The sequence below is a fragment of the Eubacterium sp. AM05-23 genome (assembly GCF_003477535.1).
Lineage (GTDB): Bacteria > Bacillota > Clostridia > Eubacteriales > Eubacteriaceae > Eubacterium > Eubacterium maltosivorans.
Map to the genome: position 1 here is coordinate 115,343 of NZ_QUDF01000008.1, position 57,671 is coordinate 173,013.

The 57,671-nt window shown below is 47.2% G+C and carries 56 protein-coding genes and 1 tRNA gene (2 of these 57 running past the window's edge); 15 read left to right on the forward strand and 42 right to left on the reverse strand.

Features of this window, described 5'->3' with window-relative positions:
- A protein-coding gene (locus tag DW091_RS12775; RefSeq protein ID WP_118518323.1) for a M20 family metallopeptidase crosses the window boundary here: on the forward strand, nt 1-925 show its 3' portion. 230 nt of this gene lie to the left of the window's left edge; the window shows 925 of its 1,155 coding nt (coding positions 231-1,155); the start codon falls outside the window, past its left edge; its stop codon occupies nt 923-925.
- 55 nt (nt 926-980) lie between these two features.
- Entirely contained in the window at nt 981-2,597 is a 1,617-nt protein-coding gene (locus DW091_RS12780; RefSeq protein ID WP_118518324.1) for a polysaccharide biosynthesis protein, read from the forward strand.
- Between the two features lie 44 nt (nt 2,598-2,641).
- On the opposite strand, the gene DW091_RS12785 is transcribed toward DW091_RS12780, so the two are convergent.
- Nucleotides 2,642-3,223, reverse strand: a complete 582-nt coding sequence (locus DW091_RS12785; RefSeq protein ID WP_275477602.1) for a sugar O-acetyltransferase — start codon at nt 3,221-3,223, stop codon at nt 2,642-2,644.
- Between the two features lie 133 nt (nt 3,224-3,356).
- Between DW091_RS12785 and DW091_RS12790 the strand changes: the two genes are divergently transcribed.
- Both DW091_RS12790 and DW091_RS12795 read left to right on the forward strand, forming a co-directional pair.
- A complete protein-coding gene (locus DW091_RS12790) occupies nt 3,357-3,845 on the forward strand; it encodes a GNAT family N-acetyltransferase (protein WP_058694182.1) in 489 nt (162 codons plus the stop codon).
- A 119-nt stretch (nt 3,846-3,964) separates the two neighbouring features.
- A complete protein-coding gene (locus tag DW091_RS12795; RefSeq protein WP_118518325.1) occupies nt 3,965-5,422 on the forward strand; it encodes a helicase HerA-like domain-containing protein in 1,458 nt (485 codons plus the stop codon).
- 49 nt (nt 5,423-5,471) lie between these two features.
- Here DW091_RS12795 and DW091_RS12800 read toward each other — a convergent pair whose 3' ends face one another.
- Nucleotides 5,472-5,699 (reverse strand): hypothetical protein, encoded by a 228-nt coding sequence (locus DW091_RS12800; protein ID WP_058694180.1) that lies wholly within the window; start codon nt 5,697-5,699, stop codon nt 5,472-5,474.
- Nucleotides 5,700-5,894: 195 nt separating this feature from the next.
- Nucleotides 5,895-7,730, reverse strand: coding sequence for an ATP-dependent zinc metalloprotease FtsH (ftsH, locus tag DW091_RS12805; protein WP_118518326.1), 1,836 nt, complete (start codon nt 7,728-7,730; stop codon nt 5,895-5,897).
- Between the two features lie 189 nt (nt 7,731-7,919).
- Here ftsH and DW091_RS12810 point away from each other — a divergent pair, with 189 nt between their 5' ends.
- Nucleotides 7,920-8,513, forward strand: coding sequence for a TetR/AcrR family transcriptional regulator (locus DW091_RS12810; RefSeq protein WP_058694178.1), 594 nt, complete (start codon nt 7,920-7,922; stop codon nt 8,511-8,513).
- Between the two features lie 22 nt (nt 8,514-8,535).
- Here the strand turns inward: DW091_RS12810 and DW091_RS12815 are convergent, their stop codons facing one another.
- From DW091_RS12815 to DW091_RS12845, 7 genes are all read right to left on the reverse strand, one after another.
- On the reverse strand, nt 8,536-8,955 hold the full coding sequence (locus DW091_RS12815) for a NifB/NifX family molybdenum-iron cluster-binding protein (protein ID WP_118518372.1): 420 nt from the start codon (nt 8,953-8,955) through the stop codon (nt 8,536-8,538).
- A gap of 10 nt (nt 8,956-8,965) precedes the next feature.
- Nucleotides 8,966-9,361 (reverse strand): DUF134 domain-containing protein, encoded by a 396-nt coding sequence (locus tag DW091_RS12820; protein ID WP_058694176.1) that lies wholly within the window; start codon nt 9,359-9,361, stop codon nt 8,966-8,968.
- An 82-nt stretch (nt 9,362-9,443) separates the two neighbouring features.
- The gene (locus DW091_RS12825) at nt 9,444-10,970 is read right to left on the reverse strand and encodes a DUF4173 domain-containing protein (protein ID WP_118518327.1); all 1,527 of its coding nucleotides are present in this window, start codon (nt 10,968-10,970) and stop codon (nt 9,444-9,446) included.
- 186 nt (nt 10,971-11,156) lie between these two features.
- A complete protein-coding gene (locus tag DW091_RS12830; protein ID WP_058694174.1) occupies nt 11,157-11,384 on the reverse strand; it encodes a helix-turn-helix transcriptional regulator in 228 nt (75 codons plus the stop codon).
- A gap of 11 nt (nt 11,385-11,395) precedes the next feature.
- Nucleotides 11,396-11,848, reverse strand: a complete 453-nt coding sequence (locus DW091_RS12835) for a DUF2975 domain-containing protein (RefSeq protein ID WP_096919624.1) — start codon at nt 11,846-11,848, stop codon at nt 11,396-11,398.
- Nucleotides 11,849-11,886: 38 nt separating this feature from the next.
- Nucleotides 11,887-12,891, reverse strand: coding sequence for a DUF3089 domain-containing protein (locus DW091_RS12840; RefSeq protein ID WP_118518328.1), 1,005 nt, complete (start codon nt 12,889-12,891; stop codon nt 11,887-11,889).
- 76 nt (nt 12,892-12,967) lie between these two features.
- Nucleotides 12,968-15,043, reverse strand: a complete 2,076-nt coding sequence (locus tag DW091_RS12845) for an EAL domain-containing protein (protein WP_074616997.1) — start codon at nt 15,041-15,043, stop codon at nt 12,968-12,970.
- 176 nt (nt 15,044-15,219) lie between these two features.
- On the opposite strand from DW091_RS12845, the gene DW091_RS12850 reads away from it, so the two are divergent.
- Nucleotides 15,220-15,462: a helix-turn-helix domain-containing protein gene (locus tag DW091_RS12850; protein ID WP_058694170.1), complete on the forward strand. Its 243-nt coding sequence runs from the start codon at nt 15,220-15,222 to the stop codon at nt 15,460-15,462.
- Between the two features lie 32 nt (nt 15,463-15,494).
- On the opposite strand, the gene DW091_RS12855 is transcribed toward DW091_RS12850, so the two are convergent.
- The 4 genes from DW091_RS12855 to DW091_RS12870 form a co-directional block, all read right to left on the reverse strand.
- Nucleotides 15,495-18,524: an EAL domain-containing protein gene (locus tag DW091_RS12855; protein ID WP_224168800.1), complete on the reverse strand. Its 3,030-nt coding sequence runs from the start codon at nt 18,522-18,524 to the stop codon at nt 15,495-15,497.
- A gap of 18 nt (nt 18,525-18,542) precedes the next feature.
- Nucleotides 18,543-19,982 carry an extracellular solute-binding protein gene (locus DW091_RS12860; RefSeq protein ID WP_118518329.1) on the reverse strand — a complete coding sequence of 480 codons (1,440 nt, stop codon included), beginning with the start codon at nt 19,980-19,982 and terminating at the stop codon, nt 18,543-18,545.
- Nucleotides 19,983-20,140: 158 nt separating this feature from the next.
- Nucleotides 20,141-20,217: transfer RNA gene (locus DW091_RS12865), tRNA-Arg, on the reverse strand.
- 181 nt (nt 20,218-20,398) lie between these two features.
- Nucleotides 20,399-20,848 (reverse strand): OsmC family protein, encoded by a 450-nt coding sequence (locus DW091_RS12870; protein ID WP_118518330.1) that lies wholly within the window; start codon nt 20,846-20,848, stop codon nt 20,399-20,401.
- Nucleotides 20,849-20,987: 139 nt separating this feature from the next.
- Between DW091_RS12870 and DW091_RS12875 the strand changes: the two genes are divergently transcribed.
- Nucleotides 20,988-21,644 carry a Crp/Fnr family transcriptional regulator gene (locus DW091_RS12875; protein WP_074616999.1) on the forward strand — a complete coding sequence of 219 codons (657 nt, stop codon included), beginning with the start codon at nt 20,988-20,990 and terminating at the stop codon, nt 21,642-21,644.
- An 83-nt stretch (nt 21,645-21,727) separates the two neighbouring features.
- Here DW091_RS12875 and DW091_RS12880 read toward each other — a convergent pair whose 3' ends face one another.
- The 5 genes from DW091_RS12880 to DW091_RS12900 form a co-directional block, all read right to left on the reverse strand.
- Complete coding sequence (locus DW091_RS12880; RefSeq protein ID WP_038351343.1) at nt 21,728-22,681, reverse strand: SPFH domain-containing protein; 954 nt, start codon at nt 22,679-22,681, stop codon at nt 21,728-21,730.
- Between the two features lie 11 nt (nt 22,682-22,692).
- Entirely contained in the window at nt 22,693-23,142 is a 450-nt protein-coding gene (locus DW091_RS12885; RefSeq protein ID WP_058694165.1) for an NfeD family protein, read from the reverse strand.
- A gap of 113 nt (nt 23,143-23,255) precedes the next feature.
- Complete coding sequence (locus tag DW091_RS12890) at nt 23,256-24,419, reverse strand: sugar diacid recognition domain-containing protein (RefSeq protein WP_118518331.1); 1,164 nt, start codon at nt 24,417-24,419, stop codon at nt 23,256-23,258.
- A gap of 18 nt (nt 24,420-24,437) precedes the next feature.
- Nucleotides 24,438-25,568, reverse strand: a complete 1,131-nt coding sequence (locus tag DW091_RS12895; RefSeq protein WP_118518332.1) for a glycerate kinase — start codon at nt 25,566-25,568, stop codon at nt 24,438-24,440.
- Nucleotides 25,569-25,644: 76 nt separating this feature from the next.
- On the reverse strand, nt 25,645-26,454 hold the full coding sequence (locus tag DW091_RS12900; RefSeq protein ID WP_013380924.1) for an alpha/beta hydrolase: 810 nt from the start codon (nt 26,452-26,454) through the stop codon (nt 25,645-25,647).
- Nucleotides 26,455-26,667: 213 nt separating this feature from the next.
- Here DW091_RS12900 and DW091_RS12905 point away from each other — a divergent pair, with 213 nt between their 5' ends.
- A complete protein-coding gene (locus DW091_RS12905; RefSeq protein WP_118518333.1) occupies nt 26,668-27,129 on the forward strand; it encodes a hypothetical protein in 462 nt (153 codons plus the stop codon).
- A gap of 802 nt (nt 27,130-27,931) precedes the next feature.
- Here the strand turns inward: DW091_RS12905 and thiI are convergent.
- From thiI to DW091_RS12925, 4 genes are all read right to left on the reverse strand, one after another.
- Nucleotides 27,932-29,089, reverse strand: a complete 1,158-nt coding sequence (gene thiI, locus DW091_RS12910) for a tRNA uracil 4-sulfurtransferase ThiI (RefSeq protein ID WP_058694161.1) — start codon at nt 29,087-29,089, stop codon at nt 27,932-27,934.
- A 17-nt stretch (nt 29,090-29,106) separates the two neighbouring features.
- Nucleotides 29,107-30,273, reverse strand: coding sequence for a cysteine desulfurase family protein (locus DW091_RS12915; protein ID WP_058694160.1), 1,167 nt, complete (start codon nt 30,271-30,273; stop codon nt 29,107-29,109).
- A 130-nt stretch (nt 30,274-30,403) separates the two neighbouring features.
- Nucleotides 30,404-30,946, reverse strand: a complete 543-nt coding sequence (dcd, locus tag DW091_RS12920) for a dCTP deaminase (RefSeq protein WP_058694159.1) — start codon at nt 30,944-30,946, stop codon at nt 30,404-30,406.
- A 29-nt stretch (nt 30,947-30,975) separates the two neighbouring features.
- Nucleotides 30,976-31,365 (reverse strand): ASCH domain-containing protein, encoded by a 390-nt coding sequence (locus DW091_RS12925; protein WP_058694158.1) that lies wholly within the window; start codon nt 31,363-31,365, stop codon nt 30,976-30,978.
- 296 nt (nt 31,366-31,661) lie between these two features.
- Here DW091_RS12925 and DW091_RS12930 point away from each other — a divergent pair, with 296 nt between their 5' ends.
- Together DW091_RS12930 and DW091_RS12935 are read left to right on the forward strand one after the other, a co-directional pair.
- Complete coding sequence (locus tag DW091_RS12930) at nt 31,662-32,255, forward strand: XRE family transcriptional regulator (protein WP_013380933.1); 594 nt, start codon at nt 31,662-31,664, stop codon at nt 32,253-32,255.
- A 125-nt stretch (nt 32,256-32,380) separates the two neighbouring features.
- Nucleotides 32,381-33,169: an EFR1 family ferrodoxin gene (locus DW091_RS12935; RefSeq protein WP_158577892.1), complete on the forward strand. Its 789-nt coding sequence runs from the start codon at nt 32,381-32,383 to the stop codon at nt 33,167-33,169.
- Nucleotides 33,170-33,196: 27 nt separating this feature from the next.
- Here DW091_RS12935 and DW091_RS12940 read toward each other — a convergent pair whose 3' ends face one another.
- Nucleotides 33,197-33,736, reverse strand: coding sequence for a hypothetical protein (locus tag DW091_RS12940; protein ID WP_074617005.1), 540 nt, complete (start codon nt 33,734-33,736; stop codon nt 33,197-33,199).
- Between the two features lie 255 nt (nt 33,737-33,991).
- On the opposite strand from DW091_RS12940, the gene DW091_RS12945 reads away from it, so the two are divergent.
- Together DW091_RS12945 and DW091_RS12950 are read left to right on the forward strand one after the other, a co-directional pair.
- Nucleotides 33,992-34,669, forward strand: coding sequence for a LiaF domain-containing protein (locus DW091_RS12945; protein ID WP_058694155.1), 678 nt, complete (start codon nt 33,992-33,994; stop codon nt 34,667-34,669).
- Complete coding sequence (locus DW091_RS12950) at nt 34,666-35,511, forward strand: DUF4097 family beta strand repeat-containing protein (protein ID WP_118518335.1); 846 nt, start codon at nt 34,666-34,668, stop codon at nt 35,509-35,511. Before DW091_RS12945 ends, DW091_RS12950 begins: the two co-directional genes overlap by 4 nt.
- 47 nt (nt 35,512-35,558) lie before the next feature.
- On the opposite strand, the gene DW091_RS12955 is transcribed toward DW091_RS12950, so the two are convergent.
- The 8 genes from DW091_RS12955 to DW091_RS12990 all read right to left on the reverse strand — a co-directional run bounded on the left by DW091_RS12955 (nt 35,559) and on the right by DW091_RS12990 (nt 44,154).
- Nucleotides 35,559-37,157, reverse strand: a complete 1,599-nt coding sequence (locus DW091_RS12955; RefSeq protein ID WP_058694153.1) for an ABC-F family ATP-binding cassette domain-containing protein — start codon at nt 37,155-37,157, stop codon at nt 35,559-35,561.
- 157 nt (nt 37,158-37,314) lie between these two features.
- Nucleotides 37,315-38,358 carry an RnfABCDGE type electron transport complex subunit B gene (locus DW091_RS12960; protein WP_058694152.1) on the reverse strand — a complete coding sequence of 348 codons (1,044 nt, stop codon included), beginning with the start codon at nt 38,356-38,358 and terminating at the stop codon, nt 37,315-37,317.
- A 13-nt stretch (nt 38,359-38,371) separates the two neighbouring features.
- Entirely contained in the window at nt 38,372-38,947 is a 576-nt protein-coding gene (gene rsxA, locus DW091_RS12965) for an electron transport complex subunit RsxA (RefSeq protein WP_013380941.1), read from the reverse strand.
- Complete coding sequence (locus DW091_RS12970) at nt 38,944-39,570, reverse strand: electron transport complex subunit E (RefSeq protein WP_058694151.1); 627 nt, start codon at nt 39,568-39,570, stop codon at nt 38,944-38,946. The genes rsxA and DW091_RS12970 overlap by 4 nt, the downstream gene beginning before the upstream one ends.
- Nucleotides 39,570-40,199, reverse strand: coding sequence for an RnfABCDGE type electron transport complex subunit G (locus DW091_RS12975; protein ID WP_074617008.1), 630 nt, complete (start codon nt 40,197-40,199; stop codon nt 39,570-39,572). The genes DW091_RS12970 and DW091_RS12975 overlap by 1 nt, the downstream gene beginning before the upstream one ends.
- Nucleotides 40,192-41,172 (reverse strand): RnfABCDGE type electron transport complex subunit D, encoded by a 981-nt coding sequence (locus DW091_RS12980; RefSeq protein WP_058694149.1) that lies wholly within the window; start codon nt 41,170-41,172, stop codon nt 40,192-40,194. Before DW091_RS12980 ends, DW091_RS12975 begins: the two co-directional genes overlap by 8 nt.
- A gap of 12 nt (nt 41,173-41,184) precedes the next feature.
- The gene (rsxC, locus tag DW091_RS12985) at nt 41,185-42,525 is read right to left on the reverse strand and encodes an electron transport complex subunit RsxC (protein ID WP_058694148.1); all 1,341 of its coding nucleotides are present in this window, start codon (nt 42,523-42,525) and stop codon (nt 41,185-41,187) included.
- A 186-nt stretch (nt 42,526-42,711) separates the two neighbouring features.
- Nucleotides 42,712-44,154, reverse strand: a complete 1,443-nt coding sequence (locus DW091_RS12990) for an aminopeptidase (protein ID WP_058694147.1) — start codon at nt 44,152-44,154, stop codon at nt 42,712-42,714.
- 131 nt (nt 44,155-44,285) lie between these two features.
- Between DW091_RS12990 and DW091_RS12995 the strand changes: the two genes are divergently transcribed.
- Nucleotides 44,286-45,098: an MBL fold metallo-hydrolase gene (locus DW091_RS12995; RefSeq protein ID WP_058696363.1), complete on the forward strand. Its 813-nt coding sequence runs from the start codon at nt 44,286-44,288 to the stop codon at nt 45,096-45,098.
- A 23-nt stretch (nt 45,099-45,121) separates the two neighbouring features.
- On the opposite strand, the gene DW091_RS13000 is transcribed toward DW091_RS12995, so the two are convergent.
- The 3 genes from DW091_RS13000 to DW091_RS13010 form a co-directional block, all read right to left on the reverse strand.
- Nucleotides 45,122-46,015: a methyltransferase domain-containing protein gene (locus DW091_RS13000; RefSeq protein ID WP_118518336.1), complete on the reverse strand. Its 894-nt coding sequence runs from the start codon at nt 46,013-46,015 to the stop codon at nt 45,122-45,124.
- A 1-nt stretch (nt 46,016) separates the two neighbouring features.
- Entirely contained in the window at nt 46,017-47,327 is a 1,311-nt protein-coding gene (locus DW091_RS13005) for a methionine gamma-lyase family protein (RefSeq protein WP_074617162.1), read from the reverse strand.
- 77 nt (nt 47,328-47,404) lie between these two features.
- Nucleotides 47,405-49,186 carry an ABC transporter ATP-binding protein gene (locus DW091_RS13010; RefSeq protein WP_118518337.1) on the reverse strand — a complete coding sequence of 594 codons (1,782 nt, stop codon included), beginning with the start codon at nt 49,184-49,186 and terminating at the stop codon, nt 47,405-47,407.
- A 172-nt stretch (nt 49,187-49,358) separates the two neighbouring features.
- Here DW091_RS13010 and DW091_RS13015 point away from each other — a divergent pair, with 172 nt between their 5' ends.
- Entirely contained in the window at nt 49,359-49,721 is a 363-nt protein-coding gene (locus DW091_RS13015; RefSeq protein ID WP_074617011.1) for a demethoxyubiquinone hydroxylase family protein, read from the forward strand.
- Between the two features lie 12 nt (nt 49,722-49,733).
- Complete coding sequence (locus DW091_RS13020; protein ID WP_224168801.1) at nt 49,734-50,453, forward strand: family 1 encapsulin nanocompartment shell protein; 720 nt, start codon at nt 49,734-49,736, stop codon at nt 50,451-50,453.
- Between the two features lie 152 nt (nt 50,454-50,605).
- Here DW091_RS13020 and DW091_RS13025 read toward each other — a convergent pair whose 3' ends face one another.
- The 7 genes from DW091_RS13025 to mutL all read right to left on the reverse strand — a co-directional run.
- Nucleotides 50,606-52,051, reverse strand: a complete 1,446-nt coding sequence (locus tag DW091_RS13025; protein WP_118518338.1) for a TrkH family potassium uptake protein — start codon at nt 52,049-52,051, stop codon at nt 50,606-50,608.
- Between the two features lie 9 nt (nt 52,052-52,060).
- The gene (trkA, locus tag DW091_RS13030) at nt 52,061-53,425 is read right to left on the reverse strand and encodes a Trk system potassium transporter TrkA (RefSeq protein WP_058694142.1); all 1,365 of its coding nucleotides are present in this window, start codon (nt 53,423-53,425) and stop codon (nt 52,061-52,063) included.
- A 143-nt stretch (nt 53,426-53,568) separates the two neighbouring features.
- A complete protein-coding gene (locus DW091_RS13035; RefSeq protein ID WP_224168802.1) occupies nt 53,569-55,275 on the reverse strand; it encodes an ATP-binding cassette domain-containing protein in 1,707 nt (568 codons plus the stop codon).
- Between the two features lie 7 nt (nt 55,276-55,282).
- Complete coding sequence (locus DW091_RS20590; RefSeq protein ID WP_224168803.1) at nt 55,283-55,570, reverse strand: hypothetical protein; 288 nt, start codon at nt 55,568-55,570, stop codon at nt 55,283-55,285.
- 131 nt (nt 55,571-55,701) lie between these two features.
- The gene (msrA, locus tag DW091_RS13040; RefSeq protein ID WP_347561021.1) at nt 55,702-56,220 is read right to left on the reverse strand and encodes a peptide-methionine (S)-S-oxide reductase MsrA; all 519 of its coding nucleotides are present in this window, start codon (nt 56,218-56,220) and stop codon (nt 55,702-55,704) included.
- 74 nt (nt 56,221-56,294) lie between these two features.
- Nucleotides 56,295-57,251: a tRNA (adenosine(37)-N6)-dimethylallyltransferase MiaA gene (miaA, locus tag DW091_RS13045; RefSeq protein WP_118518340.1), complete on the reverse strand. Its 957-nt coding sequence runs from the start codon at nt 57,249-57,251 to the stop codon at nt 56,295-56,297.
- Nucleotides 57,252-57,671: the 3' portion of a DNA mismatch repair endonuclease MutL gene (mutL, locus tag DW091_RS13050; protein WP_118518341.1), read on the reverse strand. Its footprint extends 1,530 nt past the window's final position; 420 of the gene's 1,950 nt are visible here — the last part of the coding sequence; the start codon falls outside the window, past its right edge — the gene reads right to left on this strand; it ends in the stop codon at nt 57,252-57,254.

Below are 57,671 nucleotides of genomic sequence, written 5' to 3' on the forward strand. Positions count from 1 at the left end.
TGACGCGCTGCCCATTGCCGATGAAAAAGCTGTTCCCTACGCCTCCCGGACGCCAGGCGTATCCCACGCCTGCGGCCATGACGGGATCACTGCCCTCACTCTGGGGCTGACCAGGCTTTTAAGCGCGCATAAAGATGAGCTGTCCACCAATATCCGTTTTCTGTTTGAGCCAGCCGAGGAAACCGGCCGCGGCGCCAGGCTGCTGATGGATGGCGGGGCGCTGGAATCACCGAAGCCTGATCAGCTCATCATCTTTCATTTCGCCAATTCTGAGCCCTTTGGCATGGAAATACAGGAGGAGGCCTCTACGGCCACAGTCGCGGGCCTCAAAATCGAGGTTACAGGTTCCTCAGGCCACTGGGCAGAAGCCTCCCTTGGCAACAGCGCGGTCAGCGCAGCGGCTTCATTATTATGTGATATCGAGGGCCTCAACGCCACGGCCGTCACCCAGAGGCCTTTTATTATTGGATTTGGCACCATCAATGGCGGCGTTAAATCCAATGTCATTCCTGACGCCTGTGTCATGGAGGGGACTCTGCGCGCCTTTACAGAATCGGACTTTGATCTCCTGCTCTCCGCCATCCGGCGCATGGCAGAGAACACCGAAAAACGAACTGGTACTCAGATCCGTATCGGCCTGTCTCACAGAACCCCTGCGGTCATCAACGATCCCCGCCTTATCCAAAAGGGCTTTGCCGCGGGCCAGACAGTCTTTGGCAGCCGATGTGTCCTCTCCGGCTCGCCTTTTCTGGTCGGCGATAACGCTGGATGGTATTTTAAGGAGCTCCCGGGCCTGCGCATCGTCTTCTTTGCCGCCCAGGGCACTGCCCCCAATTACCCTATCCACCATCCCAAATTTGATTTTAACGAGGGCATCTTTGGTCCGGCACTGGAAACGCTCTATAAAATGCTGCTCTCGTTTTAGACGACCGTCCGTTTCGTACGGTCACGACATACATTAATCAAGGAGAATATAATATATGAGTAAAACAGAAAAAAGCTGGGTTAAGGGCGCGGCCATTCTCGCCGCCGCCGGTATCTTTGTAAGACTGATCGGCATCCTTTTCCGTATTCCCATCAGCAATCTGGTGGGCAGCTACGGCAACGGCATTTTCTCAAATGTCTTTAGCATTTACAGCCTTCTGCTGATGGTATCCACGGTTGGCTTTCCGGTGGCTGTCTCTAAAATGATTTCAGAAAATGTAGCCATCGGAGATTTCAGGGCTGTCACCAATGTTTTCAAGGTCTCCCTGCTCACCCTCTTTGTGCTGGGCGGGCTTTCCAGCCTTTTCCTGTTTTTTGGGGCCGGCTGGCTCATCGAGGTGACCAACTGGCCGCCTGAGAGCATCTATGCCATCCAGGGTATTGCCTTCTCCCCGCTGATCGTGGCGGTCTGCTCGGTCTACCGCGGTTACTTTCAGGGTTTTCAGAATATGCTGCCCACGGCCATCTCCCAGGTAATCGAGCAGGTTGTCCGCATTGTGCTGGGCGTCTTTTTGTGCTGGTACTGTGTGGTCATGCTGCAAAACGTCAGCCTTGGCGTCGGCGGCGCTTACCTGGGAACCACCATCAGCAGTCTGGCGGCCTGCCTGCTCTTGATTGTCTGGCATTTTTATTTTACCCGGAAGCACAGAGCCCTGCTGCTCAAAACCAGCCGCAGAGTTCCTCTGACGCGCAAAAAAATTTTGAAACGCCTGGTACTCATCGCGGTTCCGGTTACGCTCACCTCTGCCATGATCACCTTTTTCTCCTTTGCCGACGCCATGATGTATGTGGACCGGCTGGCGCTGGCAGGGTTCGATTCCTATACGGCCACAGCCCTTATGGGGGATTTCTCCTATGCCGATACCTTTGTCAACATCCCTTTAAGCATCAGCGCCACCTTCGCTGCTGCCATGATCCCCGCCATCTCGGAATCCTTTGCCCTTAAGGATCAGGCCGGCATCAACGAGCGCATCAACACCGCCATCCGGCTGGTCGTGCTGGTGGCTCTGCCCTGCTGCATCGGCCTGTCTGTGCTCTCAGACGGTATCTTCACGCTGATCTTCCCCGGCTCTGAGCACGGCGCTGCCATCATGGAAGTCTATGCCTTCGCGACCATTTTTATCATGCTCTCCAATACCTTCCAGAGCATTTTACAGTCCATCGACCGTTTTATCATCCCGCTCATTGCGCTGCTGGGCGCCTCTGTGGTACGCATTGGCTGCAGCTATGTGTTCATGGCCGTCCCTGCGCTCAACATCTACGGGGTTGTCCTGAGCACGATGCTGACTTTTATCTTTTTGATGGTCGTCAATTTCCTGTTTATCCGCCGCTATACCCACGTCCGGCTAAGCTATACCGGCACGCTGGTCAAGCCCTTTATCGCCTCGGCCATCATGGGCATGTCGGCTCTTGGCTGCTACAATTTTCTGCTGCCCCGTACCGGCAACACTGTCTCGGTTCTTGCCGCCATTATTGTGGCTGCGGTTATTTATTTCTTTTTGATTATTTTCTTTGGTATTCTCACCGAGGATGAGCTGGACCTTCTGCCAGGCAAACGGCTTTTACTGCCCCTGGTCAAAAAAATACAGAAACTGGCGCCAAAAGCGTCGTAATGCAGGCATTAAAAAAGCGCGTTCCATACAGGCGCGCGCTTTTTTTAGCGTTCTGCCATCATTCTGTCCGCATCTGTTATCTCACGGAGCACCCTCGCCGGGTTGCCGGCTGCCACCACATTATCCGGTATATCCTTTGTCACCACAGAGCCGGAGCCGATCACCGCATTGCTGCCGATCGTTACTCCCGGGTTGATGGTGGCATTGCCCCCAATCCACACATTGTCCCCGATGGTCACAGGGCTGCCGCCCTCCTGAAGGGTGTTGCGCTCATGGCTGACCAATGGGTGCCATGCCGTAAAAATACAGACACGGGGCGCCATAAAGCAGTTGTCCCCAATGGTAATCGGGCAGACATCCAGAAGAATAGCGTCAAAATTAATATACAGATTATCGCCTGCGGTTATGTTATAGCCGTAATCACACTTAAAGCTCGGCTCAACCGTGAAGTTCTTTCCAAGGCGTCCGAAAAGCTGCCCGATAATCATGTGGCGGTGCGGCAGCTCATATTCTGTTGTCAGATTAAATTGGCGGCAGAGCTCATGCGCTCTCATCCGCTCAAAAGACAGCTCTTCGTCCTCGGCACAGTAGAGCTGTCCAGCCAGCATTTTTTCTTTTTCTGTCATTATTTCCTCACTCTGTTTTTTATTTGCTTATCATAAATTATAACAAATAAATTTGCTTTGGCCTACCCCCTTGCTCTCTTATTAACAAAGGTGTATACTTATCTCAGCATTGATTAAGTGAGGTAAATTTTGTATGAATATACGTATCCGGCAAGCCAGGCCTGAGGATCTTCCATCAATCGCTGCCCTGGAGGCCGCTTGTTTTCCGCCTGCCGAAGCGGCAGGCCCCGCCGCCTTTGAAAAACGCATCGAGACCTTCCCGGAAAGCTTTTTTGTCGCAGAGGTCGAAGGACAGATCGTCGGCATGATTAACGGCTGCGTCACCGATGACGAAACCATTTCGGACATTCTCTTTGAGGACAGCTCCCGCCACAATCCTGACGGCCGCTACCAGAGTATTTTTGGGCTGGACGTTCTGCCAGACTGGCAGCATAAGGGCATCGCGACCATTTTAATGACCTATTTTATTCATAAAGCCATGGATTTCGGCAGAGAGGGCTTAATTCTCACCTGCAAGGAAAAGCTGATCACCTTTTACGAAGGCTTTGGGTATCAGAACCTGGGTGTTTCGGGCTCGACCCACGGCGGCGCCGTTTGGTATGATATGCTTTTAGCCTTTTAACAGTCCCGCGGGGCTGTTTTTTTATTTTTTCCAAATTCGTCCTGTTTTTACCATTTTCAACGCCGCTGTACTTTCTGCCTCGAGTATAATTAAGATAGATTACTTATGGAGGAAAGCACATGTATACTGACGATAAAATCTGGATTGCAAAAGGCGAACAGCCTGTTTATCTCCTGCCCAAGATGGCCAATCGGCATGGTCTGGTGGCAGGCGCCACCGGTACTGGTAAAACCATCACCCTGAAGGTGCTGGCCGAATCGTTCAGCGAGCTCGGTGTCCCGGTCTTTCTGGCAGACGTAAAAGGGGACCTCTCCGGCACCTGTGAGCCTGGAATCGACAGTGAGGATATGCAAAAACGCATTGAAAAATTCGGTCTGGGCGACCAGTTCGGCTATAAGCCCTACCCGGTACGTTTCTGGGACCTTCTCGGCAAACAGGGGCACCCCATCCGCACTACCATATCCCAGATGGGGCCTCTGCTGCTGTCACGGCTCCTCAATCTTAATGATACCCAGTCCGGTATTCTGAACATTGTGTTCAGAGTAGCCGACGCGAAAAACCTGCTGCTCATTGACATTAAGGACCTCAAAGCCATGCTCCAGTATGTTGGCAACAACGCCAAGGATCTGAAAATGGAATACGGCAACATCTCCTCCCAGAGCGTCGGCGCTATTCTGCGCGCCATCCTGGCCCTGGAGGACCAGGGCGCCGACCAGTTCTTCGGTGAACCCGCTTTAGACATCATGGACTGGATTCAAACCGATGAAAACGGCCTGGGCATCATCAATATTCTGGACTGCGTCGAGCTTATCCAGACCCCGGCGCTCTACTCCACCTTTCTGCTCTGGCTCATGTCCGACCTTTTTGAGGTTCTTCCTGAAGCCGGCGACCTGGATGCGCCCAAGATGGTCTTTTTCTTTGACGAAGCGCATCTGCTTTTTAAAGGCGCGCCCAAAGTTCTCCTCGAAAAGATCGAGCAGGTCGTGCGCCTGATCCGCTCAAAGGGGGTGGGCATCTACTTCATCTCACAAAGCCCAACCGACATGCCGGACACCATCCTCTCACAGCTTGGCAACCGCATTCAGCACGCGCTCCGGGCCTACTCGCCATCCGAGCAAAAGGCCATCAAGACCGCAGCCGAAACCTTTCGGCCCAACCCGGAATTTAAAACTGAGGAAGCCATCACCGATTTAGGCACTGGCGAAGCCCTGATATCCTGCCTGGATGAAGAGGGACGCCCCACCGTGGTCGAGCGCTGCTTTATCCTCCCGCCGCAGAGCCACATGGGTCCCGCCGCCCCCGATACCCGGAGCGGCCTGATCGAGCAGAGCCCCTTTAACGCCAAATATAAGGACACCATTGACCGCGAATCTGCCTATGAGGACCTCCAGCAGCAGGCTGAGGCCCCAGCCCAGGAAGCCGCCCCGGCAGAGAAAGAAAAAAAGCCAGCCAAAGAGGCCACGCCCAGACACCAGAAATCCTCTTTTGAAAAAGCTGCTGACAGCGCGCTGTCCACCATTGGCCGCGAGGTTGGAAAAAGCCTGGTACGCGGGCTCTTCGATGTTCTTAAACGCTGATAAAGAAAAAAATAAAACCAACGGTGCTGTACGCCGTTGGTTTTTTAGTTTAGAATAAATGCTTAATGGAGTTAAAAAGGTCTGACGGGCTTTTAATTTCACTCAAATCCACATTGTCCTTGATATGATTGATAAAGCCTTCGACCTGTTCGTCCGGCAAGTCCACCCCCAAAACAGATTCGGCTGTTTTAACAGGATCTTCCTTAAACTCGTTGGCCAGATTCGGATCTGACTTAATACGTTCCATCGCATCGCTGAATTTTTCCTGAATACTCATCTGATTCCTCCTGAAAATTTAATTATTCATCTTTATCCTACTATATCACAATCACGCCGAATCTTCGATTACAATAACCGTATTAAGGAGGTCTTTTCGGTAAAATCCCATAAGCACCTGCCAAAAGCCGTTTGATCACTTCAAAAAATAAAAAAACGATGACCGCCCGTTTCGTACGGTCACCGTTTTGTTGTCTTAACGGTTCAGAATCTCCATGAATTCCTCTCCTGTGATGGTTTCCTTTTCCAGCAGATAACGGGCCAGCTCGTGGAGTTTTTCCTGGTTATCCTTTAAGATACCAATGGCCTTCTCATGGGCGCTGCCGATGATATCCATGACTTCCCGGTCCACACGGGCAGCGGTCTCAGCGGAGCAGGCCAGCGAGGTGTCGCCGCCCAGATACGGATTGTCCACTGTCTCCAGAGCCACCATGCCAAAATCCTTGCTCATGCCAAAACGGGTCACCATGGCCCGCGCCAGACGCGTGGCCTGCTCAATGTCATTGGACGCGCCGGAGGTTACTGAGTTGAATATAATTTCCTCAGCCGCTCTGCCGCCTGTAAAGGTGGTGATCTTATTATATATCTCATCCCGGCTCATGAGGTTGTGTTCACCCTCATCCACCTGCATGGTGTAGCCGAGGGCTCCAGAAGTACGCGGGATAATGGTAATCTTGTGTACGGGCGCCGAGTCCGTCTGCTTTGCTGCCACCAGGGCATGCCCCACCTCATGGTAAGCCACGATTTCCTTTTCCTTTGAGGATATAGCCGCATTTTTGCGCTGGTAGCCCGCAATGACAACCTCAACACTTTCCTCAAGGTCATTCTGCTTCACCATGTTGCGTCCGCACCGCACTGCCCGGAGAGCCGCCTCATTGATGATATTGGCCAGATCCGCGCCGGAGGCCCCGGCAGTGGCCCGGGCTATGGCGTTATAGTCAATATTATGATCCATCTTGACATCCTGAGAATGAACCTTCAAAATCGCTTCACGGCCATTGAGATCAGGCAGCTCAACCGGAATTCTCCGGTCAAAACGGCCCGGGCGCAGCAGCGCCTGGTCAAGGGTTTCCGGGCGGTTGGTAGCGGCCAGGATAACCACGCCTTTTTTGCCGTCAAAGCCATCCATCTCAGACAGCAGCTGGTTAAGGGTCTGCTCACGCTCGTCGTTTCCGGTAAAGCCCTTGCTGTCACGCTTCTTGCCAATGGTGTCAATCTCGTCAATAAAGACAATACACGGCGCCTTATCGGTTGCCTGCTTAAACAGGTCTCGAACCTTGGCCGCGCCCATACCAACAAACATTTCCACAAATTCAGAGCCCGAGATCGAGAAGAACGGGACCTTAGCCTCACCCGCGACAGCTCTTGCCAGAAGGGTTTTACCGGTTCCCGGAGGGCCCACAAGCAGAGCGCCCTTTGGCAGGTTCGCGCCGATGTCGGCATATTTTTTAGGATTGTGCAGAAAATCGACAATCTCTGTCAGGGCCTCCTTGGCCTCATCCTGGCCGGCCACATCCTTAAAGGTTTTGCCCGTTTTCGCCTCGACGTATATTTTCGCGTTACTCTTGCCAAAGGTCATGGCATTGCCGCCCATTTTTTTCTGAAGCCTGTTGCCCATGAGCTGTCCGATTCCAAAGATCAGCAGGAAGGGCAGAATCCATGTGAGCAGGAAGCTGATAATGGGGGATGTCCTCTGCTGTGCAATCTGGGTAAAGGAAATTTTGCCCTGGTCGTTGGTGCCCTTGGCGGCAGACAAACGGTTGACCAGGTCCGGATCGTCCATTTTACCAGTGCTGTAAATCGTCTCCTTACCGCTGCCGTCCTTTGTCTTATACACAATTTCATCGTTATTTATTTCAACCGCATCGATGGTTCCACTGTCGATGGCAGATAAAAAGGTTCCGTAATCAACCTCGGTTACCTGCTCCTTCATCAGCGATGGGAATACCAGCGCATTGAGAAGCATGATGATAACCAGTCCGATCAGATAATAAAATATAAGGGGTTTTCTGGGGGGTTTTTTCTGTTCCATTTTTTCTCCTTTGATTATTTTTAAACACTCCAATAAAATTAAACAAATGTTGATTTTTGTACGTTGGTTGTATTATAATAAAGGAAACCACTTCTTTCAATAAACAATACATCGACTTTTGTCCAAAATTGAACATTTAAAGAAAATTTGTTTGATTTTATAAAATTCAACTTAAAAGGAGCTTAATCCATGGGAAGTAAAGCAGAATACCGAAGCGCCATTCGTTCGCGCAAGCTTATAAAAACAGCTTTTATGGAGCTGGCTGCTGAAAAAGAGATTTCAAAAATTACGGTAAAGGACATTGCCGACAGGGCCGACATCAACCGGGGCACCTTTTACGCCCATTACCGTGACGTTTATGACGTCCTCGAGCAGATTGAGGATGAGGCCATCGAAAACCTCAGCCATTTTCTTGACAATCTGAACAATTCGGTTGAAAACATCGGAGATATGATGTACCCCATCGACTGTTATCTGAACAAGGATATTAAGCTCAGCCAGAGACTTCTCAACTCCAGAGAATCCGAAATGTTTTTTAAAAAGCTTCACAAGGTCTTTAAGGAAAAGCTTCTATCCAATGAAAGCTATACAAAAATATTTGAAGGCGATTCCCTGTCCCAGGAGATCTGCACCACCTTTATCACCTACGGCTGCGCTGGTGTTCTCCAAAACTGTATGCAGCACCGGGACATCTACTCGCCGGAATCGGTCAATCATGCCCTTAACCAGTTTATCGAGGGCGGCATTCTGGCCTTTGGCCAAAACAAAAAGACGATGGCATAAAACCATCGCCTTTTTTATTCGATTAATGATGATGCCCGCAGCTATGGTCGTGCTGGCCGCAGCCCCCGTTTTCGTGATGGTGTCCACAGCCCTCGCTGTGGGCGTGGTCGTGATGGTCGCAGTGAACATTGGGGTTATAGTCCAGTGTGCCGTTCATATAAGCCTGAACCGCCTGATCCGCATTGCCGGCTACGCCGCCTTTAAACAGAATACCCGCGTTCATCAGGGCATTCTGGGCTCCGCCGCCAATGCCGCCGCAGATTAACAAATCGACGGACTCGTCCTTTAAAAAGCCCGCCAGGCTCCCGTGTCCAACACCGTTGGTGTCCACGACCTGCGAGGCCAGAATCTGGTCTGCGTCGACATCATAAATCTTAAACTGGCTGGTATGCCCAAAATGCTGAAATACATGTCCATCTTCGTAAGTAACTGCAATTCTCAATGTTAATACCTCATTCCTCTTTTTCGTTTTTTTTAGGACAGTGTCCCTTTTCCTGATGACAGCCACATTGTCTTTTGCCACATTGCCGCATTCTGCAGCCGCATTCCCGGTCGGTACAGATATCATAGCTTCCGCCCTCTATTTTGAGCGTCGCGCCTGTAATCAGATGCTCCGCCAGCTTAGACCGGGCGCTGTTATAAATGCGCTGGGCCGTTGTCCGGGCCACTGCCATCTGTTCTGCACACTCTTCCTGGTTAAGGCCGACATGGTCAATGAGCCGGACGGTCTCGTATTCCTCCAGCGTCATCACCACTGGCTCGGCCTGCTTTTCACACACGTCTGCACAGACAAATATTTTTCCCTCAGGCAGTCCGCATATCCGCCTGCGTTTCGTTGGCCTTGGCATTTTTATTCCTCCCTCAGTGGTTCATCTGTCTTTATTATACCGTCATTATGGGCATATGTCAATAATCTTTTAAATCAGCCTTTTATTCCGCGGCCTTCCAATCCATTTTCCAAAGCGCAGACGCCCTCTCATATTCCAGGCTGTAGCCGTAAAAACGTGCTTCTGCCAGATAAGAGGCGTACTCAGCGTGATGGTAAGCCTCGATGCGTTCTCTGGCCTCGGCATCCTCAGTCTGCTCATAAAAGGCCTTTACCGGCTCAATCGCCGCTGGGCCGCAGGCCGCCAGGGTAGCCATATCCAGCTCCTGGAGCTGGCCCTTTTCGTAAGCTGAAAGGTTGTAGGAAACGATCATCCTGTCCATATTCGTATAACTGAGCAGCACAACCATGACCCCTGCCACCATCGCACAGGTCCTCATAACTGCAAAGTCCCTGAACTGGCGAATGATCAGCACAATAAAGAACAGGGCCAGCAGAAGCATAAACCAGCTGGTAAAAACCCGGAGCTGTGTCATACCAAACCGCTCGATGTATAAAAACATTTTGCTGAGCGCTGTGGCGATGAGCAGCAATGTAAGAATACACAGCGTTACATTCAGGCCCTTGAGCAGTATGCGGGCAGTCTTTTGAGCCTCTCTTAAAAAAAGCTGCCCTGCCCCCATTACCAAAAGATTGATGACTGAAACCTGGCACAGCTCAAAAAAACCGCGTCTGGCATACTCGGCTGTGGTTATGCCTCCACCCGGCAGGCTTCCCCAAAAAGCTGAGAAATAATAGCCACCCTGGGCGGCAAAGAACATAAAATAGGCCAGGCACAAAAGGCCAAGAACTGTGCAGCCTGTGACCGCCGGCAGCTTTTTCACCTTTTGCTTCCCTGTTTCCAGAGCTGCAGCATCAAATGCTGTTTTTTCTTTTTTGCACGCGCCGTAAAACAGCCCAAAGAAATAAGCTGACAAAACCAGTGCCAACGCGAGCCTCAAAACCTCCAGCAGCATTTGAGGTACGTTAAAAAACAAGCGCCCGATCATTGCCTGAAAAGCCGCGTCAGCCTCAACCAGCAGATAAAGCACCACCAAAAGAACCGGTACGCCAATGACAAGCCCTAACAAAACAGCCTTCAGGACATGACCTGTGCTGCTTCCGCTGCCCATTTTTTTAAAAACATGCCATTCCCTCGTATAATTAAAGAGCGGCAGCACCAGAAACGCATTAAACAGATCGGACAGGAAGAAGCGCCCACTGCCGGTTCTCGCGCCAGCGGCGCTCATTACCCAATAGGCCAGCATGGCAAAAAGGACTGGAAGCATCAGCACGCTTAAGCGTTGGTTGACAAAAAGCGTATAGCTACCTCCCAAAGCCAATGCCATCACAAGCCAATAAAGCCCTTCCCCTGTAAAAACGAGCCCCTTTTTATGAAAATAAAAGCCGCCTGCCAAAGCAAACACCCCTGTAAACAGCGTTACAGTCATTCCCAGAAATCCATAGTGGCCGGGAATAAAGCAGCGTACAAAAACATAGGCCATGAACAGCGACATTGACGCCAAAAGTTTTTCGTCAACAGACACTTGCTGCGTTTCCTGGCTTTTCAGATAAATTGTATTTTCTTTCACTGTAAGTCCTCCTGTGCAGAAGCTGCATGCACGCTTTGAGCTCTTAATTTCTCAAAACACTTCTTACATTGAGGACAGTATAACATGATATTTTCTGTTTTTCAAGTAGTTTTTATTGTTTTTCGATAATTATCGATTGATAAACATCAAAAAAGGACGACCGTCTGTTTCGGACGGTCGTCCTTTTTAATCACTGCTACCCATCTCTTCATCAGGTATATACTCAAGAATATCTCCCGGCTGGCAGTCCAGCGCCCTGCACAGGGCATAAAGCGTTGTAAAGCGCACTGCCTTGGCTTTATTGTTTTTAAGAATCGACAAATTAGCAGGGGTAATGCCAATTTTCTCTGCCAGTGTACCGGCTGACATTTTACGCTTTGCCATCATAACATCAATATTAACAACAATCGGCATCTTGGCTCCCCCTAAATTGTGTAGTCATTCTCATCTTTTAAGACCACAGCCAGCTGAATCACGTTTTTTACCACCCGCAGGATTAGCCCGATAAAGGCTGCCGCTACAGCAAGCAAGAGCCACGGAAGATAGTAAAGCCCTGAAATCAGGCAGATCAATCCAGCCGCAATACAGCACCAGGAGATAACCCGGAGGTGGCGGACATTTTCATCGTTAAAAACCTGGTCCAACCCAATGTTGTTTAAAAGCCGGTACAAATGGTATAAAAGCAGCGCCGCCGGGACGCAGCAGGCGTAAATGGTCATCAAAAAATAGGCGTAAAAAGCCTCCAGTCCCAGCTCTGAGTAAAAGGCCAGAAGGCTTCTTAACCAGAACGGCGCGCTGACACCAAAGCCTATGAGCAGCGCCATAAAAAGCCTTACACACAGCTTGGACAACGCCAGGCTTTTTGTTTCATTCCACATAACAGAACCTCCTCTTTACCCTTAAGATACCATATTTTTTATTGTTTATCAATAAATTCCTGCACTCTAAGCCCAGCGTTTTCCCGAATACAAAGCCAAAAAAGGCTATAATCGTATAAATGCAGATTTTGATGCCGTTTCATCTTCTCAGGCGCCGCATCCGGCAAATCTACCAGCAGCACCCCGGTTCTGGGCTCAATGGCAGCCGCCATTCCCTGAGGCATCACATGGGTACAGTCCTCAATCCCACAGACCCTTTTTCCCAGTGATATTTTGAAAATGGTATCGTTCCAGACAAAGGGATTAACACACAGGGAGTCTCCCTTTTCAGCGGGCAGGTCCTCTGGCACAGTGCCGCGCTGATAGCTTCTCCAGCCCAGATAGCCGCCGGTCATTTCCGGCGTATTGGCAAAGGGAAGGTGCCTGAACTGGCCATGGGGAATCTGAAAGCCCGGCAGATAGGCGCACACCAGCTGTCTCTGGAGGCTGGTGCCGTCGAAAAATTCTCTCAGCAGCCGAAGCCCGTGAAAGCTTCCCTGGCTGTGTCCTGCGATGATCACTGGCCGGCCGTTGTTTTCATGCTCAAGATAATAGCTGAAGGCATTGCGAATATCCGAGTAGGCCATATCGAAGGCGGCCTGAACCGCGTCTGAGGGCTTTAGAAAAAAAGTTTTCACATGGGCCTGGCGGTACCTCGGCGCAAAAACTCTGGCGCATCGGTTAAACACACTGGCCTGCATCCGGATCGTTCCCCGGTCGGTAAAGGCGTTAAGGGCTGTGTCGTCAGTATCGCTGTTCCACGGTTCATCGTTGGCTCTGGCCCTCATCCGGTTCATCTCTGTCCGGTCAAGCATAATACTGCACCGGCCATGCTTCTGGCATAGATAGGTCGTTGGATGAATAAAGAAAACATCCGCCGCTTTATTGAAGTCTTCCTCCGGCAGAAAAGAAGGGACAAGGTCACTGGGAGAGGGCTTGTGAGGCGAAGCCGCCCAGTTTTTCAATTGTTTGTAATCTGGTGCTTTAATACTGCTCAGTTTCATTGCTTATTTCTCCTTGCTGTTACAACAATTGTACCCATTTTAAAAGGCCGGTAACCGCTCCGTTACCGGCGGCATTTCAATCGTTTTTCTGTATAAAAAGCCTCAGCGCGTCAATGGGGATGGCCGGGCTGTAAAGGTAGCCCTGATAATTTCTGCACCCCAGCGCCAGCAGTGTGTCACGCTGTTCGACAGTCTCCACAAACTCTGCCAGCACCTCAAATTTAAGGGAGTGGGACAGATAAATGATCGAGGCAATAATGTCGCTGCTGCGCTGATTGCTCATCAGCTGCTTTACGAGCGAGCCATCAAGTTTGACCATATCAAACTGGTTATTCTGCAGATACATCAGCGAGCTGTGTCCCATTCCGAAGTCATCCATGATCAGCGGCATTCCCATCTCGTGAAGCGCCATCAAACGGTCCGTCATTGCCTGTGAACTGGACAGTGCCATTTGTTCGGTCAGCTCAAGGCCCAGCTGCCAGGGGCCGAAACTGTGACGGTCAATCAGCGCTTTCATCTGCTCATAGATTTTGGGGTTATCAAGCTGGCTCGCGGTCAGATTGACTGAAATCATAAACCGATCGTCAATCAGGGGCTGGAGCCCCTCCAGATCGCCGCAGGCCGTCTCCGTGATGATCCGGCCAAGCTCTTCGAGCAAACCGGCTTCCTCTGCCAGCGCGATGACCAGCGGCGGATAAAGGAACCCTGCCACAGGGTGCTTCCACCTGAGCAGCGCCTCCGCCCCGATCACCCTTCCCTCTGCGTTAACCTGAGGCTGATAATAAAGATTGATGCTCCGGCTTCGAATATCACGCCGCAATTCACTGACAAGGCTCTTAGCCACCGTTGACAGTCTTCCTGTGCGTTTAAGTAAAACCGGCTTCTCTCCGCTCTCCTCTGCCCTTCTGACCACATCGCTGAGCTCCTCAATCTGACGCGTCAGGGTTTTGAGCTGCTGCCTCTGGGACAGGTACACAAAGGGCAGGTATATCCCTATACCTACCGCCAGGTTCAGAAGCTGGAGCAGGCTCCCGGCAATGGAGCCCGTGGCCGCGTAACCGCTCAGAAAAATCGGGCTTGTCCACTCCACCGTGCTTGTGATCATGGGCACCAGGCCAAAATAAAAAGCACCATAGCTGATAAGCGTAAGCACAAGCGGCGTGAGGATAAAGGGAATAAAATAAACAGGGTTAAAGACCACCGGTATACCAAAGAGGATCAGCTCATTCATATTAAATAAGACCGGGAAGGTCGCAATGGCAGAGAGCTCCCGCACACTTTTCCGGCGTTCTCCGATAAAAATGGCAGCCACCAGGCACAGCAGCGCGCCGCAGCCGCCAAAGAAGATAAATGTATCGAAAAAGGTCTTGGTCGCAATCCATGGGCCCTGGCTGAAAAAGGTCTTGGCGACATCATCCAGCATATTCGCCCCGTGCACGCCAAAGAACCACAAGAAATGCATAATAAACACAAAGAACAGCGCGCTGCCCAGTCCCCTTCCCAAATGCTGAAAAAGCCCGAAAAGATAATTGGATATCAGCATCTGAAAATTAGGAATGCCAAAAACCATAACCATCAGATTATTCAGAAGGGCAAACAGGAAGATAATCATCCCACCTGGCACCAGGGCTGCCAGTGCCTGGTTAAAATGATTGTCCGCCCCCTCAGAATAGGATTTAAAAGTATTTGAAAAAAGATTGGATAATTTGTCGTAGAGCAGGCAGGTCACAATCGAGACTACCACCGCGTTAAAAAGCCAGGTGCTCTGAAATATTTCAAAGGTGAAGCCCGTCTCGATATTGTAGGCAAAGGCAATATAAGCACAGAGACTGATCAGAGGCAGCAGGCCCAGATTTTCTGTGCTCGTCTGCTTTTCAAAGCTGAGGCTGATGGTCAACAGCAGGATCAATGAGATAATGCCAAGGGTCGCGTCGTTGATCAGCAAAAGCATATTCAAGAAAAAGCCATTCAAAAACGTCTCTAAAAAAGCCTTATAGGCCGGTATCGGAAGGCTTTTAAGCAGCAGTGCAAAGGACCCGGCCATAATCCATGGTATTGCCAGGATCATTCCGTCACGTACAGCTGTCAGTATGCGGTTTTCCTCAAGTCTGCTGAATAATTTTTCGATACTGCCGCTCAGAAGATTTTTCACAACATTTTCTCTCTTTCATTCCTATTTCCTCTATTCTATACTATTCCAGACATTTTTTAAAGCGAAAAGAAACGCTTTTCACAAATATCTGTGTTTTTCAAAAATTAATTATTGAATTTTTAAGAAATATCCGTTATAATATATTCATAAATTAATTTTTGAAAGGAGTCGTTCTCATGGACCCATATGAACAGATTCGGCTGCTGGAGGATCAGCTCCAGACAAAAAAAGAATATATTTCCAAGCTTGAGGCACAGCTTGAGGCGCAGAACAGCCGTGGCGCCGGAAGAAAGCGCAAGCTGAACAGCAAGGATATTGAACTTATTAAGAGCTACCGCGCAAAAGGCTGCACCTATGCCGAAATTGCGGAAAACTTTGGCCTGAGCGTCGGTTCTGTCTATAATTACTGCAACCATTAAGAAAACCCGGATATCGATTCCGGGTTTTCTTTTTATCTTTCATTTCTAACGTCTTTGTTTAAACTCAGGATTTCTGCCACCTGTTCATCTGTCAGCTTCTGTGGCTGTATATTTGGTCTGCCCAGATAGTAGCCCTGAACATAATCCACACCAAAGCGGATCAATGCGTGCAGCTCACTGGCGGTTTCCACCCCTTCGGCAATAATCTTAATTTTTCTTTCCTTAAAATAGGTTACCAGGTTTTGCAGCAGCTTTTGCCGGTTAATATCCTCATCAATATTCTGAACAATCGACATATCAATCTTTACATAATCCGGCGTCATAAACAGCAGATTCGCGTCGCTGTTATAGCCTGTTCCAAAATCATCCAGAGCTAAGCCGGCTCCCCAGTTTCTTATATAGCGCTGTTTTTTACGCGTAAAGCTTTCATTTGTACGTTCTTCCTCTGTCAGCTCGACAACGACCTGTCCCAGAATGGGCTGGTAAAGCTGTTCCAGCTCTTCCATCTCATCGCTGGAGAGCAGCTGGTTGGAAATGGAGTTGATAAACATCCGCGCGCCGCCAAAGGCTTCCCGATTTTCTTTGAGTGCCTTCAGGCTGTTAAACCAGGTCAGCCACTCGATCTGATGAAGCTTGGACTGTGACTTGGCAAGCGCCAGGATTTCCATCGGAGTTCTCAGCGTCGAGAGTCTGGAGCGCATGAGTGCCTCATAACCGATAATCTGCCCATCGTGTATATCAACGATCGGCTGAAAATGGTAATCAACCAGATTGCCGTCAATAAATTTGTTCAACTCCTCTTTGTTTTCAAGCAGATAGGCGTTTTCGCTGTAACTCTTGGAGTCAAACTCGCAAAACTCGCCCTTGACAGAGTTTTTAATCTGGTACATGGCAAAGTCAGCATATTTTAAAAGCGCTTCATAGGAGCATGAATCATCCGGGTACCAGGCCACACCGCCGGAGGCTCTTATCTTGAGATCCGGATCATTCAGCAGCGGAAAAGCTGTGTTCAAAAGCCTCTGCCGGATCTCTGATATGATCGGGCGTATCTGATCCTTGCTGTCATAGCCATAAATCAGGGCATAAAACTCATCGCCGGATATTCTCGCGAAAATCGCGTTGGCAGATGCAAACTGTTTGAGGATGTTAGCTGTGCTGCGTATGTACTCATCCCCAAAATCATGACCATAGGTATCGTTGATGTATTTCAGGTTATCCAGGTCAAGCATGAGAACCGCTGCAGTTTTAAGCGTTTCAGGCGCCTCAAACCGCTCATTCAGCGCGGCATAGAAAGCCCGCCGGTTCAGCAGATTGGTCAGAATATCATAATCACGTTCATGCTCTATTTTCAGCCGTTCCAGCGTCTCAATCGTCACATCCCGGATGACGCCGAGAATGTTCATATCGTCCTCTACCAGCTTAATTTCAATCCACTTGCTCTGCTTGTTCCGGTCCATAATTTCAATAACCGTCACATTTGTCTGAGGGTCAAAATCCTGGTTCAGGATTTTAAGGCCAAGCATGATGGTTTCGAAGTCTTCTCTGTTCAGACCATCAGCTGGCTTTTTCGCATGGGTTATATTCAGCATCTTGAAAAAGCTGTCCGTGCAGTAGACCTCCTCAGTCACCTTATTAATTTCAAAAGCGGCAATCGGTATTCCTGCAATGGCGATAATGCGCGAGAGCTTAGAAGCAGAACTGGCCACATCCTGGCTCAGGGTCTCAATGGCTCCGGCCAGCTCATCAATCTCTGTAATATTTGTTTTGTCAAGATTTACCGGCATCCTCGGGTTACTTTTTTTAACCTGCTGTACCAGCGTTGTAATGGGCTTGGTAAAATGGATACCAGCGAGCAGAATCCCGATCAGTCCAATGGCAAGAGAAATAACCAGCGCAATCATAACCATCCGCATGACCATATCCGAAAAGGCAAACAGGCTTTTATTGGTTGTCACACCGACAAGGGCCCATTTATCTCCCGAAAAGGGTGTATTGCTGTTGTACAGATTCAGGTACTGAACCGCGCCGAGCGCATCCTCTGTGATCCGCTCATTCTTTTTTATACCATAGATATTTTTGTAATAGGGATCGTCTTCAAAGGTTGTATGGTCGGCATTTCCGGCAAGCCGCTTATAGGCTGTCCCGGTCGTCACCACATTTTGAAAGCTTCCGTCATGATTGGCGTCCACCGCCAGAAGATAGGAGGCATTTTTATTGGAATCCAGCTCCGTATTCGGAAGGATCTTCTGAAGATAATCCGTTGAAATTTCAACGCCCAGCACCCCGTAAATCGTTCCATCGTTTGTTCTCAGCGGTACCGAATAGGTGATCACATCACTTTCGTCTGAATTCAGCTTAAAAGGATGACTCCAGTAAGCAAGGTCTGAATAGGCAAGCTCGGGGTTCTTGGCCGCGGCCTCAAGCGGCTTGTAATAAAAAGCCGACGTCTCCGGGTCATCCCCCGAGAAGTTCAGCAGCGGCGCCCAGCCCGTTGCCATGGTCACATTCGTGGCCTTTGTGACATCGACTGGCGCCCGCTCCAGTGAAAGGTCTGAATTGTCCACAACGTCATTCCCCGGGTCTGAATCCCGGATGTACAGGGAGGTCTTCTGCGCAGACTGCCCAGGTTCCAGTTCATAATTTGTGTCATTGCCTGTCAAAACAATAAAGGCGCCTGTCACAAAATTTTTTCGGAGCAGATAAATCAGATTTCGGGTATTTGAAGAAATGATGGCTTCGGGCAGTGCTGGGTTTGTACCCATATCCTGCACCGAAGCATTTTTTTCCTTCAGTACACTTTCGACAGTGCTGTTGATGCTCTTAACCGACTCATCCACATTGGACCAGCGTTGAATCATTTCATTCTCAAGGTAATTTTTCCGGTTAATGACTCTTTCGTTGAGGATGTCCAAGGCGTTGTTATTTAATTGTTCAATTGTTCCACCCCACAGGATGACAAAGGAAAATAGAATTGCCTGTATCACCATGACAATGATCATTGGAGTGAAAATTTTTCGAATAATGGACCGGTTACCCCAGTCCAAAAATTTATGCTTTGCCATTGAACACCTCGTCGAGCATTATTTTTGAGTTTTTTCTAGTTCTTTTTTCAGGTTTTCATACCATTGATTGAAATTTTCATCGGTATTATAGGCTGCAACGGCGGCCTCCTTAGCTGTTCCGGAGGCAACGGCGGCTTTTACAGCTTCTGCATCAGCTATGGCTTTCTTTTTCATTGAAGCCTCGAGAATATTACGGGCATTCGTACCGCCTTCAAAGGCTTTGTTGGTGTATAGCTCATTATTATTGGTAATATCCACAGCTACCGGAAGGGTTTTAGCCAGATTATCCGAAATAGCGTTGCCACCGGCTTCTTCCATTGCCGTCTCAAGCATTTCACGGGTGTTCGCTTCTTTCTTTACAGGCAGATAGCCAGAAGTGATTGAAAAGTCAATGTTTCTCTTCGCCTCGGTCAGCCATTTAAGGAAAACAGTCGATGCATATTCCTTGCGCTCATCCGATTTAACGACGACCATACCGGCCCCCTGTTGTACCGCTACCTTTTCGCCGTCCTTAAATTCCGGCGCCTGCATTACCACTGTTTCGATCGGATAGCTCTCGGTATCGCTGACGGTTACCTTAGAAGGATAATAGGTCGCACCGGAGGACGAGCCAACCAGTGCAATAATATCACCGGTTTTGGCGTCATCAGAAGCAAAGCGCCCATAGGAAGCAAAATACCCGTTAATAAAAGGTATATAATAGTTGTCCCAAAGCTTGCGCATCACATCCTTATCCAGATTAAAGGTCACCTCTCCGTTTTTGACCTCGAAAATTTCCACGCCCAGCTGCTTAGAACCAATGATCATATAATTTGCCATGGCGTCACGGTTAAAGAAGGCTTTACCGCCAGACCAGTCATAATATTTTTTAGCTGTATCGGTCAATCCCTCAATTGTATTTAAACTGTCCAGTGAAGCGCCTGTGGCAGAAGCAAACTTGTCCCAGTCTGTCTTGTTAATCATCATGACTTCCATTGACTTGGCAAAGGGGAAAATTTTCAGGTTTTCCTCACTGTCAAAACGCCCCTCTTCAATATAGCTCGGGATGTACTCCTCAATTTCCTTTTTAGTCAGATAACTATCCAGTGAAGCGACCATTCCAAGCTTGTCGACCTGGTACGCCGTATCTGCGTAGCCGGCAAAAATATCCGGCACCTCATCCGCACCAACCTTTTTATTGGCGGATGCCAGCACCGCGTCGGTCAGCTCGTTGACGTTCCCCTTATTAAAAGCTTCGACGGTAATCCCCTTTTCCATACCCACGGTATCGTTAAACTCTGCTACCATTTCGTCAAAGGCCTCTTTTTGCGGACCGTTGTAATAATGCCATACTTCAAGCGACACCGGATCATCAGGGCTCAGCTTGACCTTTGTCGCCGGTGATGCGCTGCACCCCGCCAGTGTAACCGATAAAACAAGCAGCGTGGCAAGTGAAAAAATGCCAATTTTCTTTTTCATACTTCTCTCCCTTTTCATTCAAGTATATTATAATGATTATATACCATAACAGACAAATTAGCCAGCTTAAAATAAAGTTCAGCTATTAATAAAATTCATAGTATAAAAAAAGCTTGATTTCTTTGTTAGAGATCAAGCTTTGAAAAACACATATTATATGGTGCGCCCGATTGGATTCGAACCAACGGCACATGGCTTCGGAGACCATTGCTCTATCCACCTGAGCTACGGGCGCATTTGCTACTGGTCTATTATACTATAAAGAAAATAAAATGCAAATACATTTTTCAAAAAACTATGGGCAAATAGAAAACATGCAGTCCTTATTATAAAACAGCGCGGCATTATTATCGATCATTTTACCAAATCAAACACTTTTTTACCAAAATAAAAAGCCAGCTTTCACTGGCCTTCTATTATTTCTGATGCACCACCACACCCGTTCTTACCAATTTTACCGGATTTTCCAGGCAATCGCCTACCGGACAGCGTGATTCGATAAAATCTGCCAGTTTTTCAGCTTTTTTCTGCGATGCGTCGGTTGTCATATGCATGGTAAAACGAATTTCGGAAAAGCCGTTTCGCACCTCTTTATTCAACCCCATAAAGCCGTCTGGATCCAGGTCGCCCTCCAGTTCAACATAAAAGTCCTTTAAATCAATGTGCATGGCCCCTGCAAAAGCATATGCGCAGATGGTCTGACAGGCACCCAGCGCGCTCAATACTGCTTCCACAGGATTTAAACCTTTATTGGTTCCGCCCAGATCTTCTGGTTCATCCAGTAGAATTTTAAAATTCCGCGCTGTTGTCTCAACCTGTAAGCCTTCCGGTAATTTTTTTGCTGTCGCTTTGAATATCGTGTTCATTGAAAACCTCCTCATTTTTTTACTATTATATCTCACTAAAGGCTCTGTGTCGGTGACAAAGTCACTGAGGCACTTTATGGTTAACTTTAGAATAAACTGTTATAATGAATTTACTAAAATTAATAACCGGAGGTTCACTATGTCTGAATCTATTTCCTTTCTTCCTTTCTGGGATGCCCTGACCGATTCAGAAAAGGCCGCCATCAACCATAGTATTTTTATCCAGAAATATAAAAAAGGGACTGTGGTCCATCAATACAGCGGCAATTGTATCGGTCTCAATATTCTTCAAAAGGGACGCGCGCGTATTTTTATCACCTCACCCGAAGGGGATGAGATCACCTTATGCCGCCTGCTTGAAGGAGAGGTCTGTATTCTCAGTGCCGCCTGCATGATTCACAATCTGAATTTTGATATTGATATCGCCTATGAGGAGGATACTGAAAGCTGTATCATTCCAAAGGATATTTTTAAGGCCATCAGCGACACAAACCCAAGCGTGAAGGATTTTACGCTCGGCATGGTCGCCAACAATTTTTCCATTATCATGGAACGGTTTAATCAGTTTGCCTTCTCTAGTATGCGCAACCGATTATCCAATGCCCTTTTAGAACACTACCGTCTTGAAAAAAGCAGAACCCTCCATTTAACGCATGATGCGCTGGCCCGGGATTTAGGAACTGCCCGCGAGGTCGTAACCCGTCTGCTCAACCAATTTCAGGCCGAAGGGCTCGTTCAGCTCTCCCGCGGAGAAATTACGCTTCTGGACCCGGAATCTCTTTATTTAAGCTCTTAGATATCTATTTATACTATTATTTTCGCATTTAAAAAGCCGGCTTTTCTGCCGGCTTTTCTCTCTATTAACTTTTTGCCTCTTTATTATTTTTGACGAGGCGCAATTTTAGGCTTGCTGTCATCCTCTACCAGTGTTTTCAGAGAGGCGGCTAGCCCTGCAAGGCCCTGTATCTCTGATGGAATAATGATCTTCGTCGCTTTTCCATCAGCTGCCCTTTCAAAAGCCTCCAGGCTTTTGATGGCGATGACCTCTTTAATCGGCTCGGCCTCGTTCATCATCTTAACCCCTTCAGCCGTTGCTTTCTGCACCTTAAGGATCGCTTCTGCTTCCCCTTCGGCACGGCGTATCTGGGCTTCCTTATCTGCCTCGGCTTCTAGAATCGCCGCTTCCTTTTGAGCCTGGGCCTGTAGAATCAGCGCTTCTTTTTCACCCTCTGCTACGAGCACCGCGCTTTTCTTTTCGCCCTCTGCCTGAAGAATTTTTTCACGTCTTTCACGCTCTGCCTTCATCTGGCGTTCCATGGCGTTTTGAATTTCAGTCGGCGGCATGATATTTTTCAGCTCGACGCGGTTAATCTTAATCCCCCAGGGGTCAGTTGCTTCGTCAAGGATGATCCGCATCTGTGAATTGATGGTATCTCTGGAAGTCAGGGTCTGATCCAACTCCAGATCCCCAATAATATTACGAAGGGTCGTGGCCGTCAGGTTTTCAATGGCGCGCATCGGATGATCAACGCCATACATATAAAATTTAGGATCTGTCACCTGCATATAGATTACTGTGTCAATCTGCATCGTAACATTATCCTTGGTAATAACCGGCTGTGGTGGAAAATCCGCAACGCTTTCCTTCAGGCTGATCCTTTTAGAAATTTTATCAATAATTGGAATTGCCATATGAAAGCCAGTTTCCCATGTCGCGTGATAAGCGCCCAAACGCTCAATGACATAGGCGTGTGCCTGCGGCACAATCCGGGTATTGAGCACCACCAGCACCACTACCACAATAATCAGGATTAATAAAAAAATAAAACCCATTTTGTCCTCCTTTAAAGTTTGTACTTACGGACCATGGCTTTAACACCCTCGATCCGCTCTACCAGCACTTCGGAACCGGCCGGCAGAATATCGTTATCCATCACACTACGGGCTGTCCATATCTTACCGTCTACCTCAATGCTCCCGGTACCGTGCAGATTATCAATTTCCTCCAGAACAATGGCTCTGAAACCAACGATCCGGTCCGCATTGGTTTTTGATTCCTTTGGCCTGATAAATCGTTTGATAAAAGGCCGGGTCAACAAAAGCAGAATAAGGGAGACACCGATAAAGAGACCTGTCTGCAGGCCAACTCCGCCACCTGCCAGCGCGCAAATCAAGGCCGCGCCGGAGCCAAAGCAAAACCAAATGGAAACCAGAGCACCCACAGTTAAAATCTCTGCTATCAAAAATATAACAAGCAGTACAATCCAGACTGTGACCATACTGATACCTTCCATATGAACGCCTCCTTTCCCTTATGTTGAAACCATTATAACCTAATTTACGACGAATTAACAGCTTCTTTTAAAAGCTTTACATTTTCTTTATATTTTAGGAGGATTTTTGATGTTTATTCTTTTATTTGTTCAAGATACCGGCAGATGATCAGCCGCATTAGCAGCAAATCGTTCATATTTCCTTTTGGGTCTATCCCCAGGCACTGGTCTACCTTCTTTTTCCTGAAAATAACCGTATTTTTGTGTAAAAACAACTCACTGGCTGTCTGCTCATATCGAAAGCCGTTTTCCATGAGATGCTTCATGGTCCATACCGCGTCCATTACGCCCTTTCCAAAAGAATCTTCCATCAATCTGATATGGGGATCTAAAATTCTTTCCCGGGCCTCATCCTCCATTTGGTTATAAAAGCCTTCAATTAAGTGACGGTGGCTGAAAAACAATGCTGTATCCTGCGGAAGTGAAACACTGTGGTACATTGCCGCAGCATCCTCATAAGATTTTCGATAGCCATTGATCCCCGTGTGATAGCCCCCGATAAAAAACTGAATGGCCCGCTGGTCCTCCTTGTCCAGATGTTCTAAAATATGCTCCTGATAATTTCTCAACGTCTGTTCAATTCTCCAGGGCTCAGCTTGATCCAGCCTTTTAAAAACCAAGATATATCCGGCGGACATTACCACAGAAAGGTCCTGCTTCGAATGGCTTTTTGAACGCTTTATGCGGTCCAGAAGCCTTTCATACCCGCCTGTGTTTGGTCTGGCTTTTATGGAAATGATGCAGGCAACCCTTGGCAGCTCCATATTATAACCCATTCGCTGCCCCCAACGCTTCATCTCCTCTGATGACATACCAGGGCTGTCACTGAGCAGCATTGTCACAAAAAGCTCCTTATCGTTTCGGTGACGGTAAAACTGGTTCATGGATTCTTCCTGTTCGATGATCAGTTCAGCTGTCATTTTCACCAGTTTTCCAATATTGCGGACTTCGTCAGGTTTCCCGGTAATCCCCACAGCACCCAGCACTTTCCCATCTTTACTGACAATGGGCATATTGATACCAGGCTTTACCCCCTGCAGCCGGGCGGCGTCCTCCTCAGTCACTTCATAAATAGCACAGTCCCGAATTGTCTGCATGGCTGTTTCGTGAAAGGTGCCAATACGCTCAACGATGCCGCTGCCGATAATAATCGCGTTTTTATTCATGACATTTATATTATAGCCCAGGCTGTTCATTACCTCATCCGCTATCTTCTGAGCCGTTTTTGAATCGAGCATTACTTTTTATCCCCTTTTTTAATTAAAAGCCTGAACCAGCCTGAACAGATTTCGAGCCGTATTTGACAAATTCTCTTCTGTATGGGCCATTTGCCATTCAAGTCCTTCGCCGCTCTTCCAGGTTGAGAAAGCAGCGGTCAGTCCTTTTCCGTACAACGGTTCGTAGCCTTTCTCCAGAGCTCCGGATAGAGCTACAACCGGTATTCCTTGAGCCGCGGCCCTTCCAGAAACGCCGCACAATACTTTGCCCATCGCGCTCTGCTCATCGGTTCTTCCTTCCCCGGTTACAACAAGATCTGCCCCCTGCAGATGCCGGTCAAATTCCAAGACATCCAGCACGATTTCAAGCCCCGGTCTCAGCGCTGCCCCCATAAACGCCACAAATGGCAAGGCCAATCCTCCAGCAGCACCAATTCCAGGCAGATCACGAAATTTTTCTCCCCTTTGCACGGCGATGAGCCTTTCAAAATGGTCTAATCCCCTGTCCAGCCGGCTGACCGTTTCATCATCCGCGCCTTTTTGAGGACCATAGATTGCAGCAGAGCCTAATGCGCCGCAAAGAGGATTAACCACATCACAGGCAATGGTAATCTTTATTTTCTGCCAGCGTCTGTCAACAGATGAAAAATCAATGGTGACTATCTTCTCCAGACCTTTACCCGATAAGGGCACTTCCTGACCCTTATCATCCAGAAACTGTGCACCAAGGGCCGCCGACGCGCCAATTCCCCCATCGGTTGTCGCGCTTCCGCCAATGCCCAGAATTATTTCCCTGCATCCTCTTTCCAGCGCGTCCAGCATCAATTCGCCAGTACCGTAGGTCGTTGTCTCCATGGGATTCCTTTTTTCCTCTGGAACCAGCGGAAGCCCTGATGCGGCGGCCATCTCAATCACTGCGGCGCCGCCTTCTAATATTCCATATTCAGCGTCAATTTCTTCAAACAAAGGGCCCTTTACCCTTTTGGTAATTCTCTCTCCCCCTGTTACAGCCAGCAGACTGTCAACCATTCCTTCTCCGCCGTCGGATACCGGAAGCTCTATAATTTCTGCCGATTCAAATACTTTTTCGGCTTCCCTGCCTACCACCTTACAAAAAGCTTCGGCAGAAAGTGATCCTTTAAATGAATCTGGCGCTATGACAATTTTCATTTTATCCTCCTCACAATTTCTCCTAAAAAAGAAAAACAACATGGAACTTTTCTTCCATGTTATTTTATCAAAATTTTTATGCTTCCACAAATTCCAGCAATGTCTGATTAAATTTATCTGGTTCTTCCCAGAAAAGCATGTGGCCGGATTCTTCAAAAAATACGGTTTTCGCATTTGGAATCACTTCGCCGACATAGGCGCTTCCCTGCCAGTCAAAAACATTGCTGTGGCGCGCCACGCACACCAGCGTAGGCATATCGATAAAAGGAAGGAAGTCGCGCCAGTCCAGATTGGTATGGTCACGCATAACTTCGATTCTTACATAGGGCGGACATTTTGAGATTTCATCCGCAATAAATTTCACCTCTTCATCCGATGGCGTATGGTGCAGGCAGGCAGTTGCCAGCCCCTCTGCACTCTCTCTCGGGGCATATTTAATATCGTAGCAGGTACGAATAAACATTTCCACATCATAACAGCCGTTCTGTCCCCAAACCCAATCCGGGCCTGTATACTGAAGCGGCGCCTGATCGACACACACCAGCTTGCTGATACGATGTTTTCCAAAGAGCTCGATATAGCTCCACAGAATAGCAGCTCCCATGGACCATCCCAAAACCGTTACATCCTCAACGTCCAGATGATCTAGAAGATTTTTTACGTCCATCGCATAACGTGAAATACGGTGGCTATGCATAACTTTTTCAGATTCTCCGTGTCCTCTGTAATCCAGGAGAATAACCTGACATTTTTCTGCCAGCACATCACTGTTCTTTTTAAAAAACTGTGTGGTACAGGTCCATCCCGGAATCATTAAGACCGGTTTTCCTTCGCCTTTGACCTCGTAATAAAGCTCAACATTATCGTTTGTTTTAAATGTTGCCATTTGCATACCTCCTGCTAACTTTCCATTTAATTGTTTTTATTGTAAACCTTTTTCACGCACAATACAATAGGGTTCAAGTACAGAAAAAACATTCCTCCATTGTACAATAGTACAATCGCTCTCTTTTTAGAGGTCGAAAAACAGTCTTCCCGCTTTACTCATCTGTGATATAATACTATAATAATAAACTTGCTATAACTGGAGGAATAAACAATGGGTGTATATAATGGCACTGGTTACTTTATCAGCGCAGAAGATTTAAACCAAGTAAAGATTTCTGACATCGAGGCGCAATACCCAAAGGTCCGTGATATTTTTTTAAAGGAAAACAAAAATTCGTTTTCCCTAGAAGAGGACTCCTTTCTAAAACTGCTGCAGGCCAGCGGTCTGGCGACAGAACAGCCGATTATCCAATACGGCGACTCCGTCTACTTTACAGGGATTTTTAAAAAGCACCTCGACGAGAAGGATATTCAACCGGAAAGCGGCGATTATGAAATGGTCGAAAAGCTTTTAAAAGAAGATGGATATGATTATGCTGTCAGCAACGAAAGCGAGCTAACGCCTTCCCTTGAGACATTGAATGTTATTCTCAAAGCATTTGGGCTGATCAGTTGTCATGACGTTCTTGAAACCTACTGGTTTTTAATGCCATACACCGGAGACGGCCAATAAAAAACAAAGCAGGAAACTTTAGGGGGAAGGTTTCCTGCTTTGTTTTTGAAAGATTATTTAATAAGGGGTTTGAGGAGATCAAACTAATTTATAATCTAAGGGGAGGATTATTTAGTTTAATATGTAATTCGTTCTATATTTTAATTTATCAAATATTGGAGGGAGATTGTAAGATTATTTGGAAGCTTTTAAAGCCTTTTCCATCATTTCTTTTAATGGGTTGTAGTACATCATTTCTTTTCACCTCTTTCAAGTTTAGTTATATTTCAGATGATAATTTTAGGGAAATTATCATTTTCTGATCTTTAAATATATTTACCCAGTTTTAATTACTTAACACTTTTCAATGCTTTTTCTCTTAATTCTTTTAATGGATTATAGGAGTATCATTTTTCATTCTCGTCTTGGGCTGTTCCTTTAACTTGATTATATTCTAATCTCTAGAGTGCACTCTAGGTCAAGCGTTTTTGTTTTAATTTTACAATAATTTTCAATAAAATGTAAATTACATTTTTACTGAAAATTATTATTCCGTTTACATCAGCTAATTCTCAACATTTTCTAACCGAGCACTTTTCGTTTTTTGTATACAATTATATAAGAATCGTTCTTTTTTATATTTAAGATTTTTTTAAGTTTCGTTTTATCATCAAGAAAGCTGTAATTTTTTAAACGAAAACAATAGAGTGTACTCTAGCTTTCACTTAATAAATTTACACTGTCCGTATTTTCCCGCTCTAAAAAAGGCAGAAAACCGGTTTGGTTTTTCTGCCTTTGTTTTTCTGCCTTTTAAATGTTTTTATTAAACTCTTATAATTTCTGCATCCTCAATTGCTTTTTCAATCATAGGTCCCGCAATTTCTTCCATAGGTCTTTCTGATTTAACAACGGCTTCCAGCTTGGGCTTTGTCTCAGGATGCTTGGGAACAAAAATAGTACAGCAGTCCTCGTATGGTAAAATAGAGGTTTCAAAGGTGCCGATTCTTTCCGCGACAGCCACAATCTCCTGCTTATCCATTCCGATCAGAGGCCTGAAAACCGGAAGGTCTACAACTGCGTTGGTTGCTCCCAGCCCTTCCTGTGTCTGGCTGGCTACCTGCCCGAGGCTTTCCCCAGTAGTCAATGACATGGCTCCGTTGCGTCTGGCAATTTCCTGGGCGATCCGCATCATATACCGGCGGATAATAATGGTCGTCTGACGTTCCGGGCATACCTCAACAATTTTTGTCTGGATTTCTGTAAAGGGCACGACATACAACGTTACCTTTCCGCAGTAACCCGACACAATCTTTGCCAAATCAATGACCTTTTCCTTTGCACGGTCACTGGTGAAAGGAAAGCTGTGAAAATAAACACCGATCAGTTCCACTCCTCTTTTGGCCATCATATAACCAGCCACAGGGCTGTCGATTCCACCAGAGAGCAGCAAAGCCGTCTTGCCGCTGCACCCTACGGGCAGGCCGCCGTTACATTGAATAAATCTATGGTAAATATAAGTCTCTTCGCGGACCTCGACCCATAAGTTCATCTCCGGCGTGTGCATATCCACCTTAATATCCGGAATATTGCGCAGCACTACAGCTCCCAGCCGCCGTCCCAGCTCTGGAGACTGAATAGGGAAACGCTTATCCCCGCGCTTGGCCGTAATACGAAAGGTTTTAAAATCCGCCGCATTGGCCTGTTCCAACGTAGCCTTTTCAATGACATCAATATCACTTTCCACTACAATGGCCGGGCTGACTGATACAATCCCAAAGACCTTTGTCACTGCCTCAAGCGCCCCTTCCAGATCTTCTTCTGAAAGGTGGACGATAATTCGCCCCTGTATTTTCTGGACCTTTACACTCGTAAAGCGCTTCAGGGTATTTCGGATATTTTTCACCAATAAATCAATAAAGTAATTCCGGTTCAAGCCCTTCAGACTAATCTCACCATATCTTACTAAAATGACATGTTTCATCAATTCATTCCTCACTTTTATTTTTTTCGGCGCAAAAGCTTACGCAACTGGCCTACCGCATTTTCTATGGCCTTTGCAGCCTCCAGCACTTCCTCTTTAGTCGTCATCATTGAAAAGCTGACACGGATGGTACCTTCCTTGTACTCCTCGGGAAGGTCAATAGCCTTTAAAACATACTGCTTTTCCTTTTTATGTGATGAGCAGGCCGAGCCAGTCGACACATAGATGTGCTGAGCCTCCAGGCTATGAAGCAGCACTTCACCCCTGACCCCCTTAAAGGACAGACTCAGAACATAGGGGCAGCCATTTTCAGGCCCATTTACCCGCATGTCTTCAATATTTTCTTTAAGACAGCTGATCATTTCACTTCGTATGGCACGCATTTTATCCAGCTGGCCAGAACCGCAGGCCTGCTGCACTTCAACAGCCTTGCCAAGCCCCATGATTCCAGGAACATTCTCTGTGCCGGAGCGAAGGTTGCTCTCCTGGCCTCCTCCAATAATCAGCGGTTTAATTCTGACTCCCTTTCTAAGATAGATCGCTCCAATTCCCTTAGGACCGCATATTTTGTGGCCACACAAGGTTAACGCGTCAATTTTACAGGCTTTCACATCTACGGGCAGTTTCATAAATCCCTGGACATAATCGGTATGAAAGAGGCAGTCGGGGTTACATTTTTTAATAAGCCCTCCAATGGCCGCCAGATCCTGCGCTGTTCCGGTCTCATTATTAACTCCCATAATACTGACAAGTACGGTATGCTCATTGATGCTTTTTTCCAGCTCACCCATATTAATAAATCCCTCATGATCCACACTGAGGTACACCACATCCATACCATGGTCCTCATAAAACTTAAAAACCTCCATGACAGAAGGATGCTCAATCTGCGTTGTAATAATTCTTATATCCTCAACACGCTGGTTTTCAACAATCCCTTTAATGATCGTATTATTGCCCTCTGTTCCTCCAGACGTAAAATACAGCTCCTCTGGATTACAGTGAATCGCGCCGGCTATGCGGCTACGCACATCCTTAATGGCCTTCTCGACCACAATTCCCCGGTCATATAAGGAGGATGGGTTTCCATAATCCTCTGTAAGATAACGCATCATCTCTTTCGCAACTTCCGGATGGGGACGCGTTGTTGCGGAATTGTCTAAATATATTTCGTTCACTCTCATCACCTGATCTCAAATTCAATTTCCCAAGTCTGCTCTCTATTATACCCTACCGGCAGCCGTCTCTCAAGAAATACCATAAAAAAACCGGACGAATTGTCCGATTTAAATTTCCATAACAATTTTTGCTCTATTACTGTGCCTTTAGCTCTTTATCTAAAAAGATACGGCTGCCCACGGCATTGCGCTGGCCCTGGTATTTTCCGGCATAAGGGTTAAGCGCTTCCTCATCCATCTGCGCAAACACCAGCTGGCAGATGCGGCGTCCCGCCTCCAGCTTAATGGGCAGGCGATTGGCATTATAAAGCTCCAGGGTAATTTCACCTTCAAAGCCAGGGTCGACCCATCCCGCATTCTGGATAAACAGGCCCATACGCCCGATGGAGCTTCTACCCTCCACGAAAGCTGTCAAATCACAGGGAAGCTTGATATACTCCATCGTTGTAGCCAGCAGAAAGGAATTGGATGGAATAATAATTGAATCACTCTCAAACTGGACATACTGGATCTCATCCGTCATGGACATTGCCTCAAACTTATTTTCATCCAATTTCAGAAAATTACGTCCCAGCCGAATATCGACCGAGGCTGGCTGAACTTGTCCATTCTCCAAGGGATCAATAACCAGTTCACCGCTGTCTAAATATTTATAAATGCTCTTATCTGATAAAATCATTGGTACCACCTAACGTATTTTTGATTATTTTAACATGCTCCGCTCTGCTTTTCAATCTGTTTCACTAAATTATCATCTAAATTCCAAAAACCCTGATACCCGCGCAGCAAAATCGGCTTTTTAAAAAAAACTGGATGTTTCAGCTCCCAGGCATAGCGCCCATCAGAAAAATCACCCCTTTTTATCTCATCTTTTGAGAGAGAATTTCTCAAAAGCTCTACTGGGCAGCAGTCGGTTATTTCGACAGTTCCAATAATTGCACCTAACGCCATTCCCTCCTCATATTCTGAATTTTTAATTTTAGCCGCGTGAATCGCAACCCTGCCGCGTATTTTGGTAGGCCAGGAACGGGTTTCATACTGCTTTAACCCCAAAACAACGTAGTTTGCCCATGGCTGATGAATACTGATCGCTTTCAATTTTTCTCTCCTCCTTTTTTATAAACTATTTCTTATTATGAACCATTCTTTGCATTTTTTCAATAGAAGAGGTTGACCACTTCTTTAAAACCATTAAGAATTGTGGAACTGTTTTCATATAATTAAAAAATAAAAGCAATTTAGTGTCTTTTATTTAAATATTTTTAATTGAATTTAAAATGTTTTGAATTTATTATTTACTTTTCTTTCATTTACTTATAAGATAATATTATCTTTGATTAACTGGAGCACTAATCAAAGCAATAAAAAAATGTTAAGAGAGAGAGATTGGAAGAATGAACAAGTACAGACAACTCAGAAAAGAACGCAACTTGTCCCAGGCAAATCTTGCCGAAAGATTGGGTGTCTCACAGACTGCTGTCAGCCAGTGGGAAACGGATAAAAATTATCCGGATATTAACACAATTAAACAATTGGCAGATATTTATTCTGTTACCACTGATTACCTGCTTGGCGTAGACTCAAGTCGTCTGAAAAAGGACAATGAAATCGTTGTTTACACCCGTGTACCGGCAGGTGTTGAATGGGCAAATATTGAAGAACGGGCTGGTTATGAAGAATTGGGCGTTAAGATGCTTGAAAACGGCAAAACTTATGTCGGGTTCAAAGTTTCTGATGATGAAATGGCCCCTGTCTTTTTAAAGGACGATGTTCTGATCATCGAAGTTCGCGATAACTGCGAAGATGGAGAAATTGCCCTGGTACAGGTAAGCGGCTATGATGCAGAAATCAAATATGTTTTCATGCAGCCAAACGGCGTTTTGGTACAACCTTTAGTTCCTTCAAAACGCGGCGATTTTTACGCAAATACCAGTAAAGAAAAAGCGCGTATTCTCGGCGTTGTCCGCCAGGTAAGACGCAGCCTTTAATTTATCTACAAAGCCCCCTGGTTTGATCAAACCAGGGGGCTTTTTTAATGCCTGCCTCTTTCTTGACAGGAGGCATTTTAAGGCGTATGCTTAACTTAATAAAATCTAAAATCAGGGAGGCATTTATGAAAGATATTGATCTCGTTTATTTCAGTCCTACAGGAAATACCCGTAAAACACTCCAGGCCATCGCCGCCGGGGCCAAAGCCCAGGTAATTGAGCATGACAGAACCTATCCGCAGGGCCGCAAAGAAAAACTTCATTTTACAAAAGACAGCTTTGTCATTCTTGGGTGCCCTGTCTACGCTGGGCGTATTCCACCAAAGCCAGAAAATATTTTTGAAGGTATTGAAGGCGACGACACCCCTGCTGTCCTGGTTGTAACCTATGGAAACCGCGAGTATGATGATGCTTTGCTGGAGCTGAAAAATCTTGCCATTGAGAATGGCTTTGTTCCTGTAGCTGCTGCCGCTTTCCTGGCAGTTCATTCCTACAGTGACAAGCTTGCCGGCGGCCGGCCGGATGAAAACGACCTTGAAATCATGGGGAATCTAGGCCGTACGATCCGCGAAAAATATCTGCGAAAAAAAGATTGTAAGGGAACGCTGATCGTAAAGGGCAACTATCCTTATAAAGACGGCATGAACTATACACCTCTGGCACCCGAGGTATCAGAGGACTGTACCCAATGCGGCGAGTGTATCCCGGTTTGCCCTGTTGCGGCCATTAATCCAGATGACCCGACCCAAACCGACCCGGACCTCTGCATCCGCTGCTGTGCCTGCGTAAAAATCTGCCCGGTCGAAGCCCGCAAATTTACGGCACCACCGTTTTTGGCCACTGTTCAATTCCTTGAAAGTAATTTCGCAGGCATTTATAAAAAACCTGAAATCTTCTATATCACTGAAGACTAAAAAAACCGGCTTAAGCCGGTTTTTTTATTAATCTTCTTTGTTTTGTTTCTCCGCAAAGCTATCTAAAAGTTTTTCTAATATTTCAACAGAATCATCGCCCGGATTTTCTTCGATCAGTTTTTCGACACTCTGCCCGATATAGTACTCCAGATCATCCTGGGTAACGTCAAAATCTTCGTCCTTTGCTATCTCTGCGAGTTTTCCAAAAAGGTGATGGCGTCTTTCTTCCAGGCGTTCTTCTTTTGATTTTCCATCAAATACGACGCCCTCAACAAACTCGTCCCATTTGTTCGCTATCTTTTCGCCAAGACCTTCTCTTTTAGGGGCTGGATTTGCTTCTTTTTCAGCCTCTTCCTGCTGTTTATCATCAATGTGAATGATTTCTTCTAAGATATCATCCTCCGGATTATCTGGAATGGTCGTTAACGGTGTGTAGCTTTCGGTCATCAATGCCGGGTCCATAAACATGTAACTGCCTGTTTCCAGAAGCTTTTCGTTATATTTTTCCAAAGCCTCGCGGTTGTCTTTAATGTAAGTAATAAACTTTTTAACTTCCTGTAATGCCATGGTCTCATCTCCTTATTAAATCATATGATTTTAACTATCTATTATAATATACCCAAAACCTTTAAATCATCAAGCAAAGTCTCTCTTTTTCTTTATAAATATAAATTACCGTTTCTTACCAGTCCGCGGCTTTAATCCTTTTTTACCGTGATTTTTATCATATTCATATTACATCTGTCACCACTTTTATATTTTGCTGTTAAATGCTCTTAGAATCCGTTATAATGAAGTCACTACAAAGCAAGGAGAATAAAAATGAGACATTCACTCGGTAATGCCCTTTGGGGGATTTTCTTTATAGCTCTTGGCGTCGGCTTTGGCGGACAGGTCATGGGATACTGGCATTTTTCATTATTTTTCAGCGGCTGGTGGACTTTAATCATTATTATTCCCAGCATTATCAGCATTGTTCAAAACGGTTTTAGAACAGGCAATTGTATTGTGCTGGCCATCGGCGTTTTATTACTGCTCGGCGAACAGGATTTTATCAACGGACATTTAATCGGTGAGCTCATTTTCCCGTTAATTCTGGTGATTATTGGCGTCAGCATTATCTTCCGCGGCAGAGGCAGCCGCCGTTCCCGTGAGGTTAAGCTTCTTACCCAGGGAGAAACACAGGACTATACCGCCATTTTTGGCTCACAGGAGCTGCGTTTTCCAGGGGAGTCCTTTCGAGGCGCAACGCTGACCGCTGTATTCGGAGGTATTGACCTTGATTTAAGGGACGCGCTTATTACAGAGGACATCACCATCACCACGACCAGCATCTTCGGCGGTATTGATATTAATGTACCGTCCAATGTGCGGGTGGATGTCTCCAGCACCCCGATATTCGGAGGCGTTTCTGATAAAACGCCCCGCCCCGCCGTTGCAAACCCGCCCACTATCTATCTCAACAGTGTCTGTATCTTTGGAGGAGTTGATATTTTATGAGAAGCACCAGTAAAGTCGTAAAATACGTTGCTATCGCCCTTGGGCTGATTCTGGCGATCTTTATCATATCTGTCATTGTTAAAACCGCCCTGAGTCTCTTTGGCGCTTTTGGACACTTCGGCAACAATACCGCCGGCAGTGTTGTGACAAATAAGGAATTTTCTCAGGAATTTAATGGCGTCACAACGCTTGACCTTGATTTTTCTGCTGGATATCTGGAAATTCAAAAGGGCGATGTTTTTAAGGTCGAAGGTTACAACCTCCCGAGTAATTTTACTGCCGAGCAAAAGGTTGATACCTTGAAAATTAAAGATAGCATTAAAGACCCAGTGAATTTTTTAAATGCCTTGTCGGATTCTAAAAAGCCTCATCTCACTGTCACCATCCCTGAGGGTGCTGCCTTTAAAGAGGTAGAGCTGGCTTTTGGCGCCTCAGACACCAGCATTGATACCCTTAAAACAGGCCGTCTGAAGGTGGATATGGGCGTTGGGCGCGTTGAGATGAGCAGCATCATCGCTGATAATGCCAAATTCAATAACGGCGCAGGGGAAGTTATTCTCTCAGATATGAAGATAAACGACATGGATATGGAATGCGGTGTGGGTAGGGTTTCCTTTGAAGGCTCTCTCACTGGAAAAAATAAAATTGACGGCGGCGTCGGTGAGACGACCTTTGCCATCAATGGCAATGCCGCGGATTTTGACATAAAAGGTGAGCCTGGGCTTGGTGAGCTTACAGTGGATGGATCACGCTATACGAAAGACCGTTTCAGAAACAGCGGAGCCCCCAACAGCTTAGAGATAAACGGTGGTGTCGGATCACTGCGGATCGCTTTCGAATAAAATAAAAAAAGACACGGAAACATCGTATATGATCCGTGTCTTTTTTATTATGCGTTCATCTGTTTTTTGTATTCCAGGAATTCATCATAACTCGATAACCGGTCAATAATGCCGTCATCTGTCAGCTCGATGATCCGGTTAGCCAGCGTCTGCATAAACTGATGGTCATGGCTGGCAAAAAGAATTACCCCTTTAAAATCCATCAATCCGTTGTTAACCGCGGTGATGGACTCGAGATCCAGGTGGTTGGTCGGCTGGTCTACCACCAATACGTTAGAGCCGAACATCATCATTCTGGACAGCATGCAGCGTACCTTTTCCCCGCCGGAGAGCACGCGCACCTCTTTATAGATATCATCCCCTGAAAAAAGCATACGTCCTAAAAAGCTTCTCAGGTAGGTTTCTGTTTCCTCGGTGGTGAACTGTTTCAGCCACTCTGCTATATTAAGAGTACAGCCCTCAAAATAGGAAGTATTATCCTGTGGAAAATAGGAGGTCGAAACGGTTTGCCCCCACTTAAAGCTGCCCTCATCAGGCTCCATTTCCCCCATCAGAATTTTAAACAGGGTCGTCATGGCAATTTCATTTTCAGCGACAAAACCGACTTTATCCTCTTTGTTAATTCTGAAGCTTACATTGTTTAAAACCTTCACACCGTCGATAGTCTTAGAAAGGTTTTCTACCTCTAATATTTCTTTTCCTGGTTCGCGGTCCATATTAAAACCAACATAGGGATATTTTCTGGATGAGGCCGGCATTTCTTCAACAGCCAGCTTATCAAGCAGCTTTCTTCTGGAGGTTGCCTGCTTGGATTTGGACTTATTGGCTGAGAAACGGGCGATAAAATTTTGCAGCTCTTTTATTTTATCCTCTTTTTTCTTGTTCTGGTCCTTCAGCATTCTCTGAACGAGCTGACTGGATTCGTACCAGAAATCATAATTCCCGACATACAGCTTGATTTTTCCAAAATCAATATCCACGATATGGGTACACACATTATTGAGGAAATAGCGGTCATGAGACACCACGATCACAGTGCCGGGATAATCCATGAGAAATTCTTCCAGCCAGACCACTGCCTGGATATCCAGGTTATTAGTCGGTTCGTCAAGCAGGATAATATCCGGCTTTCCAAAAAGGGCCTGAGCCAAAAGCACCTTGACCTTTTCATTACCGGTCAAACCGCCCATCTGCGCGTCAATGATGGAGGCATCCATCCCAAGCCCTTGCACCAGACGGGAAGCGTCAGATTCGGCTTCCCAGCCGCCCAGATCGGCAAATTCTCCCTCCAGCTCTCCAGCTCGGATGCCATCCTCATCGGAAAAATCCTCTTTCGCATAAATAGCGTCCTTTTCCTTCATAATGTCATAAAGATGCTGATTTCCCATAATAATGGTGTCCAGCACTGAATAGTCGTCAAAAGCGTAATGATCCTGCTTCAATACGGACATGCGCAGTTCTTTAGGCATAATGACATCACCGCTGGACGGCTCGAGATTACCAGATAAAATTCTTAAAAAGGTGGATTTACCCGCTCCGTTGGCACCGATAATACCATAGCAGTTTCCCGGTGTGAATTTTATATTAACGTTTGAAAACAAATTGCTTCCATCAAAATTTAAACTTAAATCAGATACTGTAATCATTCTGTAACTTCTATACTCCTCTGGTTTGAAAAATATGGCGCTTTGGCCCATGAGTCTCTATTATAGCCTAAACCCAATGCTTTTTCCAGTTCTTTCTGCTGGAAATTATCGTTAATTCAAAAAAGGAGCGCCGCAACCTTAGCGGCACTCCTTAAGCCTATTTCAGATCGCTTATTTTAAACTCGACCTTATCTTTTTCATCTTCAGGATGTTCTTCTGCAGGATCAACTGTTTTTTCGGGTTCTTCCATATTTTCTCTTGTTTCTAAAACTTCGATTTCTCCGCTGACTTCTACAAATTCTTCTACTGGCTCAGCATCGACCTGCATGATCGCTTCCATTTCCTCATCCAGATCCTTTTCCGGTTCCAGCTCAATAACGGTGGTTTCATCGCCAATGACAATGCGCTGTTCCAGTGTAATGGCGCCTGTCGGACATTTTTCAAAACAAGCTTGACACTGGGTACATTTATCGTAATCGATGGATGCCAGATTATTTTCAACCGTAATGGCTTCCACTGGGCATACCTTCACACAGGCTTTACAGGCAATACAGCCTATATCGCAGACAGCGCGTACCAGCTTGCCCTTGTCTGTATTACGGCAGTCCACATGCACCAGCTGGTCTGCCGGAATCAAATCGATAATGCCTTTTGGACAGGCATCCCTGCATTTACCACAGGCCGTACATTTATCAACGTCCACCTCGGGCAGACCGTTATCACCAATGGATAACGCACCAAACATACAGGCGCTGACACAGGTACCAAGCCCCATACAGCCATGCCGGCATGTCTTTACGCCGCCGCTCGCAATCATGGCCTGGCGGCAGTCCTGAATACCATAATAATCCGCACGGTTCGGCGAATGGGTACAATCACCGTTGCAGTGAATACAGGCCACCATCGGCTCGCTGCTGCCGATGCTTTCTCCCATAATCTCTCCAATGGCCATGGCTGTGGCCGCGCCGCCTACCGGACAGGCATTCACCGCCGCCTCACCGTTTACGATGGCCGCCGCAAGGGCATCACAGCCTGGAAAGCCGCAGCCGCCGCAGTTTGCCCCTGGAAGGGCATCTCTCACCAAAGGAACCCGCTCGTCCGTTTTAACCTCAAATACCTTTGAGGCGATGGCGAGACCAGCTCCGAAAATCAATCCCATGGCACCTAAAATACCTACAGGAATCAGTAATTCCATTAACATTTCCGGCACCTCCTTACAGCATTCCGGAGAATCCCAGGAACGCAATGGCCATCAGACCCGCTGTAACAAGCGCGATCGGGAATCCCTCAAAGGGCTTTGGAATATCGGACAGCTCCAGACGTTCCCGGATACCGGCAAACAGCACGATCGCCAGTGTAAAGCCAAGGGCCCCGGCAATCCCATTGAAAACTGTTTCGATAAAATTGTAACCATACTGGATGTTTAACAGCGCAACCCCCAGTACCGCACAGTTGGTCGTGATCAGCGGAAGGTAGACACCCAACGCCTGATAAAGAGACGGGCTGGTTTTTTGAATAATCATTTCAACCAACTGTACCAAGGCCGCAATAACCAGAATAAAGGCAATGGTCTGTAAATATCCAAGACCTAACGGGTCCAGAATAGCGTACTGCACCACATAGGTAATCGCCGAAGCCATGGCCATTACAAAGGTAACGGCAATCCCCATCCCCACAGCTGTTTCAATCTGTTTAGAAACGCCGAGAAAAGGGCAAATACCGAGGAATTTTGACAAAATAAAGTTCTGGACAAAAATGCCGCTGACTAAAATCAGGAGTATATTGGTCATGACAGGCTATCCTCCTTATTTGATTTTTTCGCTTCTAGTTTTTCTGTAATCTTATTGATGGCTGCAATGCCAACACCCAAGGTCAGGAAGGCTCCTGGCGGCAGGATAAATATAAGAACCGGTTCATAGCCAGCGCCGAAAATGCTCAGACCGAAAATCGCGCCTGCACCGATGATCTCGCGGATTGAACCCAGCACGGTCAGGGACAGTGTAAAGCCGAGGCCCATCCCTGCGCCGTCCGCAAAAGATGCCAGAACAGGGTTAGAAAACGCAAAGGCTTCCGCACGTCCGAGAATAATACAGTTGACAACAATCAGAGGAATATAAATCCCCAGCGCGGCATCCAGCGCCGGCACATAAGCCTTCATCAGCATGCCGACAATGGTTACGAAGGATGCGATGATGACGACAAAAGCCGGGATACGGATTTTGTCCGGAATGATTTTCCTTAAAGCTGAAATAACAACATTTGAACCGATCAGAACAACAGTGGTCGCAAGCCCCATGCCCAGACCGTTTATCGCCGAGGTCGTAACTGCCAAAGTCGGACACATCCCCAGCAGCAGGCGGAATGTTGGGTTCTCCTTGATCAGCCCATTTGTAAAATGTTTAAAATTACCCATTATTGTGCGCCTCCTTCCTTCGCAAGCGCTTCGTAGACTTTTTCAGATGCGTTGACGCCTGTTGTAACAGCTTTGGAAGTGATTGTCGCGCCGGTAATGGCGGTTATTTGATTGTCTGAAGCTTCTCCGCTTTTAATAACCGCGATCTCCTTTTTCGCGTCTTTTCCTTTAAACTGTTCCTGGAACGCCGGCTCAGTAGATTTTGCGCCAAGCCCCGGTGTTTCACTCTGGCTTAAGATCGTAATGCCTGTAATCTTGCCATCTTTATCGATACCGGTCAATACTTCAACCGCTCCGCCATAGCCGCTCGGAGCTGTTTTGACGGTATAGCCCGCCAAGTCGCTTCCCTTATAGCCAACGTAGGCTTCCTTAATAATACTGGCTTCATTTGGGGCAGCAGCGGCCGCAATCGCTTCGATATTATCTACGGCCTCAAATTTATCGGCATCCGGCAAAACAGCCTGTCTTGCCTCAGTATTGGCCTGCTCATTGCGCTGGTCGATAACATCAGATGTTACGTAATTCGTCATTGCGAGGCAAAGAGATGCGATCGCCGTGATGACAAAGAGAATAACAGCCAGCTTGATGACGTTTTTCCAGTCGATGGATATTTTTTGTTTATTAGCCATTCACTTCCACCTCTTTGTTCTTTTTCTCCTTTTTCGGTGCTCCGTAAATACGCGGACGGGTAAACCGTTCGATGAGCGGAGCCGCCACATTCATCAGAAGGATAGAGTAAGATACCCCCTCAGGATAGCCGCCGAACATTCGAATAATCATGGTAATCAAGCCGCAGCCAAAGGCGAAGATAATCTGTCCAACCGGAGTGCTCGGAGATGAGACATAATCCGTTGCCATGAAGAAGGCACCCAACATTAAACCGCCAGAGCAAAGCTGAAAGATTGGGTCCTGACCAAATACAAGCGACAAAACCGCCACTGTCGCAAGATAAACCGCCGGAATACGCCAGCTGATAACACCGCGGACAATCAGATAAATGCCCCCGATCAGCAGCGCCAACGCGGAGATTTCTCCAATGGAGCCATAGACGCCATTGATCCCAAGAAACATATCCAGATTACTGGGCAGCGCGGTCAGATCCAGGCCCTCCTTTAAAATTCCCAGCGGTGTCGCCGTCGTAAAGGTATCTGCCAGCGGGATATAGGCTGTGCCTGTCATGTGGGTTGGCCATGACGCTACCAGAAAAGCCCTGGCCGCCAAAGCCGGGTTCATAAAGTTATGTCCAAGGCCGCCAAAGCACTGCTTAACCAGGGCGATGGCAAAAACTGAACCGATAATACACATCCACCACGGTGCTGTGATAGGCAGATTAAAGGCCAGCAGAAGTCCCGTAACAACGGCGCTCCAGTCACTGACAGTAATGGGCTTTTTCATCAGCTTTTGGATAACTGCTTCCGTCACAACACAGCTGGCGACACAGAGCGCCACGATCAGGAAGGTTCTCATGCCAAATACATATCCGGCAACTGCGAGCGCCGGTAAAAGCGCAACGATAACACTCTGCATAATGCTGGACGTATTATGCTTTGCGCGTATATGTGGTGATGAGGATACAGTCAGTGTTAAATCTAATTTACTCAATTGATGCTCCTCCTATTTCTTTTCTTTCTGTTTTAATGCTGTTATCTGACGTTTTGCCACACGAATCGATGAAACCAGCGTCCGCTTGGCAGGACAGATAAATGAGCAGCTGCCGCATTCGATGCAGTCGAGAGCATGGTATTCCTCGCACTTTTCCCAGCGTTCCTTTTCTGAGTAGGCGGCCAGGTAAAGAGGCTGCAAATGAATCGGGCATGCCTCCGCGCATTTTCCACAGCGGATACAGTTAGAAGGCTCGGGGATATAGGCCGCGCCCTTTGTCAGGCACAGGATTCCTGATGTTCCCTTCATTATTGGGACATCGGTACTGAACAGGGTTACTCCCATCATCGGGCCACCGGAGATAACCTTGTATGGTTTCTTTGCAAATCCGCCGCACTGGTCAATAACCTCCTGATACGGCACGCCCACCTTAACCTCCATTGTCCTTGCATTTTTTACTGCGTTGCCTGTACAGGTCAGCAGCCGTTTATGCAGAGGTAAACCGGTTTCAAACGTGATGGCAATCTGACAGGCTGTGCCTACATTCATCACCACGACCCCTGCGTCGGCCGGCAGGCCGCCGGATGGCACCTCGCGGTCAGTAACCGCCTTAATCAGCTGTTTTTCTGCTCCCTGCGGATACTTTGTTTCTAAAACCACTACCTCGATATTATCCTTCTCAGTGATGGCCTTTCTAAGTTTTTCAATGGCGTTTGGCTTATTGCTCTCCACGCCAATATAGCCCTTGTCGACCCCGACTGCCCGCATGGCGATTCTCAGCCCCTGGACAATACGCTTTGGCCGGGCCAGCATCAGATGATGGTCAGCAGTCAGGTAAGGTTCACATTCCGCGCCGTTTAAAATCACGCTGTCCACCTTTTTGTCCGGTGGAATACTCAGCTTAACATGCGTTGGAAAGGTAGCGCCCCCCATACCGACAATTCCGGCTTCGCGGATAATGTCAATAATCTGCTTAGGCTCATACTTTCTGAAATTGCCGTAGGGCTTGATCGAAGGGTCAACCGTGTTTTTACCGTCAGATTCAATGACCACAGACATGATCATCTCCCCGTTGGGATGCGCCCGCTCCTCAACCGCGATAACCGTACCGGATACGCTTGAGTGCACAGGGGCTGAAACAAAACCGTTTGCTTCTCCAACTTTCTGGCCGAGGTAAACCATATCTCCCTTTTTCACTACCGGTGTACAGGGCGCACCGATATGAAGGGACATTGGAATCGTTACAACCTTAGGTTCGGCTGCAACTTTAACCGAGACGGATGCCGTTCTCTTTTTCCTGTAAGGTGGATGGATTCCACCCCGGAACGTTTTTTGTTTTTCCTTTAATTCCAATTCACACACCTCTTGCTTCTTTTTTTAACTTTATGTTACATGTAATCTATTTTAACACCTTTACCATACTAAAGACAAGAAGAAATTTTATCAGTAGTCTAATAAAGATTTCTTGCTTTAAGGTAATAATAAAAGCCAAAATTTCCACTTACCAGCGGAAACTTTGACTTCCAAGATTTACGCGTCTCAGCAATGGTCGAAGAATGCTTTATAACCTTTATAGGTCATATAAACATCCGCTTTTGAACAAAGCTCAAAGGGAGAGTGCATACTCAGCAATGCCGGACCGCAGTCCACCACATCCATGCCATATTCTGCCAGCATATAAGCGATGGTGCCGCCGCCGCCAAGATCCACACGGCCAAGCTCGCCCATTTGCCAGGTGACATCTGCCGCGTTAAAACACTCGCGCAGTTTTCCTAAAAACTCAGCGTGCGCGTCATTAGAGCCGGACTTCCCTCTGGAGCCGCCATATTTTGAAATGACCAGTCCTTTGCCCGCAAAAGGCGCGTTGTACAGATCATGTGTTCCTGAAAAATTCGGATCATAGGCTGCCGTAACATCTGCGGATAAAAACTCCGAATTTTTAAGACAGCGCCTTAAGGTCAGCTCAGGCTTATGATCCTCTGTCAGATCGATAAGCTCTGCCATTTCATTTTCAAAGAAATTCGACTGCATGCCCGTACTGCCATAGCTGCCGATTTCTTCCTTGTCGGCCAGAATCGTGCACAATGTGCGTTTAGGCGGTTTCTCATCATCCTGGTTTAAGATTGCCATTGTCGCTGTAAAGGCGCATACACGATCGTCCTGTCCATAGCTTCCCACAAAGCTGCGGTCAAAGCCCACATCTCTGGCAGCGCCGGCAGGTACAACCTCCAGTTCTGCGCTGGCAAAGTCCTCTTCGATAATGCCATAGGTGTCATTGAGCTGCTTGAGGATATTCAGTTTTACGGCATCGCCTATATCCTTATCCGCATATGGAATGCTGCCGATAATAAGATTCAGGCCCTCGCCCTTGATCCCTTCTGCCATTTTTTTCTGATTCTGTTCCTGTGAGAGGTGAGGCAGCAAATCGGTAATACAGAAAACAGGCTCTTCATCCTTTTCCCCCAATGAAATATTAATAACTTCACCATCTTTTTTGACAACTGTGCCATGAAGGGCCAACGGCATAGTCACCCACTGATACTTTTTAATTCCGCCATAGTAGTGAGTTTTAAAATAAGCCATATCGGATTCTTCATACAGAGGAGCCGGCTTTAAATCGAGTCTTGGCGCATCAATGTGGGCGCCAATAATCGACATGCCGTTTTCCAGGGCCTCCTCGCCCACAACAAACAACAGAACGGTTTTCTTTCTGAAAACAACATAAATTTTGTCTCCAGGTACGACCTTACCCTTAGCCTGGTAGTATTCCAGAGGTTTAAAACCTTTTTCTTCTGCCAGAAGAACGGTATAAGCCGCGCACAAACGCTCGGTTTTTGAAACAGTCAGATACTCTTTATAGCTTTCACAAAAATCATCGACCATTGTCTTTTCATCGTTTTCCAGCGCGTGCCACGCCAGTTCAAACTTTTTAGTCAGGGATTTCTGGAGTTCTTTTGCTTTACTTTCTTTATCTTTGCTCATAAATGAACCTCCTTTTATAAGTTTTGTCTAACCCTATTTTACCTTTTGTTACGAGCAAGGTAAAGTCCCAATTGATGAAAAAAAACTTCTATGATAAACTGGTTAAGGAAAATTCAAAAGGAAGTGACAATATGAAAACAGAAAAACTGATTGTCCTCGGCACTGGAAACGCCATGGTGACCGAATGTTATAATACCTGCTTTGCGATTAAAAGTGGAAAAGAATATTTTATGGTAGACGCAGGGGGTGGAAATGGCATCCTCAGGCAGTTGAAAAAAGCATCAATCAACCCCGCGCATATTCATCATCTTTTCATCACGCACGGCCATACCGACCATGTGCTTGGCGTGGTCTGGCTCATACGGCAGATCGCCTCGATGATGCTGGATCAAAAATACAAGGGCACCCTCAAAATTTACTGCCATGACGAGCTCATTAAAACTGTGGTGACCATCTGTGATCTGACTCTGCAGAAAAAGCTCACAGCCCTCTTTGGCAGCCGTATCCTTCTGATCCCTGTTCAGGACGGGCAGACCGAAAAAATCCTTGATTATTATATCACCTTTTTTGATATTCACTCCACCAAGCTTAAACAGTTCGGTTTTACCACCATGCTGAAAAACACAAAAAAGCTGACCTGTCTTGGCGATGAGCCCTTTAATCCTATCTGTAAAAGATATGTTCTGGATACAGACTGGCTGCTCAGTGAGGCTTTCTGCCTTTACAGTGAACGGGATATTTTTGACCCATATAAAAAACACCACAGTACGGTCCGGGAGGCCTGTGAGCTGGCCGAGGAGATGAAAATTGCCAATCTGGTTCTCTGGCATACCGAGGAAAAAAACTTGCAAAACCGAAAGAAACGGTATAAGGCCGAGGGAAAGAAATATTTTAAGGGCAAAATCTACGTTCCGGACGATCTGGACATTATTAAATTAAAATAAGAAAAGCGGCGAGGCCGCTTTTCTTATTTTTTGCCTTCTACGCAAATCCAGTATTTTCCATCCTTTAAATGGATCTTTGTTTCTTTATAACCGACCTTCTCAAAGAGTGCCTTAAACTCGTCGACGCTCAGGTTGCGCAGTTCAAATTTCTTGGCCATTTCGATGTGGTGCTCATCCAGATCGTCATTTAAATACATTTCCGCAATGAGCATAAAGGTACCGCCCTCTTTTAGGACACGGAACACCTCACGCATATCTTCCTCAAGATCTGGCCAGAAATAGTAGCTTTCTACTGTAATGATGGCGTCAAATAGATTGTCCACAAAGGGCATTTTAGACACAGAGCCCTGATGAATTTCCATTTTTCCGCTTTCAATATCCGCCTTGTTCAGTTCCTTCGAGGCCTCAACGGATACTTCGGAATAGTCGATACCGTAAAGCTTTCCGCCGTCAATACGGCCAGAGAGGCGTTTCAGAGCAGCTCCGCCGCCGCAGCCAACGTCCAGCACTTTATCTTCTGGTTTTAAATCCAGTTTATCGAGCGCCCAGGCCGTCATCTCTGCATGGCTTTCATTCATGCGCTCAATCATCATTTTGCCCGCTTCACCCTGGGGCTTTCTTGGGTTGCCCGCTTCAGTAACAGACATTCTTTCCTTGCGCTGAGCGTCCTCATATTCGACCGCCAGTTTTTCATTCATTTCTGCAATATGTGTCTTATCTTCCTCCGTATAGCTTTCTTCATAATTCGGGCTCATGATTTCAATGCTGTCCAGCTGGCTTTTCAAATTTGCCCGAACCGCTTCCAGATATTCAGCGCGCAGACTCTGCTGTTCTTCCAGCTCCTCTGTGGTCAGGCCTTCGGCCTTTTTCTTTCTTGCCAAAAAATTAATGCGTTCTATTTTATCTTTATTGATCATCTTAGTCCTCCTGTAATTTTTCAATAATCCCCGCTTCCTTTAAGCGCTGCAGGGTAAGCAGCAGACCGAGCTTTCCATGATAATGGGTAAGCCCGCCCTGAAAATAAGCGATGTATGGTTCACGCATGGGTGCGTCAGCGCTGAGCTCAATGGACGATCCCTGAATAAAAGCGCCTGCGGCCATGATAATCGGGCAGTTATAGCCCGGCATATCCCAGGGCTCCGGTGTCACAAAGGAGTCCACCGGCGCTGCCTCCTGGACCGCGCGGCAAAATACCTTAACCGCCTCGGGGGTACAGAGCTTAATACTCTGTATAATATCGCTGCGGTAATCCTCCACACCAGGGCAGACCCCAAAACCAAGCTTATCATAGACCGCTGCCATAAGTACAGCGGTTTTTATGGCCTGCGCGACCACTGTCGGAGCCTGAAACAGGCCCTGGAGTAGTGTACGGTTAATATCCAGCGTGGCGCCGGTTTCCTTGGCAACACCCGGCGCTGCCAGACGGCAGGCTGCCATATAGACATATTTTTCTTTTCCCGCAACGTAACCGCCAGTTGGAGCCAGGCCGCCGCCTGGATTTTTGATAAGCGATCCGGCCATAAGATCTGCGCCCACTGCCACCGGCTCTTTATAATCGAGGAATTCACCGTAACAGTTATCCACAAATACCACCACATCAGGCTTGGCTGCCTTTACTTTCGTGATGATTTCCGCCATATCTGAAATTTTAAGCGCCTTACGCCAGCTGTATCCGGTAGAGCGCTGCATATAGATCATTTTTGTATTCTCATGGATGCTGGACAGAACCTTTTCCTCGTCAATTTTTCCATCCTCTGTCAGCTCAATCTGATTGTAATTTACCCCAAAATCCTTAAGGGTACCATTACCAACGTCCGCATCCTCAATGCCAATAACGGTCCGCAGGGTATCATAGGGGCTGCCCGTAATGGATAAAAGCTCGTCACCGGGTCTCAGAACCCCATAAAGGCAGAGCGAAATGGCGTGGGTCCCCGATGAAATATGAGGCCTTACCAGAGCATCCTCTGCACCAAAGATATCGGCATAAATGGTTTCCACTACTTCACGGCCTACATCGTCATAGCCATAGCCCGTAGCGGGATGGAAATGACGGTCGCTCAGGTTTGCGCGCTGCATAGCCTTGATGACCTTATACTGATGATACTCTGCCTTTTCGTCCAGCTCTGCCAGGCGAGTCTTTATTGCAGCCTCCACTGCATCGACAAAACAGATAACATCCTCTGAAATATTAAATTCTTCTTTTAAATAAGCGTTTTTAATGTTTTCCATACTTTCCTTCATTCTTGTACTCTGAACCAAATTCTCAGTTCAGTCTAACATATTTTCAGTTTTTTGTGTAGTCCCTTTTAAAATTCTTCGTTGAGATCGCGGTCTTCCGTATAAAGCTGATAAAGGTCGTGATAAATGCCGCCCTTTGCCATCAGCTCCCTGTGGGTTCCCTGCTCCACAATGCCGTCTTCAGTGAGCACCAATATAATATCCGCATTACGGATGGTGGTCAGGCGGTGGGCTATGGTAAAGGTTGTCCGGCCCACCGTCAGTTTCTCGAGGGATTGCTGAACAATCCGCTCGCTTTCATTGTCCAGCGCTGAGGTGGCCTCATCAAGAATCAGAACTGGCGGATTTTTCAAAAATACCCGCGCGATACTGATGCGCTGCTTCTGACCGCCGGAAAGCTTAACGCCGCGCTCGCCAACGTAGGTATCATAGCCCTCAGGCAGGCCCATGATAAAATCGTGGGCACCCGCCTGTCTCGCTGCGGTCTCAACCGCTTCTCTGTCGGCCCCGGGCAGTCCGTAGGCAATATTCTCAAATACCGATCCCGCAAAGAGATAAACCTCCTGCTGCACCATGCCGATTTCAGAGCGGAGTGAATGCAGGGTTAAATCTTTAATATCCTGCCCGTCAATGAGAATCCGGCCAGAGGTCACATCATAAAAACGTGGAATCAAGTTGCAAAGCGTGCTTTTGCCGCTTCCAGAGGGGCCGATCAGAGCAATGTTCTTTCCGGGCTCCACATGCAGGTCAATGTTCGACAGCACCTCGGTATGATCATCGGAATACATAAAGCCCACATGGTCAAACCGGATATCGCCTTTAACATTTTTCAGTTTTTTGGCGCCCGGCGTATCCACAATTTCCAAGGGCTCGTCCATAATCTCGATAAAGCGCTCGATTCCCGTCATACCCCGCTGGAACTGCTCGGTAAACTCAACGACCCGGCGGATCGAGGTGAGCAGCGTTGTGACGTAGAGCAGATAAGCCATCAGGTCCCCTGGCGTAATCTTTCCGCCGATCATAAACAACGAGCCGGCCACTACCACCACGATATACATGATCCCATCAAACAGACGGGTCATGGTCTGGAAGCCCGCCATATAGCGGTACATCATCTTTTTAATATTCAGAAATCCCGCGTTGCCTTCGTTAAACTTTTCCTCTTCAATGGCTTCATTGGCAAAGGATTTAACGACCCGCACCCCCAGCAGACTGTCCTCTACCTGCGCGTTGATATCCCCGGTCACCACACGGCCCATTTTAAAAGCCCGACGCATCCGCTTGTTAAACCAGATGGAACACAGCAGCATAATGGGGATCACTGCAAAGATAATCAGGGTCAGTGTCACGTTCACATTGGCTAAAATGATGAAAGACACAGTAATTTTGAGGGCGGCGATAAAAAATTCTTCGGGACAGTGGTGGGCAAACTCTGTTACGTCAAATAAATCGCTGGTAATCCTGGCCATAATCTGGCCTACCTTTGTATTGCTGTAATATGAAAAGGAAAGCTTCTGAAGATGCTCAAACAAATCCCGCCGCATGTCTGTCTCGATCTTCGCGCCCATCACATGTCCAATATTTGCCATAAAATAGTTGGCAGCCGCGTCGATCAGTCTCAAAATCAGATAAAAAATCCCCACATAAAGAATGAGCTTTACGGACAGGCTGGCCATATCGTTCATACCCTTGTCTGTAATAAAGCGCACGATCAGTGGCAGTACCAGCTCACAGATCGTCGTCAGCGCTGCGCAGAAAAGATCCAGCACCAGCACGAAGCGGTACTTCTTAAAATAGGGTGCAAACCTTTTGATCAGGTAACCAGTGCTTATTTGTCTTGTCTCTTCCATAAATTCTCCCTCCACTCCAGCATTAAAAAATTCCAATGGCTTGCGGAGCCGTTGGAATTTTCAAATTAACAACAACCTGATTATAACACAAAAAACTTTTTTGATAAATGGTTATTCTTAAATAAGAGAGGGTATATATCATTGCAGATAAATTGAAAGGAGTGAACAGATTATGCCAGCATTTGGAGATCCGTTTGCAGGAAACGTAGAAAGAAAAATGACCAAGAAGGAATTGGCACAGGCCATCCGTCTTGATCTCGCAGGAGAACTGGAAGCCATTTATTTATATGACGCTCATGTACAGGCAACTGATAATGTCGTTGCCAAAAAGGTACTGGCCGATATTCGCGATGAAGAAAAAGCCCACATTGGAGAATTAACCACTCTGATGCGTTACTTAGATCCTGAAGAAGCAAAACTTTTTGAAGATGGTGCAGAAGAAGTACACGAAATGATGGAGGATTTAGGCATCCCAACCGGAAGCAGTGATGCACAATCCCCTGAAGGTGCTACCATCGGCAGTCTCATTGAGTAGGAGGCGTTTTACATGGATTATTTAGCAAGAACAACTGCTCCCTTCGGAGATGACCTTTGGGAACAGATTGACAATACCGTAGTGGAAGCCGCCAAGAAATGCATTGTCGGCCGCCGCTTTTTACCGCTCTACGGCCCTCTGGGCGCCGGAATACAGGGCGTTAATGTTGATGCCCAGACAAAAGAAGAAGAATTTGAAGATGACTTCGTGCGTACTACCGGCAGAAAATTTGTGGAGCTGCCGCAGCTTTACGCCGATTTTATGATTTTATGGCGCGATCTGGAAGCCAGCCAGAGAATGGGTACCCCCATCGATCTGTCTGCTGTTGCCAGAGCCGCACAGGCTTTAGCAAAAGCTGAAGATAAAATGATCTTCTTTGGCAACAAAGCCTTAGGCCTCGAAGGTCTTTTAAACGCTCAGGGTATTACCACCATGAAACGTGAAGACTGGGGCACCGGCGAAAACGCCTTTTCAAATATTGCTGCCGCTGCCTCCCTTTTAGACGAAAAGGGCATCATCGGCCGTTATTCTCTGGCTATGGGTCCTGATTTATACTACCAGCTGCAGCGCATCCAGCCAGGCACCGGAATGATGGAAATCGATCGTATCCGCGAGCTTTTAGGCGGCCGTGTATTTAAGAGCAATACACTGGCAGGCAAAGCCCTTCTGGTCTGCTCCGAAGCACAGTATATGGATCTGGGGCTGCTTCCTATCTCGAGCTGGTTGATTTGAATCATCATTTCAGAATTCTCGAAACCGTTGCACTTCGCGTTAAAAACGGAGAAGCCATCGTCGTGTTCGAATAACTTAAATTTAACATACTACTTTCCCTTAAAGATTAAAAAAGCATGGACTCCCCTAAGTCCATGCTTTTTATTTGTTTTTTAGTTTTTCCATGTGTGCGGCGCAAACAGCATTAAAATCGGAAAGATTTCCAGGCGTCCGGCCAGCATGTTAAAGCAGAGCACCAGCTTGGATACCACTGAAAAATCCGAAAAGTTCTCAATGGGCCCAATAGCGTTAAAACCCGGACCGACATTATTAATACAGGTCGCCACCGCTGAAAAGTTCGTCAGAAAATCATACTGGTCAAGGGAAAGCACCAGCAGCGAAGCCGCAAAAATCAAGATATAGACAGCCAGATAGGTGTAAACGCTGGCGACTACCTGTGCCCCAAGGGGCTTGTCCTCAAATTTAACCGTTGTGACCTGGCGGGGACGGATCATTTTCTTGAGCTCATTACCCGCTGTTTTAACAATAATCAGCCAGCGGGAGACCTTGATCCCGCCGCCGGTAGAGCCGGCGCAGGCGCCGATAAACATCAGAAAGAGCAGAATATATTTTGAAAAGCTTGGCCATAAGTCAAAATTGGTCGTGGCAAAGCCTGTCGTTGTGATTATAGAGGCAACCTGAAAGGATGAATACCTCAAAGTCTCTAAAATATTGTTCCCATACCGCGGCAGAAGGTCAACGGTAATCAAAGCAATGGCCACGGCCACAATGCCGATAAACCAACGAAGCTCCTCACTTTTAAAAAATTCCCTGCCCTTTTTAATAAATACCAGATGGTAAAGATTAAAATTCACAGCGAACATAAGCATAAAAATCGTCAGGACCACATCAATATAAGCGCTGTTATAGTAGGCAATGCTGTCATTTTTCAAAGAATATCCGCCGGTACCAGCTGTCCCCATAGCGTTGATAATACTGTCAAACAATGGCATACCGCCGACCACCAGCAAAAGGATCAGCAGGATTGTCATTCCCAGATAAATCCCATACAGAATTCTTACCGTCGGGCGCACCTTGGATACCAGCTTTTCCACAGAGGTACCAGGCATTTCCGCCCGCATGAGATAGATAGAATTCCCTTCTGTTTTGGGCATAATGGTCAGAACAAAAACCAGTATCCCCATGCCGCCGATCCAATGGGTAAAGCTGCGCCAGAACAGCATGCTGTTGGGCAGGGCCTCTATGTTCGTCAAAATGGTGGAGCCGGTTGTGGTAAAACCCGAAACCGCTTCAAAAAAGCTGTCTGTCAGCGAAGGGATCTGTCCACTTAAAAAGAAGGGCATCCCACCGAAAAAAGACATGACAAGCCACGAAAGCGCCACCACCACAAAGCCCTCACGGGCATAAAAATTCCGGTACTCCGGCATTTTATTACTGAGTATAAAGCCAAGGGATATCAGAATAAACATAGGGATAACAAACCAGACGATGGTGTCGGTCTCGCCATAGACAAGGGCTACAATGATGGCCAAAAACATCAGCGCCGCTTCACTTTTCATCATATTCCCAATGACGTAAAAAACCATTCGATAATTCATATTGCCGTCCTATTCCCTGCCGTCCAGTATATCCTTCAGATGCTTCAGGCTCTGGGTTGTGGTGACCACCACCACGTTGTCCCCGGCTTCCATGACGGCATCGCCGTTCGGGAAAATAATGCGGCCCTTGCGGATAATACAGGCAATCAGGTTATTCTTACGGATATTAAGTTCACGCAGAGGGTGGCCCACAAAGCCCGAATCCCGCGTTACCGGAAACTCGATGGCCTCGGCCTGCCCGTCGACAATTTTATACAGGGTTCGGATGCTGTTATCCTCTGTGGTCTCCATAGCCCTTACATAGCGGACAATATGGTTGGCCGTGAGCATTTTGGGTGAAATTACACTTTCGATCCCCACGTCCTGCATAATCTTAAGCAGTGGAATCCGGTTGACCTTGGTAATAATCTTTTCGACCTTCTGGGTGCCTGCGTACATGGAAAGAATAATATTTTCTTCATCGTTATCGGTCAGCGCCACACAGGCATCCACATTGCGAATTCCCTCCTCGGTTAAAACCGCCTGGTCTGTTCCGTCTCCATAAACCACTGTCGCCTTTGGCAAAAGCTCGCTGAGTTCCCGGCTTCTCTGCTTATTCAACTCGATAATCTTAACATTGACCTTCAGGCTTATCAGCTGTCTGGCCAGATAATAAGCGATTTTTCCACCGCCAATGATCATAACCTTGCGGATTTTATGGCTGATAATACCTGTTTCCTTAAAAAAGAGATCCAGCTCTTTGGAAGTAGCCGAAATAAAAATCTTGTCCCCGCACTGCATGACAAAATCACCGTCCGGTATGATCACCTCGCCATTGCGCTCAACCGCACAGATCAGAATATTTGCTTTAAAAAAGCTCTGAAGCCCGGCAATGGCCTTCCCGTTCAGCTTTGAGTTTGGCTGAATCCTCACCGCTACCAAATCGACTCTGCCCTTTGAAAAAGAGTCGACTTCCAGGGCCTGTGGCAGCCTTAAAACACGAAAAATTTCATTAGCCGCCTCAAATTCCGGATTAATGGACATGCTGAGCCCCAGCTCATCCCGCATATAAACCAGCAGCTTTGTGTACTGAGGATTACGAACCCTAGCGATGGTGTGCTTGGCACCCATTTTTTTTGCCAGCATACAGCTTAAAATATTCATCTCATCGCCGGAGGTGACAGCTATAAAAAGATCTGCCGTTGCTACCCCCGCCTGCTGCAACACATCGTAGGAGCCGCCGTTTCCGCAGATCCCCATAACATCATAGGCATTGACAACATTCTCAATTACCCGTTCATCGTTGTCGACGATAATAATATCGTGTCCTTCTCTCGCTAGCTGAACCGTCAGTGTGGTGCCGACTTTACCATTTCCCACAACGACAATTTTCATTCCATTCCTCCGTCGCTTTTACATTATTTTTATGCAATCTTTATGTGATTTTTCATTTTCTTTATACTATCTTAACATAAAACAAAAAATAAACAAGGCATTGACAGAAAATGTCACTAATCGCCGTAAGACCAGCTTTCAAACTAGAGAAAAGGCCCTGTGACAGAGTCTCTGCACGCAATGATCTGGGCGGGGGTGCCCTCAAAAATAACCTTCCCTCCCCTGTCGCCGCCTTCAGGTCCCAGGTCGATAATCCAGTCAGCCTGCCTGATAAGCTGAGCGTTATGCTCCACAACAACGACGGTGCCGTCATTGTCCACCATACGGTTTAACAGAACAATAAAATGCTCTATATCAAGAGGATGGATCCCCGTGGTTGGCTCATCAATCAGATACAGGCTTCGTTTCCCCTGGTTTTGCATGAGCTCCCTGGCCAGCTTCAGGCGCTGTCCTTCACCGCCCGAAAGGGTGGTCAGCGTCTGCCCAAGCTCCAGATAGCCTAATCCCACATCCTGCAAAAGCCCTAAGACCCCCTCCAGCTTTTTGTTTCCTTCAAAGGTCTTTAATGCTTTCTCGACAGGCTGTTTTAAAACCTCATGAATGGAACATCCTTTAAACTTAACGCTCAATACTTCTTCATTAAACTGCCTGCCGCCGCAAACCGGACAGACGGTCTCAATATTCTCAAAGAAAAGCATATTGCTGACAATACGGCCCAGGCCTTCACAGTTTTCACACCGGCCGCCTCTGGTGTTAAAGGAGAAATGCTTTGCCGACATTCCCTTTTCTTTCGCTGCCTCCAGACATCCGAAAATCTTTCGGATGTCTGAGTAAGCGCCAGAATACGTCGCTACGTTCGATCGTTTCATCCGGGCGATGTCGGATTGCTCAACCGTAACCACCGCGTCAAAATTTTCGAGGCCAGAGACTTTTCCGGTACCACCATCTCCATTTTCACCCAGAATATCAAACACCAGCGTAGACTTTCCAGAGTCTGAAACGCCGGTAACAGCGGTCAGCGCACGGATAGGAAAACGCACATCAAGGCCTTTTATATTGTGAAGTCTGGCACCCTGTACCTTTATTGTTTCCGTAAAGCTTCTGGGATTATGGTTGATTTCGGGATTTTCATTTTTCAGATATTGCCCGGTTACGGAGGAAGATTGCCCCCGGATCTCCGCCAGGGTTCCCTGTCCCACGACCTGTCCGCCATGGATGCCCGCACCGGGCCCCACATCAATCATGTGATCTGCCGCCGCCATGACGTCAGGATCATGCTCAATGACAATGACCGTATTGCCCTGGTCCCTCAGGGCCTGCAAAACACGAATGACTCCCTCTGTGTCCTTTGGGTGCAGCCCAACGGTTGGCTCGTCCAAAATATAGATAATACCGGTAATTTCGGCATCCAGTGCTGCCGCAAGCTTTATCCGCTGGGCCTCTCCGCCGGACAGCGTCATAGCCTGGCGGTCCAGGGTTAAATAGCCAAGGCCCACATTGATAATGCGGCGCAGCTTTGTTTTCAGATCCAGCAGATAGGGCGCGGCTATCCTGCGCTTTTCACCCTTCAGGCTGCTTTCCAGCCCGGCAACCCAGCGATTCAGCGCCTCCAGCGGGAGGGCGGAAAGCTCCGGCAGTCTTGTCCCATTAACGGTTACACTCCGGCTCAGCGCGTTCAGCCGCTCTCCGCCGCATTTCGGGCATGTACGGGTATTAAAATATTTCTCGTTTTTTCCCGCCAGCTCTCCTTTTTCAGAGATCCGACGCCATAAGATAGGATAGACTCCCTCAAAACGGCCTTCAGCAGCTGTTTTTGGCCGCGCGGTCTCGGGAAAATTCTTTTTGATCATTTCATCTTCAACGCCATTGAGCAACAAATTTTTTTTGCAGCTCTGTGAAGGCGTGAACCGGCGTGTTTTGATTTGGGACCGGTATTCCATAATGGGCACAGGCCCGATTAAAAATATCTGTTTGATACGCCTTATACCGCCCTTCCCAGAAGTCCACCGCGCCACTTTCCAGAGACAGCGTTTCACGGATAACCTCAGCTTTATTTATTTCAAGGCTTGTGCCCAGGCCCTGACACACTTCACATGCTCCTTCCCCCGTATTATGGGAGAAATAGGAGCGGATAAGCTTTTCCATTTTATATCCGCAGCTATTGCAGTACATGTATACCGTAAAGTCATATAAAAGGTGCTCACTACTACAATTCTAAAAAGTCTGACAATAAAAAAAGACAGTGAAAATCAAGTTCTCACTGTCTTTTTGCATTTTTAAGAAGCGCGGAGCTCCCGGTCTTTGAAAGATCCCATTTTCCATTCTGGAATGTGGCAGTAGCCTCCGGGATTCTTATCCAGATATTTCTGGTGGTATTCCTCGGCGTCATAAAAGTTTTTCAAGGGTTTGATCTCTGTGGCGAGGGGCTTACGGCCTCCAAGCCTGCGGAAGGTCATGGTTGTCACATGCTCAATGACGGGCAAATCCTCCGAATCAGTATAATAAATGCCGCTGCGGTATTGGGAGCCTACATCGGGGCCCTGCCGGTTAACACTGGTTGGGTCGATGACATTATAGAAGGCGATTAGCAAAGCCTCCAGGCTGATAACACCAGGGTCATAGACGACCTTTACGGTTTCTGCGAAGCCGGTATGTCCAGTACAGACCTCCTTATAGGTTGGCTTTTCCTTATTGCCGTTGGCATAGCCGACACGGGTTTCAACCACGCCGGTAATATTTTCCATAAATTTTTCCAGGCCCCAGAAGCATCCGCCGGCCAGATATATTGTTCTCAGTTTTTTCATTACTGTTCACTCCTTTCATCATTGTATCATTTCATATACCCTGAGTTAAGGATATCAAACATTCCTTAAAAAGAAGTAAACTGTGTTTTAGTGCTCCAAAAATAAAGGCTCATGTCCTCTGCCATATCAGCTTTTGTGTCGTAATTTTCTGCCGCAAACCATCGGATCCGCCCATCCTTTCTAAACCATGTCAGCTGGCGTTTGGCAAAATGACGGGTATCGCGTTTCAAGATATAGAGTGCCTCCTTTAAAGACATTTCTCCCCTAAGGTAAGGGAAAATTTCTTTATAGCCAATGGCTTTCATGGAAAGAAGCTCCTCGGTATAGCCCTGGTCTAAAAGGGATTTCACCTCATCCACCAGTCCGTCCCTCACCATCAAATCGATCCGGCGGTTTATGCGTTCGTAAAGCAACGCCCGGTCCATGGATATTCCCATCAATACATAATCGCAGGGCAGTTCCTCTTTGGCAGCCTCCATGTCCAGACAGGATTTAGGCTTTCCGGTTACCTCGTAAATTTCATAGGCACGGATCATACGCTTGACATTGTTGGGGTGCAGGGTCGCGGCTGTGACAGGGTCGATGGCTTTCAGGCGCTCATAAAACGCCTCCTTACCTGTTTCCTCCACCTCCTGGGCTAAGCGTTCTCGAACCTTTTCATCTGTATCTTTTTCGCGAAAGCCCCAGGGCAGTGTAAGCCCATTGATATAAAGCCCGGTTCCTCCAGCCACAATCGGCTGTTTGCCGCGGCTCAAAATTTCTTCGATCCTCCCGAGGGCCTCCTCCTTGAACCGCGCGACGCTGTACTCCTCGTCCGGGTCCACACAATCGATGAGATGGTGAGGAATCCCCTGCATTTCTCCCTCAGTGGGCTTGGCGGTGCCAATGGTCATCTGGCGGTATATCTGCATCGAATCCGCTGAAATGATTTCGCCGTCAAGCTTTTTGGCCAGCTCAACAGCTGTGTCTGTTTTTCCGCAGGCGGTTGGTCCCACCAGCACGGCAATTTTTGGTTTTGTCATTTACACCACCCGTTTAAATAGTTTTTTAAGCTCATATTCCCGCAGCTTCAGGATAATCGGCCGGCCATGGGGGCAGGTATAAGGATTATCCAGACGGCTCATTCCGTCAAGCAGCGTTTCGATTTCCTCTCGCGACAGCTCCTGATGCCCTTTTACCGCTCCCTTACAGGACATGGTGATAATGCGCTCGATAAGATTTCTCGGATCAGAAGCATCCTCATAAACCCGCCCCTCAATGAAGGCCTTTAAAAGAGATACGTCCTGGGGCTCTCCCAAAATAATGGGGACGCTGCGGACCATGAGCGTATTTTCGCCAAAAAGGTCGCAGTCAAAACCATAGCGCATGAGCTCAGGCTGCAGCTCATCGAAATGATCCGCCTCACGCACCGAGATCTCCACAGGCTGGGGTACCATAAGGCT

Excerpts from the sequence above, each read along its gene's own strand:
- DW091_RS12930 (WP_013380933.1), top strand. The coding sequence starts at position 31,662 with ATGAACAAGTACAGACAACTCAGAAAAGAACGCAACTTGTCCCAGGCA.
- DW091_RS12945 (WP_058694155.1), top strand. The coding sequence starts at position 33,992 with ATGAGACATTCACTCGGTAATGCCCTTTGGGGGATTTTCTTTATAGCT.
- DW091_RS12875 (WP_074616999.1), top strand. The coding sequence starts at position 20,988 with ATGTCTGAATCTATTTCCTTTCTTCCTTTCTGGGATGCCCTGACCGAT.
- DW091_RS12850 (WP_058694170.1), top strand. The coding sequence starts at position 15,220 with ATGGACCCATATGAACAGATTCGGCTGCTGGAGGATCAGCTCCAGACA.
- DW091_RS12905 (WP_118518333.1), top strand. The coding sequence starts at position 26,668 with ATGGGTGTATATAATGGCACTGGTTACTTTATCAGCGCAGAAGATTTA.
- DW091_RS12895 (WP_118518332.1), bottom strand. The coding sequence starts at position 25,568 with ATGAAAATTGTCATAGCGCCAGATTCATTTAAAGGATCACTTTCTGCC.
- DW091_RS12885 (WP_058694165.1), bottom strand. The coding sequence starts at position 23,142 with ATGGAAGGTATCAGTATGGTCACAGTCTGGATTGTACTGCTTGTTATA.
- DW091_RS12820 (WP_058694176.1), bottom strand. The coding sequence starts at position 9,361 with ATGCCAAGGCCAACGAAACGCAGGCGGATATGCGGACTGCCTGAGGGA.
- DW091_RS12800 (WP_058694180.1), bottom strand. The coding sequence starts at position 5,699 with ATGAGTATTCAGGAAAAATTCAGCGATGCGATGGAACGTATTAAGTCA.
- dcd (WP_058694159.1), bottom strand. The coding sequence starts at position 30,946 with ATGATTTTATCAGATAAGAGCATTTATAAATATTTAGACAGCGGTGAA.
- DW091_RS13035 (WP_224168802.1), bottom strand. The coding sequence starts at position 55,275 with ATGATCAAAAAGAATTTTCCCGAGACCGCGCGGCCAAAAACAGCTGCT.
- rsxA (WP_013380941.1), bottom strand. The coding sequence starts at position 38,947 with ATGACCAATATACTCCTGATTTTAGTCAGCGGCATTTTTGTCCAGAAC.
- DW091_RS12970 (WP_058694151.1), bottom strand. The coding sequence starts at position 39,570 with ATGGGTAATTTTAAACATTTTACAAATGGGCTGATCAAGGAGAACCCA.
- DW091_RS12900 (WP_013380924.1), bottom strand. The coding sequence starts at position 26,454 with ATGGCAACATTTAAAACAAACGATAATGTTGAGCTTTATTACGAGGTC.
- DW091_RS13005 (WP_074617162.1), bottom strand. The coding sequence starts at position 47,327 with ATGGAAAACATTAAAAACGCTTATTTAAAAGAAGAATTTAATATTTCA.
- DW091_RS12840 (WP_118518328.1), bottom strand. The coding sequence starts at position 12,891 with ATGAAACTGAGCAGTATTAAAGCACCAGATTACAAACAATTGAAAAAC.
- DW091_RS12975 (WP_074617008.1), bottom strand. The coding sequence starts at position 40,199 with ATGGCTAATAAACAAAAAATATCCATCGACTGGAAAAACGTCATCAAG.
- DW091_RS12795 (WP_118518325.1), top strand. The coding sequence starts at position 3,965 with ATGTATACTGACGATAAAATCTGGATTGCAAAAGGCGAACAGCCTGTT.
- DW091_RS12780 (WP_118518324.1), top strand. The coding sequence starts at position 981 with ATGAGTAAAACAGAAAAAAGCTGGGTTAAGGGCGCGGCCATTCTCGCC.
- DW091_RS20590 (WP_224168803.1), bottom strand. The coding sequence starts at position 55,570 with ATGGAAAAGCTTATCCGCTCCTATTTCTCCCATAATACGGGGGAAGGA.
- DW091_RS13000 (WP_118518336.1), bottom strand. The coding sequence starts at position 46,015 with ATGATCAATAAAGATAAAATAGAACGCATTAATTTTTTGGCAAGAAAG.
- DW091_RS13025 (WP_118518338.1), bottom strand. The coding sequence starts at position 52,051 with ATGAATTATCGAATGGTTTTTTACGTCATTGGGAATATGATGAAAAGT.
- DW091_RS12995 (WP_058696363.1), top strand. The coding sequence starts at position 44,286 with ATGAAAACAGAAAAACTGATTGTCCTCGGCACTGGAAACGCCATGGTG.
- thiI (WP_058694161.1), bottom strand. The coding sequence starts at position 29,089 with ATGAAACATGTCATTTTAGTAAGATATGGTGAGATTAGTCTGAAGGGC.
- DW091_RS12785 (WP_275477602.1), bottom strand. The coding sequence starts at position 3,223 with ATGACAGAAAAAGAAAAAATGCTGGCTGGACAGCTCTACTGTGCCGAG.
- DW091_RS13015 (WP_074617011.1), top strand. The coding sequence starts at position 49,359 with ATGCCAGCATTTGGAGATCCGTTTGCAGGAAACGTAGAAAGAAAAATG.
- DW091_RS12940 (WP_074617005.1), bottom strand. The coding sequence starts at position 33,736 with ATGGCATTACAGGAAGTTAAAAAGTTTATTACTTACATTAAAGACAAC.
- DW091_RS12880 (WP_038351343.1), bottom strand. The coding sequence starts at position 22,681 with ATGGGTTTTATTTTTTTATTAATCCTGATTATTGTGGTAGTGGTGCTG.
- DW091_RS12935 (WP_158577892.1), top strand. The coding sequence starts at position 32,381 with ATGAAAGATATTGATCTCGTTTATTTCAGTCCTACAGGAAATACCCGT.
- DW091_RS12955 (WP_058694153.1), bottom strand. The coding sequence starts at position 37,157 with ATGATTACAGTATCTGATTTAAGTTTAAATTTTGATGGAAGCAATTTG.
- DW091_RS13020 (WP_224168801.1), top strand. The coding sequence starts at position 49,734 with ATGGATTATTTAGCAAGAACAACTGCTCCCTTCGGAGATGACCTTTGG.
- DW091_RS12835 (WP_096919624.1), bottom strand. The coding sequence starts at position 11,848 with ATGTGGAATGAAACAAAAAGCCTGGCGTTGTCCAAGCTGTGTGTAAGG.
- miaA (WP_118518340.1), bottom strand. The coding sequence starts at position 57,251 with ATGACAAAACCAAAAATTGCCGTGCTGGTGGGACCAACCGCCTGCGGA.
- DW091_RS12990 (WP_058694147.1), bottom strand. The coding sequence starts at position 44,154 with ATGAGCAAAGATAAAGAAAGTAAAGCAAAAGAACTCCAGAAATCCCTG.
- ftsH (WP_118518326.1), bottom strand. The coding sequence starts at position 7,730 with ATGGAACAGAAAAAACCCCCCAGAAAACCCCTTATATTTTATTATCTG.
- DW091_RS12860 (WP_118518329.1), bottom strand. The coding sequence starts at position 19,982 with ATGAAAAAGAAAATTGGCATTTTTTCACTTGCCACGCTGCTTGTTTTA.
- DW091_RS12950 (WP_118518335.1), top strand. The coding sequence starts at position 34,666 with ATGAGAAGCACCAGTAAAGTCGTAAAATACGTTGCTATCGCCCTTGGG.
- DW091_RS12870 (WP_118518330.1), bottom strand. The coding sequence starts at position 20,848 with ATGAACACGATATTCAAAGCGACAGCAAAAAAATTACCGGAAGGCTTA.
- trkA (WP_058694142.1), bottom strand. The coding sequence starts at position 53,425 with ATGAAAATTGTCGTTGTGGGAAATGGTAAAGTCGGCACCACACTGACG.
- DW091_RS12915 (WP_058694160.1), bottom strand. The coding sequence starts at position 30,273 with ATGAGAGTGAACGAAATATATTTAGACAATTCCGCAACAACGCGTCCC.
- DW091_RS12790 (WP_058694182.1), top strand. The coding sequence starts at position 3,357 with ATGAATATACGTATCCGGCAAGCCAGGCCTGAGGATCTTCCATCAATC.
- DW091_RS12960 (WP_058694152.1), bottom strand. The coding sequence starts at position 38,358 with ATGTTAATGGAATTACTGATTCCTGTAGGTATTTTAGGTGCCATGGGA.
- DW091_RS12890 (WP_118518331.1), bottom strand. The coding sequence starts at position 24,419 with ATGCTCGATTCAAAAACGGCTCAGAAGATAGCGGATGAGGTAATGAAC.
- DW091_RS13010 (WP_118518337.1), bottom strand. The coding sequence starts at position 49,186 with ATGGAAGAGACAAGACAAATAAGCACTGGTTACCTGATCAAAAGGTTT.
- DW091_RS12830 (WP_058694174.1), bottom strand. The coding sequence starts at position 11,384 with ATGCCGATTGTTGTTAATATTGATGTTATGATGGCAAAGCGTAAAATG.
- DW091_RS12855 (WP_224168800.1), bottom strand. The coding sequence starts at position 18,524 with ATGGCAAAGCATAAATTTTTGGACTGGGGTAACCGGTCCATTATTCGA.
- DW091_RS12810 (WP_058694178.1), top strand. The coding sequence starts at position 7,920 with ATGGGAAGTAAAGCAGAATACCGAAGCGCCATTCGTTCGCGCAAGCTT.